Origin of the sequence: Enterococcus sp. DIV1368d, from assembly GCF_050542975.1 — a bacterium.
Lineage (GTDB): Bacteria > Bacillota > Bacilli > Lactobacillales > Enterococcaceae > Enterococcus_D > Enterococcus_D casseliflavus.
Genome location: NZ_CP172939.1, coordinates 2,936,372 through 2,992,496 on the forward strand (window position 1 = coordinate 2,936,372; position 56,125 = coordinate 2,992,496).

A 56,125-nucleotide genomic window follows, 5' to 3' on the forward strand; every position below is an offset into this window, starting at 1 on the left:
TCTTTGATCGCTGCTTGGATCTCTTGATAGATTAGGGCAACTTCTTCAAGGTCTTTTGCGTTTGCTCCACTGGCAAGGGGATGTCCGCCGCCATGATGGCGTTTGGCGATCTCATTGATCACTGGACCTTTCGAACGCATCCGCACCCGATAATAGCCTTCTGGTTGTTCGACAAAGATCGCCCAAGCCATCACTTCGTCGATTTTCCCTGGTAAGGAAACGACTGCTGAGGTTTCCGAATCCACTACGCCAAAACGCTGCTGCAATTCTTGTGATAGGATCACTTTGCCAGCACCAATCTCATCGATCTCGATGTTTTCGTAGACATACCCTGAAAGGCGAGCAACACTGCGAGAGACTTGATCCAATTGCCGATTGATCTTCGGTGCATCAAAACCGTAATCCAATAGTTCAGCCGCTAAGCGCAGCGTTGTCGCTGTCGTTGCCGGATATAAAAACCGTCCAGTATCACCAACGATGCCCGCATACAGCAGACGAGCCGCTTCTTGTGTCATCGTCAGCTCGTTTTGAAACATTTGCCAAAACGAAACGATCATCTCACTACAGCTGCTGGCTTTCGTATTGACCCAGACCAGCTCTCCGTAAGGTTCATCATTAGGGTGATGATCGATTTTGATCAATTTCGCCCCTTGATCATAGCGTTGGTCACTGACCCGTGGTGCATTGGCCGTATCTGTAACGATCACTAGTGCCCCTTTATACAAATCATCAGGGATCGTCTGCATCAGCGCCAAGTAATCCAATCCTTCAACGGGTCCGCCGACTTGATAGATTTCTTTTTTTGGAAAACTAGCTCGTAAAATTTCTGCCAACCCTACTTGTGATCCTAATGCATCTGGATCAGGGCGTTGGTGCCGATGGATAATGATTCGGTCGAATGCTTTGATTGTTGCAAGTATTTCTTCTTGTACCTTCATGAATGGTCTCAACTTTCTCTCTAAAATTTTTCCATAAGTGCCGTTTTCGATGATTTATGGGCGTTCCATTACTTGGCATACCACGATCGCTTTTGCCACTAAGGAATTTTCGATCGATACTTCGATATCGATTTTCGCCGAACGTCGCCCCAGTTCTAGAATCTTCGGTTGAATGATGATCTCGCTTTCTAATTGGATCAAACGGAAGTAATGCAGATTGACTTGCTCGATCCAGCTATTGCGTCGTTGATTCAACTGCATGGTGCGTTTCGCCGTATTAGCGATCACTTCACTCAAGACACCAAAAGAGATCGTTCCGACTTCATTGACCATTTGAGGCGTCACCGCAAAGCTGAAATGTGGCTGCGGCAATTTGTTCCCTTCAAAATCTTGTTCGATGACTTGCATCTGTCCCGAGATTTGGTCTGAAATCGTATCTGAAATTTGTGTTTGTCGTTGGACCATCTGCATCGCTTTCATGATGTCTTGGCGTGTAACGATCCCAATCAAAGAAAGGTCATCTGCTACGACGGGCATCACTTCTAAGCCATCCCAAATCATCTGATGGCTGGCAGAGGCCACACTCATCTCTTTTTTTACGACCCGTGGTTCCCGGGTCATGATTCGTTCGATGATCTGCGTATCAGGCTTTTCTAAGACATCTTTGGCTGTGATGATCCCAACGACCCGCATATTCTTGTTGACGACTGGATAGCGGGAGTGGTTGGTAGACTCCGAAAGCAGTTTGTAATCCTTGACCGTATCAAAGGTGTGCAGATACTTGGTTTTTTCCAATGGCATATAAATGTCACTCACCAGCATGATGTCCTTTTTGATCAGCTGGTCGCTCAAGGCACGGTTGATCATCGTTGCCACGGTAAAGGTGTCATAGGTCGTTTGTAAAATCGGCAGCTCCAATTCGTCTGCTAAGCGACAGATTTCCTCTGAGGTTTCAAAGCCCCCCGTGATCAAGACGGCTGCGCCATCTTCCAGTGCCAACTTGTGGACTTCGTTACGGTTTCCGACGATCACTAAGGAACCAGGTGTGATGTAGCGTTCCATTGCCGATTCCTTCATGGCGCCGATAACAAATTTGTTCAAGTCTTTGTCTAAACCGGCTGCGCCGCCCAAAACATCGCCTTCAATGATTTGGACGACTTCGCCGAAAGTTAGTTTTTCAATGTGTTTCTTTAGTTTCCGTTCAATCCGAATGGTTCCCACACGTTGGATCGTTGAAACCAAGCCGATATTTTCCGCATCTTTGATCGCCCGATAGGCTGTTCCTTCACTGACATTCAAGTCTTTTGCGATTCCCCGCACCGAGATGCGATCGCCTACAGGCAGATTCTCGATATGCGCTAAAATCAAGTCGTGTTTTGTCGCCATAATTATCCCCTATTCCTACTACGAATCTTCCTGTTGCTTAAACTTCTATTGTCTCACCGACTGCAAGGATCTGGCCCACACCTGCCGGCAATAAATTCACGAAGGTTTGCGGATCTTGCTTGATCATTGGAAACGTATTGTAATGGATCGGTACTACTTTGCTCGCGTTTAACAGCGCCGCTGCTGTTGCAGCATCTTGAACGCCCATCGTAAAATTATCCCCGATCGGTAAAAACGCCACATCGATGTCGAAACGTTCACCGATCATCGCCATATCGCTAAAGAGGGCAGTATCGCCAGCGTGGTAGATGGTTTTGCCTTCTGCTTCTAAAATGATCCCCACTGGATTGCCCATATAGATCATCGTTCCGTCTTCTTCAAGACCAGAGCTGTGTTTCGCTTCCACCATTGAGATTTTGCCAAACGGGAACTCAAAAGAGCCTCCCATATTCATGCCATGCGTCTCAGTAACGCCTTTGCGGGCTGCATAGCGGCAAATTTCAACGACACTGATCACTGGTGCTTCATTTCTTTTGGCGATCGGCACCATGTCCCCAATATGATCGCTATGACCATGCGTGATCAAAAGCCAATCGGTTTCCACTGTGTCTGCATCCAAATCAGTCAGAGCATTTCCAGTAATAAAAGGGTCAAACAACAATTTTTGGCCATCCGCTAATTGGATAGCAAGCACCGAGTGTCCGTGATACGTAAGTTTCATACAACATTCCCCTTTCCATCTAAGTAATACAGTCTAATATTTTTCATTATAACAGATAACACCAGAAATCCAAAAGCACAAATTCTGGCAGCTTTATTACATCCGTCCTTTTTCTGGTTCTTGTCAAGAAAAATAAAAAAACTGTTCTACCCTTTCTGAATAAGGAATAGAACAGTTCGACCTGATGACTTCAAGCGATCATAGCGTTTTCTTACGTCCACCTTGTTTATAGATGCGCCAGACTGTTAAGAATAACGCCGTGATACAAAGAAGGAACGCCCCAAAGAAGGTGATTTTCATGCCATAGGCAAAAATATCTGCCCGACCTGCGATATAGGTCGTCACATGCTTCCCATAGGCTTGACTCATTGCGGCATAAAGAATCGTCGTTGCTAAGGATATCCCTAAGACCATGCCCAAGTTACGGGCAAAGGAATTTAGACTACCTGCCACCCCAAGATTTTCTTTGGTGACGCTGCTCATCACCATCGTATTGTTGGGGGATTGGAACAACGAATTGCCTAACCCCATGATGGCAGTAGCGACGACATAGTACCAAATCGGCGTATGCTGATTCATAAACATATACATCAGCTGAGTGATGGACAGCAACGCTAAGCCAGCTAAGACCAAGATCTCCGGTCCTACACGGTCCGTCAAATAGCCGCTAAGTGGTGAACCGATGACCATCATCAAAGGAAAGACCATCATCAGCATTCCTGCCACACTCGGCGTTAAGCCTCGGGCACTTTGCAAGTAAAAGGGAATCACAACATTGACAAAAAAGTTTGCAGAAAAGATCAGCAGCGCCGTGATCAGGCTCATGGTGAAAATTCTATTACGAAAGATTCCAAAGGTAATCAGCGGTTTGCTCACACGCGCTTCTACTCGCAAAAAGACGATGAATGCCACTAAGGCGATCCCCACCAGTAGCAGTGGTAGCCACGTTAAAAAGCCACGCTCTTGTCCAAGAAAAATGCCGCCGAAGAAGCTGATAATTGCAATTGAAAACAGCACAAACCCAGTTTTATCGATGGAGTCATGACTCATAGTGATATCTTTTGGCAACACCTTTTCTCCAGCAATCATTGTCAGAATACCGACTGGAACATTGATCCAAAAAATAAACGGCCAAGAAAAATGCGCCAAAATCACTCCGCCTAATCCAGGACCGGCGATGGATCCTAACGAAACAAAGGCACCAATCATCCCTAAGGCGCGTCCTCGTTCACTCATAGGAAAAACTTCAGTAATGATTCCGGTATTTGTCGCCATCGTCATGCTGGCACCGATCGCTTGCACGACTCGGGCAAATAACAGAAACGCTAAGGAATGATTAAACCCGCATAACAGCGAACCGATAATAAAAATTAGCATCCCCAAGCGGAATACTTTGATCTTGCCCCAACTATCCCCTACCTTACCGAATAACAAAAGGCAGGCACAAACGATCATCAAGTAGACGGATACGACCCACTCCGCTTGATTCATAGGGACACCCATATCTGCCGAGATCGTCGGCAAAGCGATATTTACGATACTCCCATCCAGTGTTGACATAAAGGTAAACATCGAAACAGCAATGAGAATCCACCACTTTCTCTGTTGTACTACGGGATTTTCTTGATAACTATTCACAAATCGACCATCCTCTCTTTGCTTGTTTTGTTCCTCTAGTCTTAGGGGGACAACTTTGTATTATTGATCGAAATCCATTCGCCGTCAATCCTTATCTGCTCATCACGACCAAAATAAGGGTCATTTTGTAAAAAAACCGCCACCTGTTTTCTTACATAAAAAAAGACAAAAGCTTCGGTGAAAAGAAATCGGCCGTCAAACGGCTATTCTTTCACCTGCTTTTGTCAGTAGGTCAAAACGAATTATTTACGGTTGCGATTTCTTTGGCTTGATTCCATGATGACCGGCAAGATGACGGGACGGCGTTTGGTTTGTTCAAACAAGAAACGACTCAAACGATCACGGATATCTTGTTTCAATTTGCTCCATTCAAACTCTTCATCATGAAGGTGTTTTTCTACGATTTCTTCCACGATCTCGCCACTTTCACGAATCAGATCGCGGCTGGCTTTCACATAGACGAATCCGCGAGAAGTGATTTGTGGTGCAGAAATAATTTTCTTTTCGCGACGATTGATCGTCACTACCGCAACGAAGATTCCGTCTTCAGATAAGACTTTGCGGTCTCGCAGGACGATATTCCCAATGTCACCGACACCGATCCCATCGATCATGACGTTTTCAGCTGGAACCGCACCTGCGGCAAGCATTTCGCCTTTTTTGTATTCTAATACATCCCCACGAGCAGTAATGAAGATATTTTTCATCGGAATCCCGACTTCTTGCGCCAAGTCCACATGGGCGGCTAATTGGCGGTACTCGCCTTGAATAGGGATAAAATACTTCGGTTTCATCATATTCAACATCAGCTGCAGATCATTCGGGTTGGCATGACCAGAAACACGGAAATTATCCGAGATCTGTTTTACGGTACCGCCAGCGCGATAGATGATATCTTCCGTTTTCGCAACCACAGTTTCCATTGCCGTTGTCGGCGTCGTTGTGATGTAAACAAGATCTCCTTCTTTGATGCGCAGCGTCCGGTGAGAGCCGTTGGCCATTTTTTGCAACGCTTTGATTGGTTCACCCATACGACCTGTTTCTAAAATCAGCAACTGTTCGTCTGAGTATTTTTTCATTTCTTTTTGGGTGATCAGCAAGTCTTCGGCAGGTAATTTTAATTTCCCTAACTTCATGGCCGTTTTGATGATCCGACCAAAATCTTGCCCGGTCAAAACGACTTTGCGATCAGAACGAAACGCCGCATCTAATACTTGTTGCACCCGTTGCAAATTGCTGGCAACACTAGCGACGATGATTCGACCTTCCCAATAACGGATATTGTCGTAAACTTCATCTTGGATCGTCAATTCAGAAGCGATCGGCGTTGGATTTTCGGCATTTGAAGACGTGCTTAGTAAGGCTAAGACTCCTTCTTTTCCAATTTCCGCTAAGCGGCCAAAATCGGTTTGATACATAGGGATCGCTGTTTGGTCAAACTTGAAATCTCCTGTATAAACGATATTGCCAGCTTCTGTTTTGACGCTGATCCCAACAGAATCAGGGATGGAGTGGGTCGTACGGAAAAAGCTGATGGTCGCATGACCAAAGTCGATCTCCGAATGTTCATCGATCACATGAAAATCTTTGAAGCGCTTGGTAGCTTCATTTTTATTCACGGTCAATTTTGCTAGTTCGATCGTTAACTCGGTCCCAAAGACCGGTACTTGGATATTCTCCAAGAAATAAGGCAATGCACCAATCGCATCTGCATGCCCATGGGTCAAGAAGACACCCGCCACACGGTCGGCATTTTCTTCTAAATATGTGAAGTCTGGAATCACTGTATCGATCCCCAATAATTCATTTTCTGGATAACGGACACCGCAATCCAGCACAAATATATCCTCGCCAACTTCAGCAATGTACATGTTCTTTCCGTTTTCGCGTACACCGCCAAGAGGAATGATTTTTATCGTTTCCACTTTTATTCACCTCTTAATTTTTTTCTACTGTATTATTTCCCAAGCATAAGCCGTCCCTAGTATTATACAACAAAAATAACAATAATACTTGTAATCTGTCGCAAAATCTCGTAACAATAAGGTTTTCTGTTAGCGCATCGATACAAAATAGCGCAAACATTCGCAATAAAATGCAACTAAAGGGTAGTCAAAGGAATTCAAAAATGCGGGCATGCATCCATAGATTTTTTGAAATTTTTACATAGTTACATTTTCTGTTCGCTTTACAAACAGAACAAACGTTCGTATAATCGTGGCAAGGAGTGATTAACATGCAGATACCTTTAGCGAACCAAAGTACATATGCTTTTGAACGCTATTACTACGAATTTATCGAAAGAATGGGTCCGGCTCACTTGCTATACGATCAGTTCGCTCGAACAATGGATACTACTGGAAAACCATATTTTACGGTTCCCTCAAGCTACTCAAAATACCCTGAAGTTCTAGCCTTCGTATTTAAGAAAGACGGAGAAAATTATCTGTTTGATCACGTTAGAACGCAAGAAAAGATTCTTAGAAAATACGATCCTAGTATAATATACAAACCAGGCGGAAACTGATATGAATTTAATAACCATGTATGAACAAGGCTATATACATCTGTCAGAGTTTATAAATGAATTTCCTGATTCGATTTCCGAATCACAGGAATGCTTATACGGCGTAAAATGTGTCGAGTTTTATGTGGCTGTCACACTAGGCAAAACGGATTGTCGCTATTATGTACAATGCTATGGAGGCGATTGTTATGAAATCGATGAAAGGCTATGTATCCAAGATACGTGTGTTGAAGATGAGCAAGGCCCCTTTGGTGCAGTTCTCGCTTAACAAATTTAACTGCTTGATTGCTGCACACAGTTTGAACTTTTCGGTAGATGCAGATGAAGGAATGCAGGTCGTGGTCGCTGGTGAGTATAACGATCGCAAACAGTTTGTTGTAAAGAAGTATTCGGTGGTTGGCAAGACGAAGATTATGATTGAATTTGAAGCAATTAATAAAACACATCACCTTTCCTAAAATAAAAATAAGATAATATCCCCCTTGCTCAGATGGCAAGGGGGATAAAGCTAATATAAATCGGAAGTGAAAAAGCCCATGGCGCTGTTAATTTGATCTCTACTATCGCCCGTCTTCTCAAAACCCATTTTTTTATAAAAGCCAACCGCACTTTTTAAACTAAATACTGTTATAAGACAAGCTCCTGTATGGCATAATATATTGTACTTTATAAAATAAAGAACGATATCCATAAGATGTTGCCCATTTTTTTCCTCTTTGTTCTTCTGGAATCTTTTATCGATTGCAAAATGATGTATTTGTATGCTGGGAATACCCTTATAATTCATTTTGACATGCATCTTTTTTCTTGCTTTGGATGCTTTAATTATAGTCATCTTGTCAGTAGTCAAACTAAAATACCCTTTCAGATCCCCTTCATCATAGTATAACCAAGTTTTAGTTATACCTAAACGAGAATCTTCAAGAGCATCATTAATTAAGTATTCATTAATAGATTTTTCTCCGCAATCAAACTCACTCAAGGCTTCAAGTTTTTTCTCATCCAAATTTGTTATTTTCACTAAAGTACTTTCTTTTATGAAATCTGAACTAGTCTCTTTTTCGCTCATACTATTAACCAATAATTATCAGATTTTTTATGTTCTCAATTCTTTTAGCTGTTGCAGTTGCATTTTTTGATCGCTGTCTTTGACCATCATTTTGATATACTTTGCTCATAAATTTTTCGTACTCAGAACTTCTCATGACAACTTTACTATCTTTTACTATAGTAGCCATAATAACCCTCCTTAAGATCTGGTTAACTTAACATTGGTCACCAAATTATACAATAAAGAAACGTAACGTTTAAATTTACGTCTGCTTCATCCACAAGTTAAATATATCATTCTAAATTTGCTTAATCAATAGTTACGCCCAATCTTGTTTAATTATTTAAATCATATGTTAAATAATTTATGTACTTGATTCATTTTATTCCCTATATAATATTCGTAGATTAAAAAAGCCCCCTACTCTAATTGAGTAAGGAGCATTCCAAATATGTCATGAATATATAATTATAGTTTGCTGAAAACTAACAGTTTTTTTAGACGACTTTCTGAACAATAATATCTATTAAGTAGGAACAATGATAAAATATAAGAATCGAAGAGTATCAGGCACACTTCCCCAAGCATTACCGCCTCATACTCCTCGTAGAGTATTGCACGTACCTAATAATCTAAAGGATAAACTTGGTTACTGCAAGTCAAGTAAAGTAACTTTTGAATACAATAAAAAAAAGCTTCCCGACTAATAATTGAGTAAGGAAGCTTTTTTGCGTTCTCTTTCTGTTCGTATGGACTAGGTAATATAATCTCTTTATCAGTCAGTGATCGGCTGAAATAATTGATGAGGAGATTCCAAATGAGCTTATTAATAGAAACATCTTGCCCCACATGTGATCAAAAAGAAAGTGATGTCAGAAATTTTGCCACGGGATATATTACTAACGAGGATGTCATAGCCATGAAGTGTAATAATGGCCATGAATTTAAGATGGTAACTAGCGTCCCGAAATTTGCGACCATGTCTTTCTCGATTTGACCTTGCGCTCCACCTTTAAAACCGCTAGTTGCCACATCCCCTTGCATCTCGCCGCCGTCAACAGGCGTATTGACTTCTAAAATTTGTGCTGTCTTGTCGGCGACTTCCGTGACAGCTTCCCGTGCAACACGCTTATTTTGGACCTGCAACTTGTGGATATTGGCCAGAATCTCATCTAGTCCTTCCGGCATTACTTAACCACCTCCACCGTAATCATCAGCATATCTTTCGATTGCCAATCCTCTTCTATATCAATGATCCGATACACACGATCACGCCATTTGATATACTTTTCGTCTTCAATGTCTTTGCGAAAACGAATATAAAAAGTTCGCTTGTTACGTCTTTTTTTCAGTTCTTCGATCTTGTCCGTCGATCGATCGCGAAATTCTTTTGTCGTTGCTTTCGCTACTTCTGCCCAACAAAAAAAGCGCTCTTTCTCTTTTTTGATAAGATCGCCGTTATGGTCCTTTTCTTTTTTGTATTCAATGAAAAAGATTCGCTCATTCAAGTTACGAGTGAACATCCTCCATCACTCCTTTTGCGCGTAGCTGGTGAATAATGTTTACGACACCATTCGCCATTTCGTGACGAAATGTATCAGCCGATACGCCTCGATGCTCATACTCTTCTTTTGCTTGCTTTTTGACCGCCAAATGAAAGCGAGGATCACGCCAAAAATCACACAAAGAAAGCTTTGAGCTGATCGCATCCAAGACTTGCAACGCCACCGCATCTAGGAATTCCTTGATCAGCTCATCTTCGTAATGATGGTCCACTTTCAGGTAATTTTTGATTTGATCAAACTCTTCGCCTTTCAAAAGAGCAGAGTAGCTCGTACTATTCTTCATCTTTCTTTTTCTTCTTTGGCGCTGCTTTCTTTTTCTTTGGTTTGTCAGCCGGAGAATCTTCCTCCACTGTTTCTTGTTCTTTCTCTTCTTTCTGATCCGGAGACGGGGTCGTATCAACGACCACGACCTCCTCAACAATATCCTCAACAATTTCAATGTGTTCAGGGTATTTTTTGAATCGCTTGCTGTAATTCTTTTCTTTCGCAACTTTGTCATCGATTTTATAAACCGTTCGCGAAGGGCCATAGGTCTTCACTTTGCCCTCGATATCCAACTTGATTGTATTTCTCACACGAATTTTCATTAATCAGCACCTCCAGAAATTTCAGGCGTTTCATAACTCAAGAAATAACCCGCCTTTTCATCTGCAATTTGAACATCAAAGCGCAATACTGCTTGCAAATATTGTCCGTGAATATCATGATTCGCCCAGCGGACAGCTAACTGTTTTCGATCAGCAAAAAGAATTCCGCGACGAGGATCTCCTAAGAATGCATTTGCTTGACCTGCTTCTCCTAGAAGTTCATCCCCTACCACAAAAATCGGATGGCCGCCAAATGTTTTACCAGAGGCTGATAGAATGCTATCTTGCAGCAAGTACCGTCCGTTACCGTCTTTGACTGTATCTAAGAAATTATAGAACGACTGAGAGGCAACAAAAACTTTGCGATAGGCTGGATCAAGTTCTACATTGTAAATCTTTTTGATATCATCCAGTCCGCTGACCGTTTTTTTCGGGAACTTTTTAAATACTTCGCTCATTGCATAATTCGTAGTATTTAGAGAAATCTCAGCATTGTTTTCGGCAACAAGATTTACCAAATCTACATCTGCATCATCGATTGATTCCTGCGACAACGGAATCGCCCCACGATAGGTAACTACTTCCCAATCTACATGATCAAATTCTGGCTTCGCCAAGTCTGGGTTTTTATCAAGTTCTTTAACTGAAAACATGCGAGTAGTTGCACGTTTTAAGATAGGATATTTTCCAGAACCTTTTTTCGCTTTATGAATACGGGCAAATAATTTTAAGTTAACGACTGTATGAATCTCACGTTCCGGAACGTATGAAATTTCCTCAGAAGTTACTGGCTTAGTATCTTCTTTGATAATTCCATCAACAGTAGGATCAAGCGCTCGCCAAAATTTCTCAGGTACAAGTGCTTCATTATTAGCAATCATTGTCAATCCGTCGGTTTCTACCCCTTTTGATCGGATAAATGCATTTAATGCATCTCGGTATTCCTGATCTTGAGAGGTGCCTTGCATCCGCCCCTCCACTGGTTTAGAATTGCCCTCTTTCTGATCTTCATAAAGTGACAAAGTTTCCCGTAATTCTACGAGTTCCTCTTGTGCAGCATCGCGTTCCGCTTTTTTCGCTTTTGCTTCCTTGATGTTTTCTTCTCCGTCATCACCTTGTAGAAGTGAGCGAATTTCTGTCGCTAACTGTTTACCCATCGCCTCTTTGGCAGCAATCTTTTCACGCAATTCTTTGATTTTTTCTTCAAACATTTGTTATCCTCCTATTTTTTGGTATAAAAAATAGCCACCTCAAAAATGAGTGACTAGAATTTATAAAGTATTCAACAATTCTTCCTTGTCTAAATCGATCAACATTCGTTCCGCTTCCCGCTTTTGCGGATGATTGCGCAACTCCTCGACAATTTGCTTGCTCCTTGCTCCAACGACTGCCTCTGTGTCCGGATAGGCAGGTGTAGTCACTACTGATACATCGTAAAGTCGATCGATTTTATTGATCAATCGCTCATAGATACCAGTTTCTTTATTTTCTCTCCATTCCTCAGCTTCTTCTTCATCAGGAATGCTAAAGGCAAAAGAACATTGATTGATCACACCAGCACGGATATTTTCGAGCAAATCTTTTGATAAAGTCGTATTCGTCGGTTTGATTCGGAATTTTAACCCGATATTATCGACTTCCAGGTCAAGATTCGCCCCTGTTCGCCCTAAGATTTGCGACTAATTATGATTAAACAATGCAACAACATTGCTTGTATCAGCCTCATCTAAGCAGCCTCGCTCTAACTTTTCGCGAAAAGGATAATGCCAGCCTAACGTATCAGACCATCGATCGAATTTTAGTGCATAGCCTTCGATCACTTCGACATCATTCTCCAATTTTCTCAATTCCAATTTCGTTGTCCGTTGGCGGATCTCCGCTTTGTTCGTCATCATCTTCCCCCTTTCGTTTTCGTCTATTCTGCTGATCTATTTGATATTTCTCAGCTAAATCAGACCAAACATAATTCAAACTAAATTTGCGACGTTGCATGTCGGGATCTCCACTTGCAGATATTCCCATCAAATTAAGTGCCTGATCACCTGTCACTAAGCCGCCATTGTACAATCTCATCACGTCCTCCGGCATCAATCCAGTAACGGACCTGGTATCAAAACTAAGGACAAATTTCTTACGCTCTGACTGATCCAAAAGTTTCAACTGAAACTCAGAAGTGATCGCGTTAAAGTAATACGGCAGATCGTTTAAAATATAGTCGTCATTTAATTGCTTGACGGACTGATTCGGATTTGTGATTGCTAGTTTGTGCGCCGGAACCCTTAAACACTTCGCAATTTGAGCAGTAGAATAGTTGTTTGAATTGATCAAAGACAAAACATTTGTATCAATCTCAAGCGGCGTGTAATCCATCGTCGAATCCATTACGATGGGACTGCCTCCTGTTGCCCCTTCGCGAGAAACTTCAAATTCCTTACGCACCGCTTTCCTTGCTTCTCCGGACAGCTGCGCACCTTGCATTTTCAAAATACCGCTTGAAAAACCATCGCGGAAGAATTTGAGCAAGGTAGAAATACCTGATTCTTGCAAACTAATCTCGTTTCGGAGTGATAGCAACGGCGATCGGCCGTACACGGTGTCGCTACTAAAAAACTTCCAGTGAATCACATCCTCCGGTCCACAGTGGATTTCTCGATTCCCTTGCAGCGGATAAAATACATAGGATCGCGATGTATAATCTTCTCCGGCTTCAATCGTGACTGCAGACGGTGGATAAAACTCAAATTCCAGCGGTTCTTTGCTTACTGGATCACGTAGGATTCTAGAATAAGCATTGCCGCAAAGGATCGCATTGACGGCCATTGCGAACTTCCATGCATGCGCTGTTGCTTCTTTTGTTGATTTCACATTCATTAAATAATTCAAGTTTTCATCTTGACTGATTCCACCGTCTAAGTCCTGTTTCACTAGCGGAAATCTTGAAATATCACCAGCAACAATAGTGACCGCTGTTAGCACATCTGAATTTTTCAATGCACGAATACCTGTGAATGATTGCGACGTTGGTAATTCGTCATACATCAGCGCATTGATCTGCTCCTCTTTTGATCCTAGCGGTTGAAAAAAAGCCACATTATCACCCCCTTTCCAGTATTATTTCTTAACCTAATTCCTTATTTATCAATAATCCAGCTGCCACAAAAGAGATACCTAAAACGAGCCAGCCTGTAATTATTGAATACAAAAAGGCCGCCACTGCGATAAAGGCAATGCCGACAATGAGAAAAATGGTATGAACATTTGTAAGAATCACTTTAAAAAGTTTCCTCATTCGAATCCTCCTAAAAACCGAAATCACCACCAAGAATTTTTTCATCCGTCCAATACCCTTCGGATTGAAACTCCGTATAACAAACCGCGTATGCGTCTAGCAATGCATCGATCGGATCAATTTTGTTGCTGTTCTTGTTTTTATCGATCCTCATTCCGTTGTTATCCGTTTTGGTGATTGCATTATTGATCGCTGCCGTTAACAACCGATTGCCGCCATGTCGGACTTTCTTGTCAATCACATCATCTCTAAACTGCTTTGTCGGCATGTTCAAGGTTAACGTGCCTTGACGAATTTCAACTTGCAGCCATTCAGGATGATATTTCTCGATAGACGTCAAAATGTGTCCGTATTGGTGCGGATCGTAAGCAATGCATTGCACATCTAACTCGTTTTCTATGATAAAGTTTTCTAGCCATTCGTAGGCTTCGTCATAGTCAATCACACCACTTTCTAAGTCAGTTATTTTGCATTCACCTTTTTGCTGCAAGTCAGTATAATTCAAGCCATCCCTCTTTTCTTTTGTAGCCAATCCGTACTTGGTAGCTACAAAAGAAAAACTATCAACAAAAAAGTAGTCATCCATGTGGACCGCCCAGGAGATACTAAATAAATCACTTGATCGCCCGACATCCACACCAATCCAAACTTTCCGACCTGTAATGTCAGGATTTTCAATTTGTGCATTTTTCCAATGTTCAGACGACATATACGATTCTTCGCTGGCTTGCATCCACATATTGAAATTTTTAACTACGACTTTAACCGTATTTCCGGTCTCTTTTGCCGTTTTCCATCGCTTCTTTAGATAATCCATCATTTTATCTTTCAAAGCATCGACTACGAGGATCGGATTACTTTTGATATACATCTCGGGATTTTCTATCTCTTCTAACGATTCTTGCTCTGCAATATAGGCGAACTGTTCTTCATCGTCTAACTCCCCATTTAAAATGCTTCTCATCCGCGGATATTCCACAGCGTACATCGGCACGTTTAAATTAAAGTTTGCCGTTGAAATGATCAGCGTCAGCGGATTATCTAGTTGACCTTGACCCGATTCGATAAGCTCCATCATTTCGTTTGTCTTGCTGGCACCGTACTCATCAAAAACTCCGATGTATGGCTCAAATCCATCGATTGCGCCAGTTTCTTTCGATAAATACGTGACGTAAGACTCATCAACCAAATTCTTTAGCTCATCCCGCACACGCTTTGTCGCCTTTTTGATCTCAGCATATTTTGCACGTAATGCATCCAGCTGTTTCCTTGCCATTTCAAAAGCAATTTTGGCTTGGTCTTTCGCGTTTGCGGTACAAAATATCTGTCGAGACATAGCCGGGTTCTTTCCAAAAAGAAATTCGTATAAAACAATTCCAGCTATCAAAATTGTTTTTCCATTTTTTCGGGCAACACTGATAAAAGCACGTTTAAAGCGCCGTAGCGTAGTATCCTTCTTATGTCTCCAACCATATATATTACCGATAATAAAACGCTGAAAATTTGCTAATGGATAAGTTTTTCCTGTTTTCACATCCGGAAGCATCTCAAGAAAATCGATTACTTTTTTTGATTCTTGCGGAATATAAACATACTTCCAGCTCATTTTCGGAATCTTTAATAGATCTCGAAGGTGTCGCATACAAGCATCGTAAACTTTTTTGCATGATTCGATCTTTCGTTCGACAATTAAAACAGCGTAGGCAAAAGTATCGTCACGATATTTTTGAGGTATCTTCTGAAAATCTATCATTTCTGCCACCTCCTTCATGTTATAATTTTAGTGAGGTGAAAACATGCGTAAAACTTTAATTATAGGTAACGGATTTGATTTACATTGTGGACTCAACTCGAGTTATGGTGATTATTTTAAAAATAAATTTAACAATGAAACGATGACATTCTTAGACTCACTAAAAATAAAATTTCATGAATTTAGAAGACTTAGGGACGAACTTGATGATCCAGAGCGGACAATTTTTGCTCATATTTATTATTCTAAACCAGGAAGATCAGTTGGTGGCAGGCGGTATCACGATTTTCTTCCTGAATTAAAGAGTGATATTCCTGCTCCCGAAAACTTAAATGCGCTCTCTTTTTGGGACTTACTCTTTTATTATCAAAAAGATATTCTCCCTTCGGAGTGGAATGATATCGAAAAAAGAATCAAAAATTTTATAACAAATGATATTTTTCTGAACCAATGCTTCAGGCCTTTTGAAAATCTTAATCTTTATAACCTGATCTCTTCTGTCTTTTATAGTTATTTCGATAGCGAAAGATATGAACTTTTTAATAATGAAATCTCTTTTTTAAGAAGTGAACTAGATATTTTAGAAAAACACTTTTCAAAATATCTTTTAGAGAATAAAAAATCAAAGCAACACTATATTAGTAAAGCCATAAATTTAGCAAATCAATTATTAGATATAGAGGGGCTCAAAAAAAATGAAACAGTCAATATATTAAACTTCAACTACACTAATCCTTTTGATAATAAACATATAAAGATTCATTATAAGAAGTCTGGCATCGCGTATCCCCACGTAAATCTAAATGTGAGGAATATTCATGGAACCTTAGAAGCTGGAGACACTATTTTTGGAATAGATCCCAAAAACGTTAAAACCAAAGATAGAAGCTTTATATTCACAAAAACATATAGGCAACTTATTGGAAATATTTCTAAAGTAAGTAATGATCTTTCATTTCCAACAACTGATAACGAAGTGATTTTTTATGGACATTCATTAAGCAGCCTTGATTACAGTTATTTTGAAGCAATATTTGACAAACTGAATCTACACGACTCAAATGCACGTCTTATTTTTAAATTTACTACATTTAACGGTAGGTCAACCGAAGAAATAAGTTTGGATTATGTTGATAGAATAACCAAATTATTAGAAGAATATGCTTCAACACTTGAAAATAAAGACCATAGAGAGAATCTTGTTTCTAGACTTCTTGTGGAAAATAGGATTTCTATAAAAGAAATACATTGATTTATCCAAACTTGTCAAAAATTGTTTGTGACTTTTCATCACTTTTAGGTATATAGATTCGAAGGCGACTATCAACAGTAAGTCCTAGCTCAACGGCGGCTGACTTAATGTTTTTGGTCGCCTTTTCCAGTGTTTTGACTAATGGGTTTTCATTATATTCTCCATTATCATTTTTTAACAATACCCCCTCTTCTTTCAGTTTTTGACTAACTTCTCGAAAAATCGAATACCAAACACAATAGCTTTCTAGAATCGCGCGATCAAGATTTCTAACAGGCATCTCGTCTAATTCTTGTGATACCCTTTTGTATTCGTACCTTGCCACATTGTTCAAGTGCTTTGGTGGTGTACTTTGTAATTTTTTGAAAGGATCGGAAGCCGATTTTTCCGCATTTTTTCTGATTTCTTTCTGATCATCCGTCAAATGAGATTTGTTATTTTTCAAAGGCTTTATTTTCCTTCCAGCCATCACGATCACCCCCCAAAAATATTTCAAAAACGGAAAATTGGTCACGGAAGAGGGCAGCGTTGTTTCGTCTCCCACAGACCCCGCCCGTACAAAAAAAGTGGGGTACTAATCCCCACTTTCAGCCTATATATAAATTTTTCTCCCACTTTATAGAGAATTAATTGTTCATTTTTTCGTTTCTTTTTTTGTTTTTATAGTGTGACAGCTGTCGCACATTGGTTGTGTGTTATTTTTGTCTAGTCGTCTCTCCCAATCGACGCGGATAGGTACAATGTGATCGGCTAGCGTTGCGTCTCCACCGCACACGCAGCACACGTAGTAGTTTTCGTTCAGTACTTGTTTGCTCAAAGTTCGCCACGGCTTCGAGTTGTAGAAACGCATGAGATCGTTTTGGTATTTCCAGCGATCTTTATTGTATGAGCGGAACTCCTCTCTTCTGCTGTCGTGATCAATCAATACTCTTTTCCCATTTACAAAAAATAACTTTTTAGGTTTGCTCATTTGCTTCCACTTCCGTAGCATACGCACTGACCATGGCTCTAGCGATTGTAAGCTTACCGTCTAGACCCAATGTGTTGATATCTATGCCGAACTTTTCGCGCAGCATCAATGCATTGTGATCAGCAGACAAGGACTTGTCTATCAAATAATAGGCTAGTGCGCAAGCTTCTTTTACTGTTACTCCATACATGACGTTAATCGAATTGAATAGATCTGCAATCTGATTCAAATCTTTTTCATTTTTAAGATCTTCTAATTGTTTTAAGAAACTTTCTTTTTCTAACATAGTTTCCCTCCTAAAAAAAGACGCTAGGGAATGAAGATAAGGAGTGAACTCAACTCCATTCTATTTTTGATTTGGCGTCTTTCTTATTAGCCGATAAGAATAAGCGAAAGCGATGAGGAGATTAGCCCCCTTCCGGTTTATGAGTTATGTGAGTAGCCCAACAACCATCTCTCGATTCTTTTTGACACTATCATATTATCAAGATAAGTGACCGCGATGGGTCGGAAAATGACCGCGAATTGACCGCAAAAGGTCGGAAAATGACCGCTTAATTATTAGCCGTCTAACTCCACCAATGGCTCTGTCTCATTTTTGAGGATCAATAACCCGATTGATTTACAAAATTGAATCAACCCAGCTTGGCTCTCTTCCACGATGGCAGTCTTGCCTAAATATGTTCGTTCTGATATTTCTCTAACTCCTATGCTGTAAACATATCTCAGCATGAAAATCTGTCTCCGTCGCTCTGTTCCTCCGTGCTTTAAGGGATTCGCAATCGACAGATACCCTTTTCCAAAAAGTCTGTGTAGTTCTTCGTATTCTGGCATGTATTCCTCACGTTCAATCAAGAAACGTTCTGCATCTCCGTCGTATTCACGATGAGGAGTGGACGGAATCGGATTAAATGATTGTGTCATTTTAGGCATTCTGTTTTTTCCAACCTTTTCTCGAACGGCTCCGTATTGAATCATAAATGTTTCGAAGTTAAGCTTAGTAGCTTTGAGATCAACCTCACTAGAATTAGGGATACGATATTTCTTTGGATCAAATAGCGCCATAATCTCTGATTCCTCCTACTGTCTGTGTTATAATATACTAGTCAGATATATTTAAGATGGTCGGAGGAATCCGGCTTTTTTCTTTGTTAGCTATTGTTCCTCATCTTCTATTGTTTTTTTACAAATCACAACTGATGTCATAATGATAATGACACAAAATACAAATCCTATTATTGATAATGTTTCCATTGCATCACTCTTCCTCCTGTTCCCAAGATCGCATAACTTTACTATCTTTATCCCACGTTCTAAATTTTTGGATCATCTTATCCCTCCTACTTTATAATTTTTATTTTTTGAGTACAGCTTTTACTATTTTTGATATAATCAGTTCATGATCATTCTAAGGAATTGAAAGGAGCAATTTAAAAGTTGGAAGTAAATTCCGAAATTATAACCGCATTACTTACCGCAGCTATTGGTTTTGTTGGTGCGCTTTTAGGTGGTCGTTATTCCATGCGATCAGTTAAACAAGAAACCTCAAGAAAAGTCTTTGAGAAAGCTTATTCTAAAATATTTCTATTGATTGAAGATTGTTTCTATGCGAAAAATCTTGACGATGAAAAAATACAATCCTTAGGAAAGCAAATACACGATATTTTGGATGAAGCTGAAGGTTATTACTATCCATCTCTTAAACAATATGCGTCTTGGATGTATGAACCTACGTATGATGGAAGTCTTTCTGAGCTTTGGAACAGTTTTTGTTGGACTTTTGATCGTCAATATGAAAAAGTAACCAGAGATATTGGATTGCCTATCCGGAGCAGATATTACAGAATAAATAAAAGACAGTTTTCCAGTATTCCTCATCTGATAAAAATCTATTTTTTAAGTAGTTATGCTATTTTAGATTTTCTTTTAATTATTCTTTTAATAATAATGCTAATGGCAATGTTTATAAATTAGATTTAACGAGAAGTACTAAAATCAAGAATCTCAAAAATTTTATTTCTTCTTTAGTACTGACGATTTCGTAAACCTATGTCCATTACTTTTCTTTGTGCTATTATTAAAAAACATTAGGACTGATTTTATGAATACACCAATTAAGCAGCACTATGTTCCACAAGCATACTTAAATTTTTTTACGGACAAATCAAACTATTTTCATGTTTATTTGAACAAGGAGAAAAAAATAATTAGGCAGTCTCCGAAGAGCACCGCTTTTCAACGTAACTTCTACACTTTGGACAGAGATGGTAATAAAAATTATGAAATTGAGAAATTTTTTGCTGAAAACGTTGATAATTTATACAGACCTGTGATTCAAAAAATCGAAAGCCATGAACCGTTATCGGAAACTGATAAAATTAATTTGACAACATTCATAGCATTCCAATATTTGAGAACACCTGATCAAAGAGACAATATTAATAGAAATTACGTCAAATCCTACAAGACAAGAGCAAAATTACTTGCTAGTTCAATGAATGCAAACAATCATTTGAAACATCTCCCCCAATCTGATAGAGATTCTTATGTTAGTTTTATTGAAGATAAAGAGATTATGAATAATATCCCTAAAGAAATAAGTTTAAAACATATGTTTGACTTTAAAGATGACCTTATTAGCATATTGATGAAGCATGACTTTAAAATTTTGGAAGCTCCAGAGAAAGGCGAATTTATAACTAGTGATAATCCTTATTGTATGATCCCTGAGAGAGGATCGATAGGTTTTGGTGCCATAAACACAGTAAAACTATTCCCATTAACTCCAAAATTTCTCTTGATATTAAGAACACCAAAAATCTTATCTCTTGGTGGTGGTCACGTTCATAGATTCAAAACTAACAGAAAGGATATTAGAAGATTCAATCAAACAATTGCCCATTGGTCTTATAATTTTATTTACTCTAAAAATAAATATATTCTAAACTCAATAGTCCAACAGACCATCCGTGACTAGTTATATCTGATTCCTAGCCATGACATTATTCAAACCAATCTCCGTTACAAGGTTAAGCTATAATTGAAACATATTATTTACTGGTGATCTCATTAATCCATTTAACTATTTCGTCGGATTACTGACTAATTTGGTATCAAACATTTAAGAGGTAAGGTATTAATTTGCAATGACAAAACTCTTTTTTCATGAGATACTTTAGTAAATAATAAAAAAGGTGGTTATTTAATGGCAGGCGAAAACTTGTTATTTAAAATCTTAAAAACTATATCTTCAAAAGGTGCATACCCTTATGAAGTCTTGCTTGATCCAGATTTCAAAGTAATAGGTCCATATATTATCGAAAATGAACTAGTCGAAGTTTATGATTTATCAGATGGGGTTTGGCATAAACTTGAAGCTTTAAAAAAATCTAACGATTTGAAGGCTAATACTCAAATTGATTTACAATGCAGACTTACTGCTAAAGGACAAGAATTATTAAAACATTTAGAAAAAAAGCAAGATTTATAATATAAAACTGGACGCTTATTGCGTCTTTTTTTATTTCTCACAGTAGTCAACTATTTTGGTGGATTACTGACTAAATTGTTCGTTCTTTTCCGCCATCAAGCTTGATCTGGTTATACCCCAAATCTACTGTAATGCTTTCCACGTGTTGAGGGGTTCCCCGCTCATATCCTGCTTCATAATGACTTTTTTCATAGTAACTAACGGTAGAAACTAAAACTTCTGCATCCGGATTATTTTGCAATATACTAATCAAATCTTTTGCTTTCATGTTTACCCTCCTATTCCGCAATCTCTGTCGTTACTAAATTTTCATATCTACAAACATTTATAGTATTTATTTATTTTGTTTGTTTATTATGGTATTTTATTTAAAAGGAGTGATTCTATGGCGAACAATATTGAATTTGAAGTTGAAAAAGTTTATAAAGGCAGAACCAACGAAATCTTTGTTATTACTGATCCCGAGACACAGGTACAATATATTCAAACAATTGTTATCGGTTCTGACGGAAAAGGCGTCGCAATTACACCAAGACTAGAGCCAGATGGAAGTATTCATTATGAGGATTAATTAGATCAACTTGTGTTGGTCTTTTTTCTTTCCAAGTTGGTAATTTCTTCCGATTCTCAACTGCATCCTTCTTTGTAGAAATCTTCATCGCCCGACCCTTTCAAATTCTCTATCCAAGTATCAGCTCGATTGGCATCAAATTGATGAGCTGCATCTTTGCGATCAGTCCAGCACAACATTGTCCCAGGAAAATATGCGTAAAGCTTAGTGCTTTTAGACTGCATCACAACATAGAATTTTTTATCCATTCGTTTCTCCTTTGTTAAGCGTTTTAAAGATATACACATATCCACAGACTTATGCACAATATATTGTAGGAACGTATTTTCGCCCCCAATATATTGTCAAAGCACACGTTTAAAACCTAAATCAATCAAAAACTCCTCACGCTGATTTAAAGCGGTCCTATAAATTGTTTGCACACCGATTTCTTTCGCGTGTTCTAAACCTTCGCTGCTGCTGACATAACGATAAGTTTTTGCTTTTTCATCGACTAAGATTGCGCTAAATTCGTTATAATAGATCCGTTTCAAAACAATGCCTCCTCATAATTCCTTAAATCGATACGTCCGCCCCTGGTCATCTCTGCCGCCGGTCCTAATGAGTGAGTTAATGTTTCCCCTCGTCTTCTTGCATTTATTGCAGATGTTAATTTTAGTACCTTCATAGATAACCTCACCTTTATAGAACACCTCGACAATTCGATTGTTGGGATTTTCAGCACGCCACAACTCTTTTCTGAGTGCATCGCGCTCTATTATCACTGCTGGGTTAGTGTCAAAATCTGATTGTTTAGACAGTTGTTCCAATCGATACAGCTTTTCAAGCCTAACTTTCCGTCTCAGCTTCTTTTCAATATTCTTTTGGTGCCGCATTCTGATCGCCCTCCTTGTCAGGGTTATAAACATAGTCGTATTCCTCATACTTTTTATCGCCCAATAGCCGAAAATACTTCCCGCTTTGAGTGATCAAGAAATAGTATTCCGCCGCATTCTGGTCAACACATTGTCCTAGATATTGACTTGGATTTTTTGGATTTGATCGAAATCCTAGCCACTGCCATCCACGAGCCTGTACAAAAAGTTCAAACGCTATCCGTGCAGTTGTATAACTATTTACTGGATCGGACATACTAGGATGCGCCTCCTTTCCACTTGCCCAAAAAGTCAATGTAGCCTGGTGTCTCAACTCGATAAGCTTGCAACTCAGATTCCGTCATATATTTACGACCATACTTGTTTTTCATGTTGATCCAATCCGTCCACGGCACAAATCCGACCGTTTTTTTGATCATGCAGCAGACACCAGCCATCGCGCCCAGGTGCGCATGCATGTCGAGACAAGCTGCTTGATGATCCGTAACAACTGACTGCTGGATACGGTCCTTCGTTGTCCTCTTTGCTTCAAAAACCATCGCCCGTCCATCTGCCAAAGTCCCCTTGTAATCCGGTTGTGCTTTGCCGAGCGGATAAACGATCATGCTGCCATCTTTATTGATTTTCTTAACCCGAAAAGGTTCCGGGGTCTTCTCGATCATCGCGATTCCTTTGTGCTGATAGTAGATGCATCCTTGATCAATCAGATTTTCAAACAATTGTCCTTGATCGTTACTTTGGCGGTTACGCCAATTTGTTGAATAGTTCATGTGATCCTCACTTTCTAGCCATCTCGGCTTTTCTTCCACATTTTGAGATATAAGTGCCATCCACGGAATTCGTTATATTTAAACTTAATATCTTTGATCACGTGATTCGGGTAGATCTTTCTGATCGTCTCGAATCCTAAGTCATTAGACATCGCCATTTTCTCCATCTGCCGAAAAGAGAATATTTTTTTCCGCTTTTGCTTTTTCGGTCGCTTTAAATTCGTGCTGCAATTCCAAATCTTTTCGCCTTTTTTCCAACGCGCGCCTTTCGATAGATACGTAGCTAGAGCCTCAAGTCCTTCATCGGTCGGAATCAAACGTTTAGCGTTGACCCTTCCTAACGATTTACGATTCTTGCCTCTTCCACGCGCCCAACAATCCTCGATGTCATCTCTTGATAATTCCGGAACATGATTGATCACAACATGAAAATGCACGCGTTTAAGATAGTCCCCTTCTTGATCCAACTCATACTCCATGACCCAAATATATTTAAAGTCGCGACCATGCTTCTGATACTTTTTGCGACAGTTACGCAAAAACACTCTTGAGAGAATATATTTTGCTTTGCTGATTTGTTTTGGACCAGGCATCTCCCCCTCCTTAAACGTGAGTGTGAAGAAATAATCTCCTTTACCAAAGTTTCCTTGCAATGCGATCCTTAACCATCGAAATGTGTTACGGTTATTTACCAGCTGCTGCGCTGGCTTTGTCAGATATTCTGATCCTGTATTTTTGATTCGGTTCTTTCTTGTTTTTTCAACTTCCACTACTGGGACGATCGCCACTTCTTGATAGTCTCCAGCGTAGTATCGATTCGCTTGTATATGCATATCCCATTTCTCCTAAAATCTGCTTTGTGTCCTCAAGTTAATACCTATTACAAGGACGTTAAACGCTGATTTATCAACGTTTTCCATTGAACCGAGACTTGAGAGATGATATAATGAACTCAGGTAGATTCATCAATCAAGAATGGTCCGTCTTTTCGTAAGATGGGCTATTTTTGTATAGAAAAAAGCTGCATGAGATCATACAGCTTTATGAAGTTTTTGACTTATAAGATAATCGTGATCTTGCTTTGTTCAATTAATTCCGCAAGCTCCTTCGCGAGATATTCGCTGATTGATTCTTTTGCATGATGCTTCCACAAGCCACCGTCCGCTTCAAACAATGCGCATTCCCCACGCTCATTGATTCTGAAAATAAACTGGCTTTCCGGTTGTTCTACTTCTAAAAATGTTCGATACGGTCGCAATGTTGCCGGGCTAGGTACTTTTCCCTCTGCGACTGTTTTTGCGCCTGTTTTTACTGTTGCTGTTTGGGTTACGCCGTTATCCGTTACGTCTGCACCATCTTCAATCCGGATCGCGCTAGAAAATTTCAAAATAGCTTCCGCGTGATCGGTGCGATCAAATAGCGATTGGATATTGATGACAAAGCGTTCCTGATCTAAAAAGTTTCCGTAAGGGAATCGTTGCATTTCCGCTTGCGCTTCGATCAAGCTTTCTCGTTTACGCTCCGCATTTAACTGGCTATATACAACGACCTTAGTTGGGCTTTCAACATGCACTAATAACTCGTCGGGATCATCGATCGCCTCCTGATCAAACTTAGACAATAAATACTGTGTTAGCCCTGTTAACGAGTTGACCTCAAGCGGTTTTGCGTATTTTGCAGGCAGCAAGTTGATTAAATTAGCTTTGCTGCTGTCATAAAACACATGATCCTCAATCTTGTGAATCACCTCTTGTCCGTTGCTCAGATCCACGGCATACTTCAATGCGTCCTTGATATTCTCACTCATGTTTTTTCCTCCAATTTAATTGATTTGTTGTTTCTGAAAATCAACAATGCCACTTTCTCTGCGCTCGATTTCTTCGATCGGTTGTCCGATATCTGTTTTGACTTGCAAGTCGTCCGGATCCATGAACAACTGACCGCGAGCGCTTGATTTCAATTCGCCTGCTTCGATTTGCCCGGTGTCTTGATTACGTCCGAACAGCACTTTAGTTTCGGTTTCTTCGCGAGGGACCAATTTGGAATTGCTCTTTGTCGATAGAACAAACATGTCGCGATCCTTGTTAGGTATGACTTCAATCGTCAGTGTGATCGTGCGCTTTTTGGTCGGCTCGGTGTTCCGGTCTAGTACGTTTTCAAGCACCTTAGCCATTTCATGCTCAAACTTTTCTTGAATTGCGCCATCATCGATAGTAGATAAATTTAAGTCGATTGCTTCTTTCATCGTTTCCACGGCTCCTCTCTTCCTACTAAAGCTCGCCGATAAAGCGCTGGATATTTGACTTTGTACTTAAATTCGTTCAGCTGATCGAATAAAAAATTCGGTACAGTTTTCTTCTCCTTCCTAATTTTTCGGATCGTACTGCGGACTACCCGAATCGTCTTGTAGTCATCGTATCTTTCTTGTTCTGCCGCATTCATCGCGATCTTTCGTTTTGCCATGCGTTACCTCCTGCTAATAATTATTTGAATCGGAAAAGCGGAAAATGATTTTTTCTTCTATGCCTTTACCGATTGTCACTTTGTGATGCCACAATTCGATGCCTCTCAGCTGGAACAATTCTGTTTTCCCCTGTCCTGTTTTCGCCTCGATCTTGTAGACTTGTGTGCCTTCTCGCATCATTTTGCGGATGTACAAGACATCTGCTGATTGCGAAGCGAGATAAGCGATTGCTGTTGATAGCGTGTAAGTAGATGCCGTTTGATCCATTACCTTGCACCTTGAGTGTTCGAGTTATGACGCAATTTTCGTTTATACTCGCCATTTGCGATCCGTGCATTGTAGCGATCGACGAATCTGTTATAGGCTGCAACAAAGAAATGCCATGAAGTCCAAAGAATAATTACTGTAAAACCAGCAACCAGAGATACGCTGCTAACCATCGCCAATAACGATAAAAATAAAGTGACAAAAAGTGTGTCTTTAAGATCCTTGCTCATTACTCTGATCAACCTCCTTCATTCTCTTCAGATATTCCTTTAACTCGGCAACAACGGTTTCTTGAATTTTGTTTGTCAACATCACCAATGGAATACAATCGCCATTTCCGCCAATGATGCCTTCCGTGTCACTCGCCATATATCCATAAATAGCGGAAACGCCTTCCTTTTTACATTCGCCTGTCGCTTGTTCAAACAAAGCATCTATTCTTTTGATCTTCTCATCTAGATTTTCCGGTAGATCTTGAGGCGGTAAGTACCTATCAACAAGGGCCAAAGCTTCCCCTCGTGTTTTTACCTCATGCGAAATACGTCCATCCGAATTTGAAAAAGTAACTGTTATCATAGAAAACTCCTTTCTTGTGATTGATGATGATGATCGGAAAACGACATCATGCATGCCCGCATTTTTTATCGTATTTTTCTTTTGTCGTTTTCCTCTCGCCATTTTCGTACCTTATGAATGTTAAATAGCGGACTTCCGCTCGGATTAGACTCAGATTCAAGTCCGGCTCTTCGCCAGTTACGAATAGTTGAGACTGACACACCTAATTTTTTTGCAAGCTCAGTCTGATTAAACTCAACTTGATTTACTTCCTTAAAAACGAGTTCTTGCTGCAATTCTTGTTTGATCTGATCTCTCAATTCTCTTTTGACAGCTGGCAAGATAATCGAGAGGCTTTTTTGTACTTCCGCGCTGACTAACTCCTCAAAAGCTGTCATTTGATCACGCTCCCTTTTTATAGAATTTCTATCAATAAACACCTAACGCCCTAGAAAACTTATATCAGCTTTTTCGGTTTTTCCGAATCGGGGTCTAAATAAATATCTGCAACCCTTACCCCCAAAGCTTTGGCCAACTTCTCTAATGTTTCGTATTTACCGTTACGCATTTTTTCGATGTCTGTTTCGTAGATAAATATCGTTCTAGATGTGACATTGCTCTTCTTTGCGAGGCGTTCTTTTGAATATCCTCTTAGTCGTCTAAGTTGCTCCAAAGTATATTTTTCTTTTTTGATTTCCGCCATAATTTTCACCTCGTTTATATTTTGTTAACCCAAGTATATATTTCAGTTTTTCCGAAGTCAAGACTTTTATTTCAGATTTTCCGAAATAAATGTTGACTTTTCTATCTTAATCAAGAAAAACTCAACAAATAATCGGAAAAGCATTTCATTTTTTCCGAAGCAATGATATGATGTATTCAAGGAGGGCGTTAGTGATGTTTGCAAAGAATTTAAAGTATCTTAGAGAGAAACACAACATGGAACAAATCGAATTAGCTGAAAAGCTTGGTAGAAAGAGTTCCTCATCAATCAGTGAATGGGAAAAGGGAAAATACACTCCCAAATTAAAGGTGCTGAATGAAATTTCAAAAATATTCAAAATTGATATAGATGATTTGATGAACGTAGATCTATCCAGTAACGAATATACTCAATCTATCGAATCATTGTTTAATCAGTTAGATGACGATCGAAAGAAAGTTGTACTTGAATTTATCCGTTTTCAGCTTGACGACCAAAATAAGCAGTAAGTGAAGAGTTTCACCAGTTATATTTTACCACATTTCTTAATATAAACGAACGTTTTTTACTATTTTTGATAAAATAATGGAATATGTAAAATTTAAACGGCTTACTGAGTGCTTCAGATCAACTCTCGCCGGTGCAATAAGTACGTTCGACTCGTACTGAGAGAATTTTCATTGATGTTCATATAAACAAAATACTCCCGCCAAAGTTGGGCCTTCGGCAGGAGCAATCTCTTTTTGCTAGTACACAAATATTTTATCAGAAAGAGGTACTAAAATGAACAAAAAGTTAGTTTTTTGGATGTTTTTAACAAGCTTGTTTGTTGTCGGTTGCGGAACAAATTCAGAAGCAGAAGAAGCATCAACGACTTCCGAGAGCGAAATTGTTAAAGAAAGTGAAGAAAAAGAGCAAACAAGGTTTACAGTATACTCTCCTAATCACTCATTAGAGCATGAAACATTTGTCATTTCTGGAAAAACTGAGCCAAACGAGGAAATTAAAGTATTTGCAGACGGTGGATTCCTAAAAATGATCACTGCATCAGCGTCCGGATCATTTGAGTTCTCTGGTCAACTTCCGAAAGAGAAAAATATTTCTTACCGTTTTGAGAGTTTGGATCAAGCACAAGCTGCTTTAGTGAAATCTATTGATACCTTGGAGTATGAGCTTTTGTCTGATGAAGAACAAAAAATTGCAGATAAAGAAGCGGAAGAAAAAGAGAAAGCAAAAGAAGAGGAAGAAGCTAGACAAAAAGCAGAAGCTGCCGCTAAACGTGAAGAAGAAAGAAGAGAAAAACAGCGACAAGAACAAGAAAAGGCAGAAGCAGAAAAATCCAGACGAGCTTCCATCAACAATGCATCAAGAGAGTTTCGTAATGCTTTGGCTAAAGCAGAGCAGTACCTGGATTATTCTAGTTTTTCTAAATCAGGCCTCTATGATCAATTATTGTTTGAGAAATATCCGGAAGATGCTGCACAGTTTGCTGTTGATAATGTAAATGTCGACTGGAAAGAGCAGGCGGTTCTAGTTGCTCAAAGATACCTTGATTATAGTGCGTTTTCGGATCAAGGTTTATATGATCAATTAATTTTTGAGGGTTTCACTCAAGAGCAAGCGCAGTACGCAATTGATAATTTAGATTAAGTTTAAACTCTCGCTGGTGCGTCAAGCGTGTTCGATTCGCGCTGAGAGCATTACCCTTTTCATGCATGCCCGCTGGAAAGGAAGAATTATGGCTGTAATCAAAAAGTACAAAAAAAAGAACGGTCAAACCGCTTATCAATTTGATCTATATTTAGGAGTTGATCCAAAAACAGGCAAAAAAAGACGCACTACACGCCGTGGCTTTGCAACTCCAAAAGAAGCTCGGCTGGCGTTAGCACGTCTAGAAGCTGGCGTTGACGAAGCACCAGCCAAAGGTAATACTCAACAAAAGAAGTATACCACTTTTAATGACGTTTTCAAATTATGGTATGAGACTTACAAATTGACAGTCAAAGATACCACACTGGAAAAAACTGATATTCATTTTAAGAATCATATTCTCCCTGCCATTGGTCATTTAGTCATCGATCAAATTACTTACGAGGATTGTCAAAATGCGGTCAATCAGTGGTCCACGGAAACATCAATTTGTCGGATCTACAAATCATACGCCAATAAGATATTTGAATTTGCTATGAAAAAAGAGATCATCTCCAAAAATCCGATGGCGCTAACTGACATACCGAAACAAAAATCGAAAAAGAAATCGGATGATCAGACTTACTACTCAAAAGAAGAGCTGGCGGATTTTCTAAATTGGACCAAACAGCATCGCCCGGAAAAAGAATATGTATTAGTTCGATTGCTTGCATATACCGGAATTCGCAAAGGTGAACTAGCTGCTTTGGTTTGGGATGACGTTGACTTTGACAAAAAAACATTACGTATAAACAAAGCAGTTGTATTACTAAAAGAACTCACACTAACAACTCCTAAGACAGAATCATCGTACAGGACAATCTCGCTCGATTCTGACACGTTAGAAATTCTCAGGCAATGGAAGACCTCTCAGAAAAAAGAATTCTTTAGACGAGGAATTAGAACCAAATCCGATAGCGATCAACTAATTGTTACAAATAAATTTAATAGCTTCATCTATCAGAACTATCCCAAGACTGTTATGAGCCATTACCCGGGAAACAACCTCACTCCACATAAACTACGTCACACACATGCGTCTTTACTGTTAAACGCTGGCGTATCGATCACAGATGTGCAACGTCGGTTAGGTCATTCAAGCGCAGCAACAACTATGAGCATATACGCTCACGCGACTAAGGATGATGCGCACATTGCGGACGCTATGTCGAGGATTTTTGTGGGATAAATCCTCGGGGTAGTCAAAAGGGTAGTCAAACCGATTTATCCTTGATAAACCGCGATATATCAAGCTAGTTATTATACAACAAAAAAAAGAAAAGCGTGGCATTCACCACACTTTTCTGAAAAACTTATGGTTTACACATGAACTAATCCTTGCTGATGCAGGCTTTCGGCGATTTGAACGGAGTTCCATGCCGCACCTTTCAGCAAATTATCAGAAACGACCCATAAATGCAAGCCGTTTTCGACATCCAAATCTTTGCGAATCCGACCAACAAAGGTTTCCGTTTTGTCCACACTGGTCAAAGCTTGCGGGTACACTTGTTGACTCGGATCATCTTGCAAGACAGCTCCTGGCGCTTCGCTGATCCACTGCCTGACTTCCTCAACACTGGCATGGTCTTTGGTCTCGATATAAATCGACTCTGAATGACCGCTAAACACAGGGATCCGCACACACGTAGCTGCTACTTTGATCTGCGTATCTTCCATGATCTTCTTCGTTTCATTGATCATTTTCCACTCTTCGTAAGTATAGTCGTCTTCAGCAAAAACATCGATTTGCGGCAAGGCGTTAAACGCGATTGGGTAGTGCTTTTTGTCGCTGCCTGCTGGTAAAATCTCAGGGTTTAGTTCATCAGCGGCTTTGCCAGCTAATAATTCTTGAGATTCACGAGTCAATTCAGCCAAGGCTTGTGCGCCAGCACCTGAAACTGCTTGATACGTCGAAACCAATACCCTTGATAAACCGACTTTTTGACGAATTGGTTCTAACGCCACCATCATTTGAATCGTTGAACAATTCGGATTGGCAATGATTCCTTTATGTTGTGCTAATGCATGAGGATTCACCTCAGGAACGACTAGAGGAACATTCGGGTCCATCCGAAAATGACTGGTATTGTCGATCACGACTGCACCGTGTTTGACTGCTTCTGGAGCAAATTGTTTTGAAATGCCGCCACCGGCACTGAACAATGCAATATCGATACCTGCAAAGGAATCTGCGGTCAGCTCTTGAATAACGAGCGGTTCATTTTTGAACACAAGGGTCTTCCCAGCAGAACGTTTGGATGCCAACAACGTTATTTTTTTGATCGGCAACGTGGTCTTCTCCAACATCTCAATCATTTTTGTTCCTACTGCGCCGGTAGCCCCGACAACTGCTACGTGATACCCTGTACTCATCAAATCACTCCTCGAATAAAAATACATTTTTACTAGTTTATCATATCTTGTAAAAAAGAAAAGACCTTTCGTGGAAAGAAGCGCAAAAAGAAGGCAATACTGTCTAAATTTTCAATCTTTTCCCCCTTTGCAGAAAAAATCTACCTATATTTAAGGGTTATCATTTGTCACATTCAGGTGTTATAGGATATAATACCGACAGAAGGAATTTTGGGGAAGATTCTTTCCAACGTGCATGGGGAAATTAAAAATACCCAAAACATTGAATGAGGCAAGAATTGCATATGCAATTCTTGCCTCATTTTTATGCTTCATTCGATTCTTCGTTGTTTACTTTCACGATAGCAAAGCCTTTGTTATCAATAATCATCGTTTCATCTTCCAGTTGGACAAACTGTTCCATCAGGATCGAATCAGGACGAGAAAGGGTGATTTGGTCATCGCCCGTATTGAAAATACCGATGATCCGCTGTGCCCCCAACTCTCGTTCGAAAATGATCAGTCCATCCTCTTCCGAAACCCAGTTCCAACTCAAGGAACCTTCTGATAAGACTTTCTGGTTGTCTTTGCGAATGCTGATCAATGAGCGAGTGAAATGCAGGAGATCACGATCTTGCTTTTCTTCTTCCCAAATCATACATTTACGGCAATCCGGGTCCATATCGCCGGTCAAACCGATCTCATCACCGTAATACAGGCAAGGAACGCCTTGTTGCAGATACGTAAAGGCCATCACTTGGCGCATCAAGTCTTTGTCTCCTCGAGCCAAAGTTAACAAGCGCGGGGTATCATGAGAATCCAAGATATTGAACTGTACCTGGTTGGTTTGCTCCCGATACAACATCAGCTGGTTATTTAATTCCGAGACCATTTTCGTCATGGAGATCTCGTCTTTGACAAAATATTCAATGATTGCATCCGTAAAGGCGTAGTTCATTACTGCATGAAACTCGTCGCCTTGTAACCACCGTTGAGAAGAGTGCCAAATTTCCCCAAGGATATAAAAATCATCTTTGGCATCATCACACACTTGGCGGAATTTTTTCCAGAAGTGATGACTGACTTCATTGGCAACGTCCAAGCGCCAAGCATCGATATCAAACTCTTCGATCCAATAACGAGCGATCTTCAACAAATAATCTTGCACGTCAGGATTTTCCGTATTGAGTTTTGGCATATGCGGCGTAAAGGCAAACACATCATAGGTGATGTCATAGGCATCTTCAAAGTTTTCCCCTTCTTTGTAGTTGACAGGAAACTCATTGATGTGGAACCAATCAGCAAAGGGCGAATCTTTGCCGTTTTTGATGACATCTAGCCATTGATGCGAAGTATCCCCCATATGATTGAACACAGCATCTAGCATGACTTTGATGCCGCGTTTGTGGCATTCCTCCACTAAGCGTTTAAAGGTATCGTTATCTCCAAACGCTGGATCAATGGCTAAATAATCGATGGTATCATACTTGTGATTCGAATAGGCCTCAAAAATCGGACAGAAGTAGATCCCATTGATGCCTAGATCGACGAGGTAATCCAAATGATCGATGACCCCTTGCAGATCCCCGCCGAAAAAGTCTTGGCGATCGGGATTTTTTGAGCCCCAGGGCAATACACCTTCTGGATCATTTGATGGGTCCCCATTTGCAAAGCGTTCAGGGAAGATTTGATACCAAACGGTTTCTTTTGCCCACTCGGGAATTTTGAAACGATCGGCTTCTTGGAAGTAAGGCATCCGAAAATAATTGTTGTTCATTTCTAAATATTGCTGCTCAAAAGGATAGACCCCGTGGTCTCCATAAAAGACATGCAACCCATCGTAACTTTCGATGGAAAAGCCGTAAGACAAACGGCGGAATTCTGCTCCGACCGATACTTGCCAATAATCATGCAAGTCCGTGGAAAGAATTTTTTTCATTTCAATTCTTTGCTGGTACCAAGCTTCTTTATATAGTGTGTAAGGATCACCGCAAAGCAGCTGGACATGGCGGACGTCTTGACGGGCGGTACGCAAACGGATATGCATTTTATCCTTCTCGTACAAATACGCAAATTCACTTTCGGGACGATGATAAATGGCAGTAGTATTCATAGCAGACTCCTTTGACTTGTTTGATATACTCATTGTCGCACAAATCAGAAGTCAAAACAAGAGAAAAACGCAATCGGTTGCTTTATCTAAAAAATCGATAATATAAGTTAATATGAAATTAATTCAGTAATTAAAAAGCAAACGATTGCTTCGCCCTTTTTTAATCAAACGGCGTATTTTTCTCACATTGATTGCCAGTCCGTAAAATGTCATATTTCCGCAAGATCCCCACTGCCTCCGTCAACGACTGACTCAACTGCTGGATATCTTCTGCAGCCATTTGAGCGGTTTTGGCATTCAAGCGGTCTTCCACTTGTTTTTTCTTTTGGACAAACAACTGCTTCCCAGCTTCTTCCAAATAAACATTGACGTTGCGGCGATTGACGCCGTTGGTTTTGCGGACCACAAAGCCAGCCTTTTCTAACCCCGAGATCGAACGACTGATTTGGACTTTTGACGTACCGATTTGCTGGGCCAACTCGGACATCGTGATTCCTTCATTACTAGAGATCACCACGAGTTCCAAGATTTCCATTTTGGTCAATTTTAAATCTTCCAGACCGATTTCTTCAAACAATATGTTTCCCATCAGCGAAAAGATCTCCGCAAATACCGCCATATTGAATGTTCCTAACGCTTTTTCCATACTCTCCCTCTTTTCTGTCTTTAGTTTAGTATAAATTATTTGTTTAAACAATGATAATCGTTGATTTTTGTTAACCATTATGATAGCGTGGTTACATAATGAAAATAATCGTGAAAACGGCAAGAAAAGAGTGACAGCATGTTAGAATTAAAAGATATCAAGAAGTATTATACGGTTGGCGCCAGTACTACAAAAGCCCTCGATGGTGTCTCCGTCGCCTTTCGTAAACAAGAGTTTGTTGCCATTTTAGGGCCAAGCGGCTCTGGGAAAACAACCATGTTGAACGTGATCGGCGGCTTAGATAATTACGATTCTGGTGATATGATCATCAACGGCAAATCAACGAAATCCTTTAAAGATCGTGACTGGGATGCGTATCGGAACAATTCGATCGGCTTTGTCTTCCAAAGCTACAATTTGATCAGTCATTTAGGCATCATCGACAACGTCGAGCTTGGGATGACCTTGAGCGGTGTGTCAAAAGAAGAAAAACGCGCAAAAGCAACCGATGCTTTGACGCGTGTGGGCTTAGCTGAGCATATGCACAAAAAACCAAATCAGCTTTCTGGTGGTCAAATGCAGCGGGTAGCGATCGCTCGTGCCTTAGCAAATGATCCTGATATCCTTCTTTGTGATGAACCAACAGGTGCCTTGGATTCAGAGACCAGTGTCCAAATCATGGAACTGATCCAAGAACTATCAAAAGAAAAATTGGTCATCATGGTTACTCATAATCCTGAATTGGCGCACAAATACGCTGGACGGATCATTGAGTTCAAAGACGGACGAATCATTAAAGATTCGAACCCTCATGTCGAAGGACAAAAGAAAGACCAATTCGAATTAAAGCACACAAAAATGAGTTTCATGACTGCCTTACGTTTGTCGTTTAACAATATCCGTACCAAAAAAGGGCGCACCTTCTTGACAGCCTTTGCTTCTAGTATCGGGATCATCGGAATCGCCATTGTTTTGTCACTGTCAACGGGATTCCAAAAACAAATCGACAATACCCAGTCAGAAACATTAGCTCGTTTTCCGATCACGATCTCGCAAGTAGCCACTGAACAAGATCCATCAGCCATGGGAACGCGGGAGAAATCTGAAGATTTCCCTTCAGATAAAGAGGTCACTGCCAAATTAAGTGATGCGGATCGTGCAACCCATATCAATAAAATCGATCAAGAGTTTCTCGATTACATCAACGACATTGATCCTGAATTAAGCAACAATATCGGCTACACTCGTTCCACTTCCTTGAACCTTTTCCGTAAGATCGATGATACTGTGGAACAAGTCAGCTTCTCCAATGCATCACCTGACAATGAACAGACCAATGCCATGATGTCTGCCATGAGTGCCTCCACCGGGATTGGGGTTTCGACTTTCCCCGAGCAGTTATCAGAGGATAACGGCAATTTCTTAAAAGACAACTACGACCTTTTAGAAGGCAGCTACCCAAGTGCTAGCACAGATGTCGTTTTGATCGTCGATGAAAACAACGTAACGAATGTCAATGCATTGATCAACCTCGGTTTTGACATTGAAGATGGCGACAAGGTGTCCTTCGACGATATCGTGGGAACAAAAATCACATTGGCGTCTAATGATGCCTTTTACACCGAATTACCAACTGGAAACTTCATTCCAAATCAAGATTTAAATGACGTTTTCGATAATAGCGGCAACAAAGAATTAACGATCAGCGGAATCTTACGTATCAAGCAAAACTCTACGATGAACTTGCTGTCAACTGGCATTGCCTACAGTGATGCCCTCGCGCAAGAAGTCATCAAAGAAAACCAAGACTCAGCGATCGTCCAAGCCCAAAAAGACAGCGACACCAACGTGATGACGAATGAACCCGTTGACGAAAGTGCTAAAGATTCATTGATCGCTTATCTTGGCGGCAGTGATTTACCAAACAGCATTATGATCTATCCGAATGATTTCAGTGCCAAAGAAAAAATCCTTGATTACTTGGATGACTTCAACAAAGGCAAAGACAAAGAAGACCAAATCGTTTATTCCGATTTAGCGGGTACGATGACTCAATTGACTGGTGGCTTGATGGATGCCATCACCTACGTCTTGATCGCTTTTGCAGGAATCTCCTTGGTAACTAGCATGATCATGATCGGTATCATCACCTACACCTCTGTGCTAGAACGTACGAAAGAAATTGGGGTCTTAAAAGCATTAGGTGCTCGTAAAAAAGACATCACCCGCGTCTTTGATGCCGAAACCTGTATTTTAGGGATCGCTTCAGGAGCTTTAGGTGTCCTGATTGCTTGGTTAGCCACATTCCCGATCAACGCGATCTTATATAGTATGACTGATCTCGAAAATGTTGCTCAATTAAATCCGGTCCACGGCCTGATCTTGATTGCTGTCAGCACCGTCCTAACGATGATCGGCGGCCACATACCAGCTCGAATGGCAGCGAAAAAAGATGCAGCGATCGCTTTACGCGCCGACTAATTTTATAAGAAAACCCAACAGACAGCAGCCATTCCTTTGGCTGCTGTTTTTTTGTCCTTTCCTTCCGACTTCCAAAAGGTTTCTCTTGAAAAATTCATAAATGAGGAATACAATAGATTTGTTTTTAGGTATACCTAAAAAGATAGGACGTGAAACGATGAACGAAGAAAAAAAATTGATCCAAGCGGCCAACGGTCCTAGCTTGGAAGAAATAAATAATACAGTTGCCATTCCAAAAAACGGCAGCTTTTGGCGCAATCTCTTAGCGTTCTCTGGTCCTGGGGCATTGGTAGCCGTGGGCTATATGGACCCAGGAAACTGGATCACCTCGATCGGAGGCGGTGCTGAATATGGCTATCTCTTACTTTCTGTGATCTTGATTTCCAGTTTGATCGCTATGCTGCTGCAATACATGGCAGCCAAGCTAGGGATCGTGACCCAGATGGACCTTGCGCAAGCAACTCGTAAACACACCAGCAAAGGCTTAGGCTTTGTCTTGTGGATCGTCACCGAATTGGCTATCATGGCAACGGATATCGCGGAAGTGATCGGAGGAGCGATCGCTCTCAATCTACTATTTGGCTTACCTTTATTAGTTGGGGTCATCTTAACGATTTTCGATGTACTCCTTCTGCTCTTTTTAATGAAATTGGGTTTCCGAAAAATCGAAGCGATCGTCATGACACTGATTTTGGTCATTATGCTGGTCTTTTGTTACGAAGTCATTATTGCTCAACCAAATTTGCCTGCTGTCTTGCAAGGCTTTATTCCCCAAAAGCAAGTCTTGAACCATGGGCAGCTGACAATGGCGTTGGGGATCGTTGGTGCGACTGTGATGCCGCATAATCTCTATCTGCATTCTTCGATCTCCCAGTCACGAAAAATCGATCGTAGCAATACCCAAGAAGTGGCAACGGCCGTGCGGTTCGCTACTTGGGATTCCAATATCCAATTATCCGCTGCGTTTTTGGTCAATTGCCTGCTTTTGATCTTAGGAAGTGCCTTGTTCTTTGGTCATAGTGAAGAAGTCGGCACCTTCTCCGCGCTGTTCGATGCATTGCAAGATTCCTCCATTGCTGGTGCTGTCGCCAGTCCAGTTTTGAGCGTTCTGTTTGCCGTGGCGCTCTTGGCATCTGGTCAAAATTCAACGATCACTGGGACACTGACAGGGCAAGTCGTGATGGAAGGATTTATCCATATGAAGATCCCTACTTGGGCGCGACGTCTGATCACCCGTGGCTTATCGGTGATCCCCGTCTTGCTTTGTACGATTTACTTTGGCGGCAACGAACAAGCCTTGGACGATCTGCTGATTTATTCGCAAGTCTTTTTAAGCATCGCCTTACCCGTTTCGATGATTCCGTTGGTTCTTTTTACCAGCTCAAAAAAAATCATGGGGGAACGCTTCAAGAATCCGCTATGGGTCTCTACCTTAGGCTGGATCTGTGCCATTGCACTGACGGTCTTGAATGTCCGCTTGATCATCGAAACACTCGGCAACTTCTAATAGAAAAAAAGCTTACGAGGTTAGCTCGTAAGCTTTTTTTGGTTAATTCGTTTCTAAATCATGTAAAAACAGACCGCTCAACAGTTTTGGTTCAAACCAAGTTGATTTTGGCGGCATAATTTCTCCCGCATCGGCGACTGCCAAAAGATCGGTCATTTGCGTTGGATACATGGAAAAGGCCAATGTCCATTCTCCGCTATCTACCAAACGTTCCAATTCTTCTGGACCACGAATTCCGCCGACAAAATCAATGCGTTTGTCTGTCCGCACATCTTGGATCGCGAAAATATCAGCCAGCACGTATTGTTGTAAAAGCGACACATCCAGCTGTCCTACCGCATCTTGCGGCACAGCTTCCGGTTTGATGGTCAACTCCCACCACGCATGGTTTAGGTACAGATGAATCGAACCACGTTGCGCTGGTTTCTTCCTTGTAGTTTCTCGAATCGTAAAATGCTGGGCTGCCTGCTCAAAAAAGGTTTCTGGCACTGGTACCCGCAAAACCCGATTGTATTCCCAAATCGCTAATTCATTTTCTGGGAATAAAATCGCTAAAAAGCGGTCGCTTTCTTGACTGCTTTGGCCATCGGCTCGCTTTTGCAAGCCGACTTTGACTGCTGACTCTGTGCGGTGATGCCCATCCGCAATATAAAGGGCATCTACAGCTTGAAACTGCTGGGCAAAAGAGGCGACTAGCGCTGGATCATCGATCAGCCAAACACGATGTTGCACCTCATGATAGCTGACAAAATCATAGATTGGCGCATGCTCTGCTTGCCACGCATCGATCGCTTCTTTGACTGCTGCTGGTTGGCGATAACTCAAGAAAATCGGACTTGTATTGGCATCACATGCCAGAATATGATTGATCCGATCGATTTCTTTTTCTGGACGGGTAAACTCGTGTTTCTTGATTTTCCCAGCGACATAATCATCGATCGAGGTACAGGCGACAAGCCCCGTTTGGCTTCTACCAGCCATCGTCAATTCATACAAATAATATGCGGGCGCCGTTTCTTGAATCAACCAGCCTTCTTCTTGAAAAGATGCAAGATTTTCCGCCGCTTTTTGATACACCTGTGGATCATAAGGATCGATTCCTGGCAAGTCGATCTCCGAACGGTCGATGTGGAAATAGCTGTAAGGATTGCCTTGCGCAAACGCTGCGGCTTCTTGTGAATTGACCACGTCATACGGTAGCTCGGCCACTTTTTCTGCCAATGAGGCGTCTGGACGAATGGCTTTAAACGGAAATACTTGAACCATTAATACCCAACCTCCTGATTCTTGATGACCCGTACACGAACGATGTTTTCGTTCTCCCGCAGTTTATCGGCTAATTGATTCAATAAGGCTTCATCTTCAGAAGCGACATCGGCTAGGGTGTAAGCAAAGTCTTCCCGTCCACGATTCAGCATATTGTCGATATTGATCCCAGATTCCGCAATGATCGATGAAATCTGACCTAACATATTCGGTACATTGCGATTGATGATCGTCAGACGATAAGGCGAATGAAAAGCCATCTCAACAGTTGGAAAATTTACTGAGCGCTTGATGGTTCCAAATTCCAAGAATTTTTTCAATGTTCGGGCTGCCATTTTGGCACAGTTGACTTCGGCTTCTTCTGTTGATGCACCTAAATGCGGCAAGACGAGGACTTTTTCATTATGCAGCAATTGTTCATCCGCAAAATCAGTCGTATAGCCCGCTAAACGGTCGGCTTTTAACGCACGTAAAACAGCATCTGTATCGACGATTTCTTTACGAGAAAAGTTGAATAGCTTCGTTGTTGGTTTCATTTTCGCAAGTTCGGCTTCCCCGACGAGATGATGCGTGTTTTCCATTAGCGGCACATGAACCGTGATAAAATCACAGGTTGAAAAGACTTCCGCAATATCATTGGCACGCTTGACCCGACGAGAGATCGTCCAAGCAGTATCCACTGACACGTAAGGATCATAACCGACTACTTCCATCCCTAGACGATAAGCATCGTTGGCGACCATCGCTCCAATAGAACCAAGGCCGATGATTCCTAACTTTTTGCCTTCTAACTCTGTTCCAGCAAATTGACTTTTTTGCGCTTCTGCTTGTTCTTCCACATTATCACCGCTCAAGGTTTGCACCCATTGGGCACCTCGTAAAATCGGACGGACACTTAAGAGCAGACTAGCGATCACTAATTCTTTGACCGCATTGGCATTGGCGCCTGGCGTATTAAAGACGACGATCCCTTTTTCAGTACATGCTTTGACGGGAATGTTGTTGGTCCCAGCCCCTGCACGGGCAATACCTAAGACACTTTCAGGAAAAGCGTAATCGTGCAATTTCTGGCTGCGCAGCAAAATCCCTTGCGGTTGGTCGCTTTCGTTGATGGCATACTTTTCTTTTTCTAAACGCTGTAATCCTTCTGGTGCGATCGCATTGAATGTTTTAATTTGGAACATTTATTTGACCTCCGCTTCAAATGATTTCATAAAGTCGACTAACGCTTGAACGCCAGCTAATGGAAAGGCATTGTACAAGCTTGCTCGCATTCCTCCAACGGAACGATGCCCTTTCAAGTTCTCAAAGCCAGCTTTGACAGCTTCTTCATTGAAGCGCTGATCTAATGCTTTATCCCCTGTCACAAAAGGAATATTCGTTAGTGAGCGGCTGTCAACAGCCACAGGACTACTGTAAAGAGCAGAGGCTTCGATCGTTTCGTATAAAAGCGCCGCTTTTTGGCGGTCTTGTTCTAAAATTGCAGGAATGCCGCCTAATTCTTCCAACCATTCAAACACCAATTTAGCAATATAGATAGCATACGTTGGTGGTGTATTGTACAATGAGTCATTTTTAGCCTGTAGACGATAATCCAGCATTGGAGCGAAGACAGCATCATCATTGAGTAAATCTTCTCGGATGATCACTACCGTCAACCCTGCAGGACCAATATTCTTTTGGGCCCCAGCATAAATCACACCAAAGTCTTCTACGCGATAGTCATTGGCTAAAATATTTGAGGACATATCCGCTACGATCGGCACGTCGCCAGCCTGCGGAATCGTTTGAAAGGCCGTCCCTTCAATGGTGTTGTTCGTGGTGATATGCAAATAAGCCGCTTCTTGATCGATCGCATCTTCTGAAATTTCTGGAATATAGGTAAAGTTTTGATCCTCACTAGAGGCAACAACTTCCACCGTCACGTTTCCAAGCGCTTTTGCTGCTTCAATAGCTTTTTTCGACCAAGAACCGGTATTTACGTATAAGGCTTTTTTGTTTTGTGCAAGATTTAATGGGATCATACTGAATTGGAGACTCGCGCCGCCTTGTAAAAACAGTACCTGATAGTTTTCAGGAATCCCCATCAATTTTCGTAGAAGTGCTTCTGCATCTTTAATGATCGCTTCAAACAAGGAGGACCGATGACTCAGCTCCATAACGGACATCCCACTTCCGCGGTAATTCAAAAGTTCGGATTGTGCTTTCTCCAATACGGGACGGGGCAATACGGCAGGACCAGCTGAAAAGTTATAAACTGTCATACAAAAAATCTCTCCTTTATGTTAGATGTGAAAATCATTATAACAGATAGCCGAAAATGAAAAAAGCCTTAAAAGAGAAAATAATTTTGAATTTTCAGAAAAGACTACCAATTTCTTAACGTTCGTCATTTCGGCATTTTTTCAAACAGCCAGCGAGAAATTTCATTGTAAACGATCTCGCGGTTGCGCTCATTCAAAATCTCATGCCGGCCCTGTTCAAGCAAATACATCGTCACGTCAGCATTTTGCTTCAGCTGCTGAGCCAATTGGCGGACGCTTTTGCCATAGTGCCCCACAGGATCATCTGCACCTGAAATCAAGAGCAGCGGCAATTCTGGATCAATCCTGCGCAATTGGTCCGGATCACTGGCAACTTGCGTCAATGTAAAGAGATCCTTGTAAGCCGCTAAAGAAAAATGAAATTGGGTGTAAGGGTCCTTCAAGTAGCGATCCACTTGTTGCGGATCACTGGTCAACCAATCCTTAGCGGACCGATTGGGACGAAAACGCCGGTTGTGCTGGCCAAAAACCAGCTGTTCCATTACGTGATAAGGCCATTGCTGAGCGGCAAACGGGCGCAACAAGTTCGTAACGAGTTTGCCTCCTTGCATCAGCACGGCTTTTTCCATCGTGGTGCCCATGATGATCGCTCCTGACAATGGATGTGGCTGACTAAACAAATAATTCCGCAACACCAGCGACCCCATACTGTGCCCTAAGATAAAGTATGGTCGGTCTGGGTAGCAAGCAGCTGCGTACTGATGGACCACTCCCACATCTGCCACTAAATAGTTGGCGCCCTCTTTTTCACCAAAATGCCCATAGGCCTGTGTTTCCTTCACGGATTGCCCATGCCCTAAGTGATCATGACCGATCACCGCATAGCCTTGCGTAGTCAAACATTCCGCAAACTCGTGGTAACGTTCAATGTGTTCGATCATTCCGTGAACGATTTGCACGACTGCTTTCGGCTGTTCTTCTGGCAGCCACGTTTTGACAAAAAGCTGATCCTTCCCATTTGATGAAGTCAGCTTTTCTTGATTCATCCTCATAGTTCGCACCTCTTTTGCTTTTTCTTTTCCCTTCGCCAAATAAAACGGTCGTTTTCTTTATTATACATGGAATTTTAGGCTATGGCGGTAGGAGTTGGGAATTTTCAAGGATAAAAAAATCCTGCCACATTGTCTAAAGACAAAGTAGCAGGAGTCAAACGATCATCACCCATCGCTTGGATTAAAAAAACTTCCTCATTATTCTTTATTGGAATTTGACGATTTCTAAACGATCAATACTTAGCGTGTCAACCCCAATCTCAGACGAAAGGGTGATTTCCTGCGATCCTTTCGGTAACTTCATGCGGACTTGTAGCGGTTGATAATATTCGGAAGGATAGACATCCACCACGTGACTTGCTTGTTTCGTTTCAATCTTGACCTGAATTGGGTCATTTAAGGAGAGATAATCAGTGGTTTTGACATAGGCAATCACCAGAAATTCATCTGATTCTTCAATCTGCGGGGTAAAGATAATTTTGTCAGTCGTTGATTCAAAGCCTTGGACACCTTTCTTAGAGAGTGCTGCCTCATCTTCGACAAGCGCTAAATCGCCTTCCAACAAAGCACGGCTAGCAGTTAATCGCAGTCGATTCGGCTCAGCTTTTGGCAACGCTTGAACATGCCACTCATCCAAAGGAGCTTCCAGTAGGACTTTATCCTCTTGATCCCAACCAAACTTTTGCAAGCGGATCGAACGGTCCCAGCCCGAATGATCCCACCGAGCAGCGTGATAAATCAACCAGTCTTCAGAACCATCTTTTGATTTGGCAAATCCATTATGACCAGGTCCATAGACAGTGTTTGTCTGTTGGAAAATCGGCTCTGGTTCCTTTTGCCAATTCGCTCTTTCTAGGGGATCATCAGCTACATCTAGGGTCATAAGACCAAGAGCGTAATCATTGTCCCAGCTTCCACTGGCAGAGTATACCAAATTGACTGTTTCGTCTTTGATAATCACTTGAGGGGCTTCATTGATCAATGGTGTTTGCCGCATTTCCCATTCATATTCTGGTTCTGAGATAAGCCGTTTCTCCCCAATCACTTCCGTAGGGGAGACCATTTCCGCTACATAAAGATTTTGCGCAACATTTTCATACCCTTCCCAGCCCGACCAAAGGAAATAGCGTTTGTCATTGATCTCTAAAACTGTTCCATCAATCGCAAATTTATCATCCATCCCTTTGATCTCTTCCAATTGCCACTCACCCATGTAAGGATCTTTTTGATGATTGACTAATGCGTACATACGATGCGTTTCTGAAGGACGATTAGCCGCGAAATACATCACCCAGCGATCATCTAAGTAATGAAGCTCGGGTGCCCAGATACTTTCAAATTCTGCTGGCATTTCCCAGATGACCTTTTTTTCACCAGCAGCAACGTGAGAGAGGTTTTCAGCACGCCAAAGCGTTAAATTATTCCCAGTCGTTTTGGTATAATAAAAGAACGCTTCCGTTTGCAAGATCCAAGGATCTGCCCCATCATTATCGATAATTGAAGTAAAATCGGACACTTCTTCCCCTGGATCAGTTCCAGTGCTACAACCGGTTATCATAAGCGCAGCAATCAAGATACTTACTCCACTGAGCCAAGCTGCTGATTTCCCCATCGGACATCGCCCCTTTCCTTACCAATCATTTTATTCTATCTGTGGTGGATGAAACTGCTCATTGATCTCTTTAATCGCTGCCAAATCAACTTTTGGTTGGCGGTCATAGGTCAGCAATCCATTGATTTCTTGTTCAACATCTGTCAACTGAGTGTAGCAATAGCCCCAGAGTCCGACAGAATCATAAACAGCTGTCATGATTCGCTGATAATCCTTCAAGAAATCTTGTTGATTTTCCACTGAGGTATAGCCCCAACCGGGTTGCCCCGAAACATCGAAGCCAATACCGCCAAACTCGGTCAATAAAATAGGCTGATCCTGATAAGAAAATCCTCCAGCGAAAATCGGCCATGGGGTCGATACTCGATTCACCAATTTTTCTCTCGTGCTGAGACTGTCTTTGAAGTATAGATATTTTTGCCGCTCAGATTCTTGCCCATGCGCATAATTATGAATCGCACAAATATCTGTCTCCGTCATCGCCCAACCATCATTTGAAATAACCAACCGTTGCTGGTCTAGCGAATGGATAAAGTGATACATCGCTTGAGAAAAATGCTGTTGCTGACGATCAAATGAGATTTTTGGCACACCCCAGCTCTCATTGATTGGTACCCAAGTAACGATCGAAGGGTGACTATAGTCCCGAGTGATGATCTCTGCCCACTCTTGCATCAAACGCATCACAGAACGATCGGTATAGATTGCCGGCGCCGCACACTCTCCCCAAACAAGAAATCCTAATTTATCTGCCCAGTATAAAAAGCGTGGGTCTTCTGTTTTTTGGTGTTTTCGGCAACCATTAAATCCCATTTCTTTGGCCAATAAGATGTCTTGCTTAAAGTCCTCATCTGTTGGTGCAGTTAACAAGCCGCTCGGCCAATAGCCTTGATCGAGAACCAACTTCTGGTAGTAAGGCTTGTTATTTAAGTAAATCATACCGTTTTCTGTATGTATTTTACGCATACCAAAATAACTTTTTAGCTGATCGATGGCATTCCCTGCTTCTCTAAGCGTCAATTCAACATCAAATAATTGCGGCTTTTCAGGTGTCCAAGACCAGCCTTCGTGGTGAAAATTCGTCCGAAAAATTTCTTGCTGGAAAATATCAACTGCAAAACTCAACTTAGAAGTGATAAAGTCTGCCTTTCCGCTGGTAACTAAAACATCTTTAAAATAGATTTGATATTCTAAGACTACTTGCGGCTGCAACTGGTTCAGTTCTACATCGATCTTCACGGCGCCAGCATCAAAATCACTCGTAAATTTCACCTGTTGCAGATGGGTTTCAGCAACTACTTCAAGCCAGACTGGCTGCCAGATCCCTGTTGAGTTTGTGTACCAGATTCCTGCTGATTCTTCTTCCCAAAATTGTTTCCCCCGTGGAATGCTTTCATCAAAATGCGGGTCAAATGCTCGCACACTTAGCATTTGCTCTTGTCCAGATACTAGAGCATCCGTAATGTCTATATCAAACGAGGTATGCCCTCCGCAATGATTTTTCACATGATTTCCATTGATAAACACATCTGCTTCATAGTCCACCGCCCCAAAATGCAAAAGGACACGACTTTTTTCAGGGACTTGCACATCGAAGGTCCGATAATACCATACAACGTCGTGCACTTCTCGATGATCAATGCCGCTCAATGCACTTTGATAGACAAAGGGAACATTGATCTTGTACGGATAGTTTGCTTCGTTTGTGTACCACTTTTCTTTTAAACCAAGATTTTGGTCATCAAAGGCAAATTGCCATTCACCATTTAAACTTAACCAATTTTCTCTCTCAAATTGCGGTCTCGGGTATTCTTCTCTACTCATATTTCCTCCAAAAACAAATTATTTTATGCCACTTTGCAACGACATTGACGCCATAAAGCTTTTTTGCGCCACCAAATACAATAAAAAGGTAGGGATCAAGGCTAAGATTGCTCCAGCAGTTCCAATTCCCGGATAGGTCATGTATTGCCCTTGTAGCAATTGCAGCCCCGGTGTAATTGGCAATTTATCAATATCGTTTATCACGATCGATGGCCACAAGAAGTCATTCCATGAGCCAGTAAAACTAAATAACGCAACCACCGTCAATACAGGTTTGATCAACGGTAAAATGATATGATAAAAGATTTGAAACTCGTTGGCCCCATCGATCACAGCCGATTCATCCAATTCTTTAGGAATCCCTAAAATGAACTGCCGAACGAGAAAAATGTTATAAACACCTGCTGCTCCAGGAACGATGACTGCCAGAAATGTATTGGTCCAACCTAACGTATCAACGATTTTAAAATTCGGGATCAAATTGACCACCCCGGGAAACATCATCGTTCCTAACAATAAGGCAAAAATCAAATCTCTCCCCTTAAAGGTGAGTCGTGTATAGCCATAAGCCGCAAACGAGACGATCACCATAACTAACAGCGTATGTGAAGTTGAAATAATCATTGAATTCACAAACCAGCGGAACACAGGAGAAGAATCATTGCCTTGTAACAAGCCCAAAAAGTTAGCCAGCGTCCAATCTTGCGGAATCAAACTGAACCCAACCTTTTGAATCTCTGCCTCCGATTTAAACGAGGTAAAAATTGCCCATATCAAAGGAAAGATCCAAATCACACAGACGATCGCTAGCAAAATAAAGGCAATTCTTTTCCCTAGTTTGTTTTCTCGCATCTTCATCCCTCCTATCTTTCCATTTTTTTGATGACCATAAATTGCACAATCGAAACTGCCATGATTACAAAACCTAGTAGAATGGCCATCGCTGAAGAAATTCCTGCAACCGAGGTACTACTACCAAAGGCATTTTCTTGGATGTACATCATCAACACGCGAGTAGAATTGTTGGGTCCGCCTCCCGTCAGCATTAGTGGCTGACCATAAATATTAAACTGAGCGATGGTCGTCATGACCGTGGTAAAAACAAGCTGGTTGCGAATACTCGGCAAAGAAATACGAAAAAATTTCGTGATACTATTCGCACCATCTAATTCTGCTGCTTCTAACTGCTCTTTGGAGACGCCATTTAATGCAGCAACATAAATAATTAGATTCCCACCTAATGTCCACCAAATCGTCACGATCAAAATAGCGATCCATGCCCATGGTTGCGTGCCTACAAAATTGATGTCGATACCGAATACTTCTTTGATCGGTCCAAAAGATTTGCTCAAAAGGAACCCCCAAATAATCATGACGGCAGAGATTGCAAATAATGTTGGCAGGTAGAGAATCGATTGAAAAAAACGCATCATTTTTGGTTTAGCAGATAATGCAACCGCTAGCAACAAGGGAATTACAATACATAACGGAACGGAGATTGCCGCAAAAAACAGCGTATTTTTCATTCCATTAAAAAATTGCGTATGATACAACGAGTCTTGATCAAACAAAATCGTTTTAAAATTATCAAACCCGACAAAAATTGGTGTACTGAACAGATCCCATTCAGTAAAAGAAACATAGATCCCAATCACTGCAGGAACTAAAAAGAATAAAAGAAAAAGGAGCATATGCGGACCAATAAAAACGATTGGCCAGCCATTTAACCTTTTTTTCATCAATACCCATCCTTCCTTGTATTTCTAGTGCAGCTATCAACAAGAAACGACTGTGACAGCCCTTTAAGCCTCCCCATCAGAATTCCTACCCTATCAAAAAATGGACGGAATTCTTTTTATGGTCGCTCTTCCTTCTGCCACAGCCTCCACGTGAGAAGATTATTTCATCTTTTCTTCTACAACTTTTTGGATCTCACCAAAAGTCGTTTGAATATCTGCTTTTCCTGTGATCATGTCCCATGAGCGATTATCATATTCACCAAAGATATACGATAAGCCATCAACTGCGTTAACAGAAATTGCCGCTTGTCCTTTTTCTGTCTTCAATAAGAAGGATTGTGGCATCTCAACATATTCTTCATTGTCTAGCATAGCTAAGGAAGTAGGATTTGCACCTGATTTGACCCACTCTAATTGGTTTGCTTGTAACCAAGTCAGAAAGTCGACCATGCCACTTTTCTTTTCATCGGAACGTTCCTCGTTCGTTTTGAACATTGCAAACTGATCGACGCCTGAACCTTGAATGATATGTTCCGCATCCCATTGAGGAGTAAATGTTTGACCCCAAGTGAAGTCACTGATTTCTTCCATATTACTTAGCATCCATGTTCCTTCTGGAAGAAAAATCAGCTGCTGGTTTGCAAAAAGTTTATTTGCATCTTCACCATCTGGGACCATGTAGCCGGCATCATATAAATCCTTAAACTCTTGAACGGCATTGTAAGAAAACTCATTATCGATATTGATGTTTCCTTGTGCATCTTGCCATTCCCCACCCATTTGTTGGTAGAGATTCGAATAATTCTGCATGCCCCATGTATAGCCAAAACTATAGATACCATCTGCTTTTGCTTTTTCCCCAGCTTGTCTGATTTCTTCATACGTCACTACGCCATCATCCAACGCTCCTGGAACATATTTATCCACCAAATCTTGGTTGTAATACATCACCCACGAACCCATGGTTGCCGGAATCCCATATTGACTATCATCCACTACACCAGTGTCCCAAGCAGCTTCTACGTAGTTTTCCCGTGCCAATTCTGTTCCATCGATCATGTCATCCCAAGTTTCAAGCATGTCTTGGTGTTTATACGTAGGCAAAGCTTCTGAGGCGATCAAAGCCAAATCAGGGACACCTTTCCCCGATTTCCCCGCAGTCGTCAACTTTGAAGTAAAGGTGTCACCTTGCATGCTTACTAGCTTCACTTTAAAGTCTGGGTCTGTTTCATTGTATTGATCAATCGTTTTTTTGATTTTTTCACCGTCCGGTCCTGTTGTCGAAGACCAAAGCAAAATTTCTGAATTATTACTTGAGCTACCACTTCCGCCACAAGCAGCTAACAACACTGTACATAATAAGCTTGTCCCTACTAAAACAATTGATTTACTTACTTTCATTTTTTACACTCCTTTTAATTTAACTAAAAAGTAAAATGATATCCAGTTATCAATAAACATAATCGTTAGACTATCGTCGAATAATGTTTACACCGTAAAGTTACTATAAATATAAAGCGCTGTCAACATTATTTTAACAAGGGATAGCTAAAAAAACATCATTTTACTATTTGGTAAATTCACAAGGTTATGTTATAATAAAACCATCTTTTCATTAAACATTTTAGTATAACGAGGTGATCGCTATGGAATTGGATCTAACAAACGCATCTTTACCGATCTACGAAGCACTGGCAAATGAAACTCGCTTAGCGATTTTAAGAGAATTAGGCGATAAGAAGAAAAGCATCAGTGAAATTGGACAAAAATTAGCAATCAGCAATGCTTTGATGACCAAACATATCCGTAAACTCGAAGAAGCTCAGTTGATCAAAACAGAAAAAGGATCGGGGCAAGACTGGAAGAAAAAATATTTATCTCTAAAAACTGATTTCATCAATATCAATTTCCCAGCAAAAGTGTTTCCAGAAATGAATCTAACCTCCCAATCCGTGAAAATTGGCCACTTCACCGATTTTAAAGCTGAGCCTTCTTGTGGAATGGCGACCAAAGACCGCTTGATTGGCGCCTTAGATGATCCAAAATCTTTTCTGGATCAAGAACGTGTTGATGCAAGTATCATCTGGCTAAATAACGGTTTTTTAGAATACAAAATCCCAAATCCTTTGAAAAATGGTGAAAAAATCGAATTACTAGAAATTAGTATGGAGATCGCTTCAGAGTTCCCAATTTCGAATAACTATTGGCCCAGCGATCTTTCCTTTCACTTAAACAATCACTGCATCGGTAGCTATACCGTACCAGGAAACTTTTCGGATGTCAGAGGTTCTCTGACTCCGCAATGGTGGATCGATGAGTTCAGTCAATATGGATTACTTAAGCATTTACGCATCAATCGCTATGATACTTCCCTCGATGGAGAAAAATTAACAGATCACAACCTGAATGAAATCGACTTAGACCACAGTGATTTTTTCACCTTTAAAATTGCTGCACCTGCAACTGCCGAAAACGCTGGTGGTTTGACCATTTTCGGCGATCGATGGGGAAATTATCCTCAAGATTTATTGTTCAATTTTTACGTATCGGAATGACTGTTGTCGTTTCATTACACAAAAAAAGCACGTAGCGAAGAGAGATCACTCCCTCAGCTAGTGCTTTTTTCTATTCTCTTACGCTGTGGCAAAAATGCGTTCGATCAACTGCATCACTGCTCGGACTTCTTCGTTTTTAACGATAGGTTCGGCACCGTTGCGTACAACGTTGTAAAAATTCTTGTAGAAAGGTTCAAAATCCGCTTCGGCTTTCGGGAAAGGAATCTCTTTGGCTGCCAATTCCGATGGGGGTGCCATCGTTTTCGTCAAGCCAACGCCTGCTTGGACTGGTTTTGGTGCGGCCACATCTTCGCGACCTGTTGCTTGCACCATTTCCCCATTTAGATCCCAATCGGTGATGGTGGCTGTTCCCTCTGTTCCTTTGATGTACCAGCGAGGCAATTGCGTGTAATTGGAGGTTCCAACTTCCACGATTGCTTTGACCCCATTTTCAAAGGTAATCAAAGCGAAGAACCCATCATCGACTTCTTCCCCCAACACAAAGCTAAGATCCGCTTTAACATCTTTCACTGGACTGTCGATCAGCCATAGCATTTGATCCAGCAAGTGAACGCCCCAGTCTAAAAGCATTCCCCCACCTTGTTTTTTCACATGGCGCCAGTCTCCTGGGATGCCGTTTGCCCCTTGGACCCGTGACTCTAATTGGAACAAATCACCGATCTGTCCATTACGGTACAGTTCGCGTACAAGTAGAAAATCAGGATCCCAACGGCGGTTTTGGTGAACCATAAAGGTATTGCCAGTTTCTTGGGCAACCGCCACGATCTCATCTAGTTCCGCAGTATTCAGCGCAACAGGCTTCTCGCAAACAACATGTTTGCCGGCTTTCAACGCAGCGATCGATAACTCTTTGTGCAAGTCATTAGGTGTGGCGATCAACACTGCTTCGATCGTCTCATCGGCTAAGACTTCATCATAGCTTTTAAAGATCTTATGGCCTTTTTCTTGGGAGATCGCTTGACGTTCTTCATTGATATCGTAAGTTCCTACGATGTGGATTCGTTCGTTTTCATTTGGTAAGATATTGTGGACATGGTACGCACCCATGCCGCCATATCCGATTACTGCAAAATTGATTGCACTCATGTCTGACACTCCTCGGTTTTCTTCTTATGCCCACCACATGGATGAAGCTTCTTCACGGATCATAATCGTCTTCAAGTTGCTGATGGCACGAGTCAGTCCTTCATCAATGGACATGATTGGATCTTCATGTTCAATACTCAAGACATAATCATACCCATAAATTCTAAGCGCAGAAATAATATCTGACCAGACTTGTAAGCTGTGGCCGCAACCGACTGAACGGAAGGTCCAAGCTCGGGTTTTGACATTGCTATATGGCTGCATGTCCGTCAAGCCATGCATGTTGATATTGTCTTGGTCCAAATACGTATCTTTGGCATGGAAGTGATGGATCGCATCGGCTTCCCCTAAGATTTTGACCGCTGCCACTGGGTCGATCCCTTGCCACCATAAATGACTTGGATCCAAGTTACAGCCGATGGCTTTACCCGCAGCATCCCGCAGTTTCAACATCGTATAAGGGGTATGTGCCAAAAAGCCGCCATGAAGTTCGATCCCGATTTTAACACCAGCCGCTTCCGCTTCCGTGTTGATGCCTTTCCAATAAGGAATCAGTTTTTGTTCCCATTGATAATTATAATTGTCATCGTATTCCGTTGGCCATGGCAATACTGGCCAGTTGACTTGTGTATCTGTTGCATTTCCGCCTGAAACGCCTGAAAATCCATTCACAACAGGTACATTCATTAAGCTGGCTAATTTGATGGTTTTGCGCAAAAGTTCATCGGCTTCTTGCGCTTCTGCTTTTAATGGAGAGATTGGGTTGTTGTGACAGCTCAAAGCTGAGATTTCCAATCCTTTATCAGCTAATTTCGCTAAGTATTCTTTTCGCTCTGCTTCACTTGCTAGTAAACGGTCAATATCTAAGTGGGCATTGCCTGGAGAACCACCGGTACCGATCTCGACGGTTTGCAGCCCTTTTTTCGCTACTTCATCGATCATTTCTTCAAAGCTAAGTTGATTGAATAACGGGGTAAAAACACCTAATTTCATTTTCTTTCCTCCTCAATTGCTTGAAAATGCCCATATGTTGGGTAACGATTTTCTGTTGGTGCACACCAGCGAGCCGCATTTTGGATCACTTTTTGCACTTTGGGATTGTAATAGCTTGGGAATGTCTCATGACCAGGCTGGAAATAGAAGATCTTGCCATTCCCACGGCGGAATGTACAGCCGCTGCGGAAAACTTCACCACCAGGGAACCAACTGACAAAGATCAATTCGTCCGGCGCTGGAATATCAAAGTGCTCGCCATACATTTCCTCTTGCTCTAGTTCAATCCATTCGCCGACTCCTTCAACGATTGGGTGGCTTGGATTGACATTCCAGATCCGCGCATGCTGATCGTCTACTCGCCATTTTAAATCGCACGACGTTCCCATCAACGTTTTAAAGATTTTCGAAAAGTGGCCAGAATGCAAGACGATCAGTCCCATTCCTTCCCATACACGCTGCTGCACACGAGCAACGATAGCATCATCGACTTCTTCATGCGCCATATGGCCCCACCAAACCAACACATCCGTGTCAGCCAATACTTGCTCCGTCAACCCGTGTTCTGGTTCATCAAGGGTCGCCGTTCGCACTTGGAAATCATCCTCTGCTAAAAACTTGGCAATTTGACCATGGATTCCTTCTGGATACATTTTTTGGACGGTCTCATTCGTTTTTTCATGACGAAACTCGTTCCATACCGTAACATGGATCATTGGTAGACCTCCTCTACGATGTTTTTTAATTGCAGATAATCAATCCCGCTGGCTTCTAAAGGAGCGAATTTTTGAAACGCTTCCTGCTCGACGATCAGCCATGGTAGTTCTAATGCTTTAGCTGCTTCTACATACGACTTGATTGGTAAAATCCCATTGCCGATCTCGGTGCTTTCCTGCGGCTGCTCTTGCATATCTTTGATATGAACCAAGCCGACCTTCGTTTCGCGTTCCTTTAGCCAAGGTAAAACAGCCACGTTTGCAAAGGCTAACCAGTAAAGGTCGGCTTCCAAACGCAGTTGCGGATTGTCTTTGATCAGTTCATCGATCATAGATTCTCCAGCAACTTCAGTAAATTCATGGGCATGGTTGTGGTAGTAGCAAGTCAGCCCTTCGGCTTGCAATTTTTGGGTGATCTGGGTCAGCTCCGCAGCAAAGGCTTGCCATTTTTCCAAAGAATCAAAGCTGGCATACGGAATGACGATCCGTTGATTGCCAATCGTTTTTTCAAAAGCGACGGTTTCTTCAAAACGATCTTGCAATGCTTCAAACGGGATATGGGAAGCCGCGACCGCCAAATCCAACTGCTCCAGCATTTCTTTGATCTGAGCAGCACTGTGTCCATGATAACCGGCAAATTCAACACCATCATAGCCGTTTTGTTTTACTGTTTTCAACGCTTCAAAAAGGTCTGTCTTGCAGTCCTCTTGAATACTCCAAAGCTGTAAAGCGATTTTCGGTTTTGTCATTTATGCTCGCTCCTTTTCTTCCAGCAGTTCTTATAGATAGACTGGCTCACCGGTTTGCGATGATTTGTAGATCGCTTCTAAAATCTCCGTCACGACCATTGCTTCTTCAGGTTTGACCACTGGTTCGGTATCGTTGATGATCGCATGGATCCACGATTGTGCTTCTAAAATTTCTGGCGTTTCCCCGTTTCCTTCATAAAAATCAACGCCGCCTGTTTCAAGTTCGATATTTTTTTCATACAGCAAACTGTGGTCTTCTCCGTTGATGGTCAAACCGTTGTTCATATCCGCACCCGCTTTGCTGCCCATCAGTGTCGTTTTGGCTTCTTTCACATCCAAGCTGTTGAGCGCCCAGCTAGCTTCTAAGAAAATCGTTGCCCCATCTTCCATGACCACAAAACCAAAGGCCGAATCTTCTACTGAGAATTTCTCTGGATCCCAAGGGCCCCAAGCATTTGCGGCATTTTTGGTTTGCGACAACTCATGATACGCTTTTCCGACAACAAATTTTGGTTTGTAATTGTTCATCATCCATAAGGTCAGATCCAATGCGTGGGTACCGATATCGATCAACGGACCGCCGCCTTGCGCTTCTTCATCAAGGAAAACACCCCAAGTTGGCACAGCCCGACGACGGATCGCATGAGCTTTCCCAAAATAAATGTTTCCTAATTGTCCTTCGGCGCACACTTCATGAAGATAACGAGAATCTTTTCTAAAACGGTTTTGGTAGCCGATCGTGAGTTTTTTCCCTGTTCTATTGGCTGCTTCGATCATTGCTTTGGCTTCTGCCGCTGTTTTTGCCATTGGTTTTTCACACATGACATGACAATCCGCTTCTAGTGCGGCAATCGTCAACTCAGCATGTGAGGCGTTTGGTGTACACACATGGATCACATCTAGATCGGCTTGTGCCAACATTTCTTGATAATCGCTGAATACTTGGGCATCTTCGGTCCCAAATGCTGATTTCGCTTCAACTGCACGTTCAACCAGCAGATCACAAAAGGCAACCATTTCTACTTCTTCTACTTGAGACAAGGCAGGCATGTGCTTGCCGTTTGCGATCCCACCGCACCCAATGATTCCAACTTTAACTGTCATATCTTTCCTCCTGAAAACGCTTATTATTTTCTACCCCCTCATTATAGCGAAACATCGAAAGCAGTTCTTCCCAGTTTCCATTGAAAAAATTCCCGAAAATTATCTTATGAAACTTTAACAAAAAGAACCACTCCACAATTTATGCAAAGCGCTTAAAAAAACACTATCGAGAAAAAAATAGTGCCAAATTGACAAAAAAACAGTCGACAAGCAAAGGCTCATCGGCTGTTTCTATCAATTTTGATTCAGTTGTTTCTGGTACTGCAACGGTGATTGACCAACGGCTTCCTTAAAGACATGGTGAAATGTTTTGACACTGGCAAAACCTGCTTTTTCAGCGACTTCTGCCATGGGGATCTTTTCATTGGCCAAGATAAATTTGGCTTGATTGATGCGATATTCCGTCAAAAACTGCATGAAGGTCTTGCCAGTATTGGTTTTAAAGAAACGCGTGAAATAATGTGGACTAAATCCTACATGTCTTGCGGTGTCCTCCATCGTCAAGACTTCTTGGTAATGAGATTCGATGTACTCAAAGACATCATTCAGACGCTGCAAGGTTTCTTTGTATTGTGCGGCCGTTCGTTTTAGCGGATTGACGGCTTGTTTGCGCTTTGGCAAACCTTGATAGCACTCCCCAATCAACTGGTAAAGCAGCCCGAGAGTCAAATAACGCTTCCCAACAACATTTTCCTCTTCCAACTGATACAACTCGATCAAGAGACCTGTTATTTTTTCCGTAAAACTCGTTGGCCAATTTTTGCTGTGGGGCTCCCCTTCTTCAAAGAGTGTCATCAAGGATACTTCATTTTCTCGAAGCAACGGCTCTTCAAAAAGCTTCATATCAAATTGATAGACATAGCGTTCACTCTCAGGCGATGCTAGAAAATAGTGAGGTTGCCCGCTGGAAAAAAGATACAGATCCCCTTCCTCCAACTCAATGATCGTATCGTCAACACCAATATTGACCGTGCCGCGCTTAGC

General features: G+C 41.4%; 64 protein-coding genes and 1 pseudogene (2 of these 65 cut by a window edge). 13 read left to right on the top strand and 52 right to left on the bottom strand.

The window, feature by feature from the left end; genetic code table 11:
• The 5 genes from IGJ44_RS13770 to IGJ44_RS13790 form a co-directional block, all read right to left on the bottom strand.
• Positions 1 to 938, bottom strand: partial view of a DHH family phosphoesterase gene (locus IGJ44_RS13770; protein WP_074536814.1) — the 5' portion only. 16 nt of this gene lie to the left of the window's left edge; 938 of the gene's 954 nt are visible here — the first part of the coding sequence; the start codon lies at positions 936 to 938; the stop codon falls past the left edge of the window.
• Positions 939 to 992: 54 nt separating this feature from the next.
• Entirely contained in the window at positions 993 to 2,324 is a 1,332-nt protein-coding gene (locus IGJ44_RS13775; protein ID WP_005228249.1) for a DRTGG domain-containing protein, read from the bottom strand.
• A 37-nt stretch (positions 2,325 to 2,361) separates the two neighbouring features.
• Complete coding sequence (locus IGJ44_RS13780) at positions 2,362 to 3,045, bottom strand: metal-dependent hydrolase (protein WP_074536813.1); 684 nt, start codon at positions 3,043 to 3,045, stop codon at positions 2,362 to 2,364.
• Positions 3,046 to 3,243: 198 nt separating this feature from the next.
• Positions 3,244 to 4,683 (bottom strand): MFS transporter, encoded by a 1,440-nt coding sequence (locus IGJ44_RS13785; protein WP_074536812.1) that lies wholly within the window; start codon positions 4,681 to 4,683, stop codon positions 3,244 to 3,246.
• A 242-nt stretch (positions 4,684 to 4,925) separates the two neighbouring features.
• Entirely contained in the window at positions 4,926 to 6,608 is a 1,683-nt protein-coding gene (locus tag IGJ44_RS13790; RefSeq protein ID WP_010749981.1) for a ribonuclease J, read from the bottom strand.
• A 311-nt stretch (positions 6,609 to 6,919) separates the two neighbouring features.
• Between IGJ44_RS13790 and IGJ44_RS13795 the strand changes: the two genes are divergently transcribed.
• Positions 6,920 to 7,210: a DUF5960 family protein gene (locus IGJ44_RS13795; protein ID WP_430605816.1), complete on the top strand. Its 291-nt coding sequence runs from the start codon at positions 6,920 to 6,922 to the stop codon at positions 7,208 to 7,210.
• A gap of 188 nt (positions 7,211 to 7,398) precedes the next feature.
• Positions 7,399 to 7,668, top strand: coding sequence for a hypothetical protein (locus IGJ44_RS13800; RefSeq protein WP_430605817.1), 270 nt, complete (start codon positions 7,399 to 7,401; stop codon positions 7,666 to 7,668).
• 50 nt (positions 7,669 to 7,718) lie between these two features.
• Here the strand turns inward: IGJ44_RS13800 and IGJ44_RS13805 are convergent, their stop codons facing one another.
• The 11 genes and pseudogenes from IGJ44_RS13805 to IGJ44_RS13855 form a co-directional block, all read right to left on the bottom strand.
• Entirely contained in the window at positions 7,719 to 8,279 is a 561-nt protein-coding gene (locus tag IGJ44_RS13805; RefSeq protein ID WP_430605819.1) for a GNAT family N-acetyltransferase, read from the bottom strand.
• 4 nt (positions 8,280 to 8,283) lie between these two features.
• Complete coding sequence (locus IGJ44_RS13810; protein WP_430605821.1) at positions 8,284 to 8,448, bottom strand: hypothetical protein; 165 nt, start codon at positions 8,446 to 8,448, stop codon at positions 8,284 to 8,286.
• Between the two features lie 668 nt (positions 8,449 to 9,116).
• Positions 9,117 to 9,449, bottom strand: coding sequence for a hypothetical protein (locus tag IGJ44_RS13815; protein WP_430605822.1), 333 nt, complete (start codon positions 9,447 to 9,449; stop codon positions 9,117 to 9,119).
• Complete coding sequence (locus tag IGJ44_RS13820) at positions 9,449 to 9,784, bottom strand: phage head closure protein (protein ID WP_420694307.1); 336 nt, start codon at positions 9,782 to 9,784, stop codon at positions 9,449 to 9,451. The genes IGJ44_RS13815 and IGJ44_RS13820 overlap by 1 nt, the downstream gene beginning before the upstream one ends.
• Positions 9,771 to 10,109 carry a head-tail connector protein gene (locus IGJ44_RS13825; RefSeq protein WP_430605824.1) on the bottom strand — a complete coding sequence of 113 codons (339 nt, stop codon included), beginning with the start codon at positions 10,107 to 10,109 and terminating at the stop codon, positions 9,771 to 9,773. Before IGJ44_RS13825 ends, IGJ44_RS13820 begins: the two co-directional genes overlap by 14 nt.
• Positions 10,099 to 10,413 carry a hypothetical protein gene (locus IGJ44_RS13830; RefSeq protein WP_430605825.1) on the bottom strand — a complete coding sequence of 105 codons (315 nt, stop codon included), beginning with the start codon at positions 10,411 to 10,413 and terminating at the stop codon, positions 10,099 to 10,101. The genes IGJ44_RS13825 and IGJ44_RS13830 overlap by 11 nt, the downstream gene beginning before the upstream one ends.
• Complete coding sequence (locus IGJ44_RS13835) at positions 10,413 to 11,624, bottom strand: phage major capsid protein (RefSeq protein WP_430605826.1); 1,212 nt, start codon at positions 11,622 to 11,624, stop codon at positions 10,413 to 10,415. Before IGJ44_RS13835 ends, IGJ44_RS13830 begins: the two co-directional genes overlap by 1 nt.
• Before the next feature lie 60 nt (positions 11,625 to 11,684).
• Positions 11,685 to 12,305, bottom strand: a pseudogene (locus tag IGJ44_RS13840) (HK97 family phage prohead protease).
• The gene (locus tag IGJ44_RS13845) at positions 12,241 to 13,503 is read right to left on the bottom strand and encodes a phage portal protein (protein WP_430605827.1); all 1,263 of its coding nucleotides are present in this window, start codon (positions 13,501 to 13,503) and stop codon (positions 12,241 to 12,243) included. Before IGJ44_RS13845 ends, IGJ44_RS13840 begins: the two are co-directional and overlap by 65 nt.
• A 28-nt stretch (positions 13,504 to 13,531) precedes the next feature.
• Positions 13,532 to 13,702: a hypothetical protein gene (locus IGJ44_RS13850; RefSeq protein ID WP_430605829.1), complete on the bottom strand. Its 171-nt coding sequence runs from the start codon at positions 13,700 to 13,702 to the stop codon at positions 13,532 to 13,534.
• 10 nt (positions 13,703 to 13,712) lie between these two features.
• Complete coding sequence (locus tag IGJ44_RS13855) at positions 13,713 to 15,455, bottom strand: terminase large subunit (protein ID WP_430605831.1); 1,743 nt, start codon at positions 15,453 to 15,455, stop codon at positions 13,713 to 13,715.
• Between the two features lie 43 nt (positions 15,456 to 15,498).
• Here IGJ44_RS13855 and IGJ44_RS13860 point away from each other — a divergent pair, with 43 nt between their 5' ends.
• On the top strand, positions 15,499 to 16,707 hold the full coding sequence (locus tag IGJ44_RS13860; RefSeq protein WP_115231842.1) for an AbiH family protein: 1,209 nt from the start codon (positions 15,499 to 15,501) through the stop codon (positions 16,705 to 16,707).
• A 1-nt stretch (position 16,708) separates the two neighbouring features.
• Here IGJ44_RS13860 and IGJ44_RS13865 read toward each other — a convergent pair whose 3' ends face one another.
• From IGJ44_RS13865 to IGJ44_RS13880, 4 genes are all read right to left on the bottom strand, one after another.
• Entirely contained in the window at positions 16,709 to 17,176 is a 468-nt protein-coding gene (locus tag IGJ44_RS13865) for a phage terminase small subunit P27 family (protein ID WP_430605832.1), read from the bottom strand.
• A 165-nt stretch (positions 17,177 to 17,341) separates the two neighbouring features.
• Complete coding sequence (locus IGJ44_RS13870; RefSeq protein WP_430605834.1) at positions 17,342 to 17,677, bottom strand: HNH endonuclease; 336 nt, start codon at positions 17,675 to 17,677, stop codon at positions 17,342 to 17,344.
• Positions 17,664 to 17,963, bottom strand: coding sequence for a hypothetical protein (locus IGJ44_RS13875; protein WP_223080270.1), 300 nt, complete (start codon positions 17,961 to 17,963; stop codon positions 17,664 to 17,666). Before IGJ44_RS13875 ends, IGJ44_RS13870 begins: the two co-directional genes overlap by 14 nt.
• Positions 17,964 to 18,238: 275 nt before the next feature.
• A complete protein-coding gene (locus IGJ44_RS13880; protein WP_430605838.1) occupies positions 18,239 to 18,742 on the bottom strand; it encodes an ArpU family transcriptional regulator in 504 nt (167 codons plus the stop codon).
• Positions 18,743 to 19,114: 372 nt separating this feature from the next.
• Here IGJ44_RS13880 and IGJ44_RS13885 point away from each other — a divergent pair, with 372 nt between their 5' ends.
• The 3 genes from IGJ44_RS13885 to IGJ44_RS13895 all read left to right on the top strand — a co-directional run bounded on the left by IGJ44_RS13885 (position 19,115) and on the right by IGJ44_RS13895 (position 21,167).
• The gene (locus IGJ44_RS13885; RefSeq protein ID WP_115231837.1) at positions 19,115 to 19,651 is read left to right on the top strand and encodes a hypothetical protein; all 537 of its coding nucleotides are present in this window, start codon (positions 19,115 to 19,117) and stop codon (positions 19,649 to 19,651) included.
• 127 nt (positions 19,652 to 19,778) lie between these two features.
• Entirely contained in the window at positions 19,779 to 20,654 is an 876-nt protein-coding gene (locus IGJ44_RS13890) for a DUF4238 domain-containing protein (protein WP_176285432.1), read from the top strand.
• 228 nt (positions 20,655 to 20,882) lie between these two features.
• Complete coding sequence (locus tag IGJ44_RS13895) at positions 20,883 to 21,167, top strand: hypothetical protein (RefSeq protein ID WP_115231835.1); 285 nt, start codon at positions 20,883 to 20,885, stop codon at positions 21,165 to 21,167.
• A gap of 70 nt (positions 21,168 to 21,237) precedes the next feature.
• Here the strand turns inward: IGJ44_RS13895 and IGJ44_RS13900 are convergent, their stop codons facing one another.
• Entirely contained in the window at positions 21,238 to 21,435 is a 198-nt protein-coding gene (locus IGJ44_RS13900; RefSeq protein WP_430605840.1) for a hypothetical protein, read from the bottom strand.
• 117 nt (positions 21,436 to 21,552) lie between these two features.
• Between IGJ44_RS13900 and IGJ44_RS13905 the strand changes: the two genes are divergently transcribed.
• Entirely contained in the window at positions 21,553 to 21,738 is a 186-nt protein-coding gene (locus IGJ44_RS13905; protein ID WP_430605842.1) for a DUF6440 family protein, read from the top strand.
• A 56-nt stretch (positions 21,739 to 21,794) separates the two neighbouring features.
• Here the strand turns inward: IGJ44_RS13905 and IGJ44_RS13910 are convergent, their stop codons facing one another.
• From IGJ44_RS13910 to IGJ44_RS13970, 13 genes are all read right to left on the bottom strand, one after another.
• The gene (locus IGJ44_RS13910; protein ID WP_430605844.1) at positions 21,795 to 21,986 is read right to left on the bottom strand and encodes a hypothetical protein; all 192 of its coding nucleotides are present in this window, start codon (positions 21,984 to 21,986) and stop codon (positions 21,795 to 21,797) included.
• Positions 21,987 to 22,082: 96 nt separating this feature from the next.
• Complete coding sequence (locus IGJ44_RS13915) at positions 22,083 to 22,271, bottom strand: hypothetical protein (protein WP_430605845.1); 189 nt, start codon at positions 22,269 to 22,271, stop codon at positions 22,083 to 22,085.
• Between the two features lie 12 nt (positions 22,272 to 22,283).
• Positions 22,284 to 22,613, bottom strand: a complete 330-nt coding sequence (locus IGJ44_RS13920; protein WP_430605846.1) for a hypothetical protein — start codon at positions 22,611 to 22,613, stop codon at positions 22,284 to 22,286.
• Positions 22,591 to 22,869 (bottom strand): hypothetical protein, encoded by a 279-nt coding sequence (locus IGJ44_RS13925; protein WP_430605847.1) that lies wholly within the window; start codon positions 22,867 to 22,869, stop codon positions 22,591 to 22,593. The genes IGJ44_RS13920 and IGJ44_RS13925 overlap by 23 nt, the downstream gene beginning before the upstream one ends.
• Position 22,870: 1 nt before the next feature.
• Positions 22,871 to 23,383, bottom strand: coding sequence for a Holliday junction resolvase RecU (locus IGJ44_RS13930; RefSeq protein ID WP_430605848.1), 513 nt, complete (start codon positions 23,381 to 23,383; stop codon positions 22,871 to 22,873).
• Positions 23,384 to 23,397: 14 nt separating this feature from the next.
• Positions 23,398 to 24,216 carry a rolling circle replication-associated protein gene (locus IGJ44_RS13935; RefSeq protein WP_430605850.1) on the bottom strand — a complete coding sequence of 273 codons (819 nt, stop codon included), beginning with the start codon at positions 24,214 to 24,216 and terminating at the stop codon, positions 23,398 to 23,400.
• A 224-nt stretch (positions 24,217 to 24,440) separates the two neighbouring features.
• Positions 24,441 to 25,190: a hypothetical protein gene (locus IGJ44_RS13940; protein ID WP_430605851.1), complete on the bottom strand. Its 750-nt coding sequence runs from the start codon at positions 25,188 to 25,190 to the stop codon at positions 24,441 to 24,443.
• Positions 25,191 to 25,205: 15 nt separating this feature from the next.
• Positions 25,206 to 25,628, bottom strand: a complete 423-nt coding sequence (locus IGJ44_RS13945; protein ID WP_430606583.1) for a hypothetical protein — start codon at positions 25,626 to 25,628, stop codon at positions 25,206 to 25,208.
• A complete protein-coding gene (locus IGJ44_RS13950; protein WP_430605852.1) occupies positions 25,625 to 25,846 on the bottom strand; it encodes a hypothetical protein in 222 nt (73 codons plus the stop codon). Before IGJ44_RS13950 ends, IGJ44_RS13945 begins: the two co-directional genes overlap by 4 nt.
• Before the next feature lie 13 nt (positions 25,847 to 25,859).
• On the bottom strand, positions 25,860 to 26,114 hold the full coding sequence (locus IGJ44_RS13955; protein ID WP_430605854.1) for a hypothetical protein: 255 nt from the start codon (positions 26,112 to 26,114) through the stop codon (positions 25,860 to 25,862).
• A gap of 213 nt (positions 26,115 to 26,327) precedes the next feature.
• The gene (locus IGJ44_RS13960; protein WP_430605855.1) at positions 26,328 to 26,792 is read right to left on the bottom strand and encodes a hypothetical protein; all 465 of its coding nucleotides are present in this window, start codon (positions 26,790 to 26,792) and stop codon (positions 26,328 to 26,330) included.
• Positions 26,756 to 27,067: a MerR family transcriptional regulator gene (locus IGJ44_RS13965; RefSeq protein ID WP_430605857.1), complete on the bottom strand. Its 312-nt coding sequence runs from the start codon at positions 27,065 to 27,067 to the stop codon at positions 26,756 to 26,758. The genes IGJ44_RS13960 and IGJ44_RS13965 overlap by 37 nt, the downstream gene beginning before the upstream one ends.
• Before the next feature lie 59 nt (positions 27,068 to 27,126).
• Positions 27,127 to 27,372 (bottom strand): helix-turn-helix domain-containing protein, encoded by a 246-nt coding sequence (locus tag IGJ44_RS13970; RefSeq protein ID WP_008380402.1) that lies wholly within the window; start codon positions 27,370 to 27,372, stop codon positions 27,127 to 27,129.
• 194 nt (positions 27,373 to 27,566) lie between these two features.
• On the opposite strand from IGJ44_RS13970, the gene IGJ44_RS13975 reads away from it, so the two are divergent.
• From IGJ44_RS13975 to IGJ44_RS13985, 3 genes are all read left to right on the top strand, one after another.
• On the top strand, positions 27,567 to 27,881 hold the full coding sequence (locus IGJ44_RS13975) for a helix-turn-helix transcriptional regulator (protein ID WP_254904878.1): 315 nt from the start codon (positions 27,567 to 27,569) through the stop codon (positions 27,879 to 27,881).
• 274 nt (positions 27,882 to 28,155) lie between these two features.
• The gene (locus IGJ44_RS13980) at positions 28,156 to 29,022 is read left to right on the top strand and encodes an Ltp family lipoprotein (RefSeq protein WP_430605859.1); all 867 of its coding nucleotides are present in this window, start codon (positions 28,156 to 28,158) and stop codon (positions 29,020 to 29,022) included.
• Between the two features lie 88 nt (positions 29,023 to 29,110).
• Positions 29,111 to 30,250, top strand: coding sequence for a tyrosine-type recombinase/integrase (locus IGJ44_RS13985; protein ID WP_430605860.1), 1,140 nt, complete (start codon positions 29,111 to 29,113; stop codon positions 30,248 to 30,250).
• Positions 30,251 to 30,381: 131 nt separating this feature from the next.
• Here the strand turns inward: IGJ44_RS13985 and IGJ44_RS13990 are convergent, their stop codons facing one another.
• The 3 genes from IGJ44_RS13990 to IGJ44_RS14000 form a co-directional block, all read right to left on the bottom strand.
• Positions 30,382 to 31,434 carry an aspartate-semialdehyde dehydrogenase gene (locus IGJ44_RS13990; protein ID WP_074536811.1) on the bottom strand — a complete coding sequence of 351 codons (1,053 nt, stop codon included), beginning with the start codon at positions 31,432 to 31,434 and terminating at the stop codon, positions 30,382 to 30,384.
• 304 nt (positions 31,435 to 31,738) lie between these two features.
• Positions 31,739 to 33,526 carry a glycoside hydrolase family 13 protein gene (locus IGJ44_RS13995; RefSeq protein WP_005228237.1) on the bottom strand — a complete coding sequence of 596 codons (1,788 nt, stop codon included), beginning with the start codon at positions 33,524 to 33,526 and terminating at the stop codon, positions 31,739 to 31,741.
• Positions 33,527 to 33,686: 160 nt separating this feature from the next.
• Entirely contained in the window at positions 33,687 to 34,172 is a 486-nt protein-coding gene (locus tag IGJ44_RS14000) for a MarR family winged helix-turn-helix transcriptional regulator (protein WP_010749984.1), read from the bottom strand.
• A 138-nt stretch (positions 34,173 to 34,310) separates the two neighbouring features.
• On the opposite strand from IGJ44_RS14000, the gene IGJ44_RS14005 reads away from it, so the two are divergent.
• Positions 34,311 to 36,653, top strand: a complete 2,343-nt coding sequence (locus IGJ44_RS14005) for an ABC transporter ATP-binding protein/permease (RefSeq protein WP_074536810.1) — start codon at positions 34,311 to 34,313, stop codon at positions 36,651 to 36,653.
• A 157-nt stretch (positions 36,654 to 36,810) separates the two neighbouring features.
• A complete protein-coding gene (locus IGJ44_RS14010; RefSeq protein WP_074536809.1) occupies positions 36,811 to 38,160 on the top strand; it encodes an Nramp family divalent metal transporter in 1,350 nt (449 codons plus the stop codon).
• A gap of 42 nt (positions 38,161 to 38,202) precedes the next feature.
• On the opposite strand, the gene IGJ44_RS14015 is transcribed toward IGJ44_RS14010, so the two are convergent.
• The 9 genes from IGJ44_RS14015 to IGJ44_RS14055 form a co-directional block, all read right to left on the bottom strand.
• Positions 38,203 to 39,426, bottom strand: coding sequence for a DUF1015 domain-containing protein (locus tag IGJ44_RS14015; protein ID WP_074536779.1), 1,224 nt, complete (start codon positions 39,424 to 39,426; stop codon positions 38,203 to 38,205).
• A complete protein-coding gene (locus IGJ44_RS14020) occupies positions 39,426 to 40,610 on the bottom strand; it encodes a phosphoglycerate dehydrogenase (protein ID WP_016609459.1) in 1,185 nt (394 codons plus the stop codon). The genes IGJ44_RS14015 and IGJ44_RS14020 overlap by 1 nt, the downstream gene beginning before the upstream one ends.
• The gene (gene serC / locus IGJ44_RS14025) at positions 40,611 to 41,690 is read right to left on the bottom strand and encodes a 3-phosphoserine/phosphohydroxythreonine transaminase (protein WP_010749989.1); all 1,080 of its coding nucleotides are present in this window, start codon (positions 41,688 to 41,690) and stop codon (positions 40,611 to 40,613) included.
• Between the two features lie 125 nt (positions 41,691 to 41,815).
• Complete coding sequence (locus IGJ44_RS14030) at positions 41,816 to 42,742, bottom strand: alpha/beta fold hydrolase (RefSeq protein ID WP_167826896.1); 927 nt, start codon at positions 42,740 to 42,742, stop codon at positions 41,816 to 41,818.
• 205 nt (positions 42,743 to 42,947) lie between these two features.
• Positions 42,948 to 44,354: a glycoside hydrolase family 43 protein gene (locus IGJ44_RS14035; protein ID WP_167826895.1), complete on the bottom strand. Its 1,407-nt coding sequence runs from the start codon at positions 44,352 to 44,354 to the stop codon at positions 42,948 to 42,950.
• A 30-nt stretch (positions 44,355 to 44,384) separates the two neighbouring features.
• Entirely contained in the window at positions 44,385 to 46,178 is a 1,794-nt protein-coding gene (locus IGJ44_RS14040) for a glycoside hydrolase family 2 protein (RefSeq protein WP_167826894.1), read from the bottom strand.
• A gap of 18 nt (positions 46,179 to 46,196) precedes the next feature.
• Entirely contained in the window at positions 46,197 to 47,030 is an 834-nt protein-coding gene (locus tag IGJ44_RS14045) for a carbohydrate ABC transporter permease (protein WP_081117855.1), read from the bottom strand.
• 11 nt (positions 47,031 to 47,041) lie between these two features.
• Complete coding sequence (locus tag IGJ44_RS14050) at positions 47,042 to 47,917, bottom strand: carbohydrate ABC transporter permease (protein ID WP_016609464.1); 876 nt, start codon at positions 47,915 to 47,917, stop codon at positions 47,042 to 47,044.
• Positions 47,918 to 48,076: 159 nt separating this feature from the next.
• Positions 48,077 to 49,318 carry an extracellular solute-binding protein gene (locus IGJ44_RS14055; protein WP_016609466.1) on the bottom strand — a complete coding sequence of 414 codons (1,242 nt, stop codon included), beginning with the start codon at positions 49,316 to 49,318 and terminating at the stop codon, positions 48,077 to 48,079.
• Positions 49,319 to 49,563: 245 nt separating this feature from the next.
• Between IGJ44_RS14055 and IGJ44_RS14060 the strand changes: the two genes are divergently transcribed.
• Positions 49,564 to 50,472: an ArsR/SmtB family transcription factor gene (locus tag IGJ44_RS14060; protein ID WP_167826893.1), complete on the top strand. Its 909-nt coding sequence runs from the start codon at positions 49,564 to 49,566 to the stop codon at positions 50,470 to 50,472.
• A gap of 78 nt (positions 50,473 to 50,550) precedes the next feature.
• Here the strand turns inward: IGJ44_RS14060 and IGJ44_RS14065 are convergent, their stop codons facing one another.
• The 6 genes from IGJ44_RS14065 to IGJ44_RS14090 all read right to left on the bottom strand — a co-directional run.
• Positions 50,551 to 51,579 (bottom strand): Gfo/Idh/MocA family protein, encoded by a 1,029-nt coding sequence (locus IGJ44_RS14065; RefSeq protein ID WP_010749991.1) that lies wholly within the window; start codon positions 51,577 to 51,579, stop codon positions 50,551 to 50,553.
• Between the two features lie 24 nt (positions 51,580 to 51,603).
• Positions 51,604 to 52,572 (bottom strand): sugar phosphate isomerase/epimerase family protein, encoded by a 969-nt coding sequence (locus IGJ44_RS14070; RefSeq protein WP_005228209.1) that lies wholly within the window; start codon positions 52,570 to 52,572, stop codon positions 51,604 to 51,606.
• Positions 52,569 to 53,288 carry a ThuA domain-containing protein gene (locus IGJ44_RS14075; protein ID WP_167826892.1) on the bottom strand — a complete coding sequence of 240 codons (720 nt, stop codon included), beginning with the start codon at positions 53,286 to 53,288 and terminating at the stop codon, positions 52,569 to 52,571. The genes IGJ44_RS14070 and IGJ44_RS14075 overlap by 4 nt, the downstream gene beginning before the upstream one ends.
• Positions 53,285 to 54,037, bottom strand: coding sequence for a sugar phosphate isomerase/epimerase family protein (locus IGJ44_RS14080; RefSeq protein WP_086337879.1), 753 nt, complete (start codon positions 54,035 to 54,037; stop codon positions 53,285 to 53,287). Before IGJ44_RS14080 ends, IGJ44_RS14075 begins: the two co-directional genes overlap by 4 nt.
• Before the next feature lie 30 nt (positions 54,038 to 54,067).
• On the bottom strand, positions 54,068 to 55,141 hold the full coding sequence (locus IGJ44_RS14085; RefSeq protein WP_005228203.1) for a Gfo/Idh/MocA family protein: 1,074 nt from the start codon (positions 55,139 to 55,141) through the stop codon (positions 54,068 to 54,070).
• A gap of 234 nt (positions 55,142 to 55,375) precedes the next feature.
• Positions 55,376 to 56,125, bottom strand: partial view of an AraC family transcriptional regulator gene (locus IGJ44_RS14090; RefSeq protein ID WP_005228201.1) — the 3' portion only. The gene runs 117 nt beyond the window's last position; 750 of the gene's 867 nt are visible here — the last part of the coding sequence; its start codon lies off the right edge, out of view — the gene reads right to left on this strand; the stop codon is at positions 55,376 to 55,378.

Bases quoted from the DNA above. Each gene is read 5' to 3' on its own strand.
- IGJ44_RS13775 (WP_005228249.1), bottom strand. From the start codon at position 2,324: ATGGCGACAAAACACGACTTGATTTTAGCGCATATCGAGAATCTGCCT.
- IGJ44_RS13780 (WP_074536813.1), bottom strand. From the start codon at position 3,045: ATGAAACTTACGTATCACGGACACTCGGTGCTTGCTATCCAATTAGCG.
- IGJ44_RS13795 (WP_430605816.1), top strand. From the start codon at position 6,920: ATGCAGATACCTTTAGCGAACCAAAGTACATATGCTTTTGAACGCTAT.
- IGJ44_RS13800 (WP_430605817.1), top strand. From the start codon at position 7,399: ATGAAATCGATGAAAGGCTATGTATCCAAGATACGTGTGTTGAAGATG.
- IGJ44_RS13805 (WP_430605819.1), bottom strand. From the start codon at position 8,279: ATGAGCGAAAAAGAGACTAGTTCAGATTTCATAAAAGAAAGTACTTTA.
- IGJ44_RS13810 (WP_430605821.1), bottom strand. From the start codon at position 8,448: ATGGCTACTATAGTAAAAGATAGTAAAGTTGTCATGAGAAGTTCTGAG.
- IGJ44_RS13815 (WP_430605822.1), bottom strand. From the start codon at position 9,449: ATGCCGGAAGGACTAGATGAGATTCTGGCCAATATCCACAAGTTGCAG.
- IGJ44_RS13820 (WP_420694307.1), bottom strand. From the start codon at position 9,784: ATGTTCACTCGTAACTTGAATGAGCGAATCTTTTTCATTGAATACAAA.
- IGJ44_RS13825 (WP_430605824.1), bottom strand. From the start codon at position 10,109: ATGAAGAATAGTACGAGCTACTCTGCTCTTTTGAAAGGCGAAGAGTTT.
- IGJ44_RS13830 (WP_430605825.1), bottom strand. From the start codon at position 10,413: ATGAAAATTCGTGTGAGAAATACAATCAAGTTGGATATCGAGGGCAAA.
- IGJ44_RS13835 (WP_430605826.1), bottom strand. From the start codon at position 11,624: ATGTTTGAAGAAAAAATCAAAGAATTGCGTGAAAAGATTGCTGCCAAA.
- IGJ44_RS13850 (WP_430605829.1), bottom strand. From the start codon at position 13,702: ATGAGGAAACTTTTTAAAGTGATTCTTACAAATGTTCATACCATTTTT.
- IGJ44_RS13855 (WP_430605831.1), bottom strand. From the start codon at position 15,455: ATGATAGATTTTCAGAAGATACCTCAAAAATATCGTGACGATACTTTT.
- IGJ44_RS13860 (WP_115231842.1), top strand. From the start codon at position 15,499: ATGCGTAAAACTTTAATTATAGGTAACGGATTTGATTTACATTGTGGA.
- IGJ44_RS13865 (WP_430605832.1), bottom strand. From the start codon at position 17,176: ATGGCTGGAAGGAAAATAAAGCCTTTGAAAAATAACAAATCTCATTTG.
- IGJ44_RS13870 (WP_430605834.1), bottom strand. From the start codon at position 17,677: ATGAGCAAACCTAAAAAGTTATTTTTTGTAAATGGGAAAAGAGTATTG.
- IGJ44_RS13875 (WP_223080270.1), bottom strand. From the start codon at position 17,963: ATGTTAGAAAAAGAAAGTTTCTTAAAACAATTAGAAGATCTTAAAAAT.
- IGJ44_RS13880 (WP_430605838.1), bottom strand. From the start codon at position 18,742: ATGGCGCTATTTGATCCAAAGAAATATCGTATCCCTAATTCTAGTGAG.
- IGJ44_RS13890 (WP_176285432.1), top strand. From the start codon at position 19,779: ATGAATACACCAATTAAGCAGCACTATGTTCCACAAGCATACTTAAAT.
- IGJ44_RS13895 (WP_115231835.1), top strand. From the start codon at position 20,883: ATGGCAGGCGAAAACTTGTTATTTAAAATCTTAAAAACTATATCTTCA.
- IGJ44_RS13900 (WP_430605840.1), bottom strand. From the start codon at position 21,435: ATGAAAGCAAAAGATTTGATTAGTATATTGCAAAATAATCCGGATGCA.
- IGJ44_RS13905 (WP_430605842.1), top strand. From the start codon at position 21,553: ATGGCGAACAATATTGAATTTGAAGTTGAAAAAGTTTATAAAGGCAGA.
- IGJ44_RS13910 (WP_430605844.1), bottom strand. From the start codon at position 21,986: ATGGATAAAAAATTCTATGTTGTGATGCAGTCTAAAAGCACTAAGCTT.
- IGJ44_RS13920 (WP_430605846.1), bottom strand. From the start codon at position 22,613: ATGCGGCACCAAAAGAATATTGAAAAGAAGCTGAGACGGAAAGTTAGG.
- IGJ44_RS13925 (WP_430605847.1), bottom strand. From the start codon at position 22,869: ATGTCCGATCCAGTAAATAGTTATACAACTGCACGGATAGCGTTTGAA.
- IGJ44_RS13930 (WP_430605848.1), bottom strand. From the start codon at position 23,383: ATGAACTATTCAACAAATTGGCGTAACCGCCAAAGTAACGATCAAGGA.
- IGJ44_RS13935 (WP_430605850.1), bottom strand. From the start codon at position 24,216: ATGCATATACAAGCGAATCGATACTACGCTGGAGACTATCAAGAAGTG.
- IGJ44_RS13940 (WP_430605851.1), bottom strand. From the start codon at position 25,190: ATGAGTGAGAATATCAAGGACGCATTGAAGTATGCCGTGGATCTGAGC.
- IGJ44_RS13945 (WP_430606583.1), bottom strand. From the start codon at position 25,628: ATGAAAGAAGCAATCGACTTAAATTTATCTACTATCGATGATGGCGCA.
- IGJ44_RS13950 (WP_430605852.1), bottom strand. From the start codon at position 25,846: ATGGCAAAACGAAAGATCGCGATGAATGCGGCAGAACAAGAAAGATAC.
- IGJ44_RS13955 (WP_430605854.1), bottom strand. From the start codon at position 26,114: ATGGATCAAACGGCATCTACTTACACGCTATCAACAGCAATCGCTTAT.
- IGJ44_RS13960 (WP_430605855.1), bottom strand. From the start codon at position 26,792: ATGGCGAGAGGAAAACGACAAAAGAAAAATACGATAAAAAATGCGGGC.
- IGJ44_RS13965 (WP_430605857.1), bottom strand. From the start codon at position 27,067: ATGACAGCTTTTGAGGAGTTAGTCAGCGCGGAAGTACAAAAAAGCCTC.
- IGJ44_RS13970 (WP_008380402.1), bottom strand. From the start codon at position 27,372: ATGGCGGAAATCAAAAAAGAAAAATATACTTTGGAGCAACTTAGACGA.
- IGJ44_RS13975 (WP_254904878.1), top strand. From the start codon at position 27,567: ATGTTTGCAAAGAATTTAAAGTATCTTAGAGAGAAACACAACATGGAA.
- IGJ44_RS13980 (WP_430605859.1), top strand. From the start codon at position 28,156: ATGAACAAAAAGTTAGTTTTTTGGATGTTTTTAACAAGCTTGTTTGTT.
- IGJ44_RS13985 (WP_430605860.1), top strand. From the start codon at position 29,111: ATGGCTGTAATCAAAAAGTACAAAAAAAAGAACGGTCAAACCGCTTAT.
- IGJ44_RS13990 (WP_074536811.1), bottom strand. From the start codon at position 31,434: ATGAGTACAGGGTATCACGTAGCAGTTGTCGGGGCTACCGGCGCAGTA.
- IGJ44_RS13995 (WP_005228237.1), bottom strand. From the start codon at position 33,526: ATGAATACTACTGCCATTTATCATCGTCCCGAAAGTGAATTTGCGTAT.
- IGJ44_RS14000 (WP_010749984.1), bottom strand. From the start codon at position 34,172: ATGGAAAAAGCGTTAGGAACATTCAATATGGCGGTATTTGCGGAGATC.
- IGJ44_RS14005 (WP_074536810.1), top strand. From the start codon at position 34,311: ATGTTAGAATTAAAAGATATCAAGAAGTATTATACGGTTGGCGCCAGT.
- IGJ44_RS14010 (WP_074536809.1), top strand. From the start codon at position 36,811: ATGAACGAAGAAAAAAAATTGATCCAAGCGGCCAACGGTCCTAGCTTG.
- IGJ44_RS14015 (WP_074536779.1), bottom strand. From the start codon at position 39,426: ATGGTTCAAGTATTTCCGTTTAAAGCCATTCGTCCAGACGCCTCATTG.
- IGJ44_RS14020 (WP_016609459.1), bottom strand. From the start codon at position 40,610: ATGTTCCAAATTAAAACATTCAATGCGATCGCACCAGAAGGATTACAG.
- serC (WP_010749989.1), bottom strand. From the start codon at position 41,690: ATGACAGTTTATAACTTTTCAGCTGGTCCTGCCGTATTGCCCCGTCCC.
- IGJ44_RS14030 (WP_167826896.1), bottom strand. From the start codon at position 42,742: ATGAGGATGAATCAAGAAAAGCTGACTTCATCAAATGGGAAGGATCAG.
- IGJ44_RS14035 (WP_167826895.1), bottom strand. From the start codon at position 44,354: ATGGGGAAATCAGCAGCTTGGCTCAGTGGAGTAAGTATCTTGATTGCT.
- IGJ44_RS14040 (WP_167826894.1), bottom strand. From the start codon at position 46,178: ATGAGTAGAGAAGAATACCCGAGACCGCAATTTGAGAGAGAAAATTGG.
- IGJ44_RS14045 (WP_081117855.1), bottom strand. From the start codon at position 47,030: ATGCGAGAAAACAAACTAGGGAAAAGAATTGCCTTTATTTTGCTAGCG.
- IGJ44_RS14050 (WP_016609464.1), bottom strand. From the start codon at position 47,917: ATGAAAAAAAGGTTAAATGGCTGGCCAATCGTTTTTATTGGTCCGCAT.
- IGJ44_RS14055 (WP_016609466.1), bottom strand. From the start codon at position 49,318: ATGAAAGTAAGTAAATCAATTGTTTTAGTAGGGACAAGCTTATTATGT.
- IGJ44_RS14060 (WP_167826893.1), top strand. From the start codon at position 49,564: ATGGAATTGGATCTAACAAACGCATCTTTACCGATCTACGAAGCACTG.
- IGJ44_RS14065 (WP_010749991.1), bottom strand. From the start codon at position 51,579: ATGAGTGCAATCAATTTTGCAGTAATCGGATATGGCGGCATGGGTGCG.
- IGJ44_RS14070 (WP_005228209.1), bottom strand. From the start codon at position 52,572: ATGAAATTAGGTGTTTTTACCCCGTTATTCAATCAACTTAGCTTTGAA.
- IGJ44_RS14075 (WP_167826892.1), bottom strand. From the start codon at position 53,288: ATGATCCATGTTACGGTATGGAACGAGTTTCGTCATGAAAAAACGAAT.
- IGJ44_RS14080 (WP_086337879.1), bottom strand. From the start codon at position 54,037: ATGACAAAACCGAAAATCGCTTTACAGCTTTGGAGTATTCAAGAGGAC.
- IGJ44_RS14085 (WP_005228203.1), bottom strand. From the start codon at position 55,141: ATGACAGTTAAAGTTGGAATCATTGGGTGCGGTGGGATCGCAAACGGC.